This window comes from Candidatus Lokiarchaeota archaeon (genome assembly GCA_014730275.1).
Classification (GTDB): domain Archaea; phylum Asgardarchaeota; class Thorarchaeia; order Thorarchaeales; family Thorarchaeaceae; genus WJIL01.
Genome location: WJIL01000126.1, coordinates 1 through 43,508, shown reverse-complemented (window position 1 = coordinate 43,508; position 43,508 = coordinate 1). Strand labels below are relative to the sequence as shown.

The 43,508-nt window shown below is 46.0% G+C and carries 42 protein-coding genes; 22 read left to right on the top strand and 20 right to left on the bottom strand.

The genetic code is table 11. From position 1 onward, the window contains the following. Window positions 1–3: 3 nt before the first annotated feature. Complete coding sequence (locus GF309_13710) at window positions 4–831, bottom strand: 4Fe-4S dicluster domain-containing protein (GenBank protein MBD3159834.1); 828 nt, start codon at window positions 829–831, stop codon at window positions 4–6. 175 nt (window positions 832–1,006) lie between these two features. Between GF309_13710 and GF309_13705 the strand changes: the two genes are divergently transcribed. Continuing rightward, complete coding sequence (locus GF309_13705; GenBank protein MBD3159833.1) at window positions 1,007–4,018, top strand: hypothetical protein; 3,012 nt, start codon at window positions 1,007–1,009, stop codon at window positions 4,016–4,018. 21 nt (window positions 4,019–4,039) lie between these two features. On the opposite strand, the gene GF309_13700 is transcribed toward GF309_13705, so the two are convergent. Beyond that, entirely contained in the window at window positions 4,040–5,101 is a 1,062-nt protein-coding gene (locus GF309_13700; GenBank protein ID MBD3159832.1) for an NAD-dependent epimerase/dehydratase family protein, read from the bottom strand. Between GF309_13700 and GF309_13695 the strand changes: the two genes are divergently transcribed. Continuing rightward, window positions 5,100–6,470 carry an alkaline phosphatase gene (locus tag GF309_13695; GenBank protein MBD3159831.1) on the top strand — a complete coding sequence of 457 codons (1,371 nt, stop codon included), beginning with the start codon at window positions 5,100–5,102 and terminating at the stop codon, window positions 6,468–6,470. The two genes, GF309_13700 and GF309_13695, sit on opposite strands and share 2 nt — an antisense overlap. A 53-nt stretch (window positions 6,471–6,523) precedes the next feature. On the opposite strand, the gene GF309_13690 is transcribed toward GF309_13695, so the two are convergent. From GF309_13690 to GF309_13680, 3 genes are read right to left on the bottom strand one after another with little or no spacing between them, the layout of a single operon-like run. Next, window positions 6,524–7,573: a hypothetical protein gene (locus GF309_13690; GenBank protein ID MBD3159830.1), complete on the bottom strand. Its 1,050-nt coding sequence runs from the start codon at window positions 7,571–7,573 to the stop codon at window positions 6,524–6,526. Window positions 7,574–7,611: 38 nt separating this feature from the next. Further along, a complete protein-coding gene (locus GF309_13685; protein ID MBD3159829.1) occupies window positions 7,612–8,238 on the bottom strand; it encodes a hypothetical protein in 627 nt (208 codons plus the stop codon). After that, on the bottom strand, window positions 8,228–8,416 hold the full coding sequence (locus GF309_13680) for a hypothetical protein (protein ID MBD3159828.1): 189 nt from the start codon (window positions 8,414–8,416) through the stop codon (window positions 8,228–8,230). Before GF309_13680 ends, GF309_13685 begins: the two co-directional genes overlap by 11 nt. 112 nt (window positions 8,417–8,528) lie before the next feature. Between GF309_13680 and GF309_13675 the strand changes: the two genes are divergently transcribed. Together GF309_13675 and xylB are read left to right on the top strand one after the other, a co-directional pair. After that, on the top strand, window positions 8,529–8,819 hold the full coding sequence (locus GF309_13675; protein ID MBD3159827.1) for a GIY-YIG nuclease family protein: 291 nt from the start codon (window positions 8,529–8,531) through the stop codon (window positions 8,817–8,819). 53 nt (window positions 8,820–8,872) lie between these two features. Beyond that, window positions 8,873–10,402, top strand: coding sequence for a xylulokinase (xylB, locus tag GF309_13670; protein ID MBD3159826.1), 1,530 nt, complete (start codon window positions 8,873–8,875; stop codon window positions 10,400–10,402). Here the strand turns inward: xylB and larA are convergent. Further along, on the bottom strand, window positions 10,390–11,673 hold the full coding sequence (gene larA, locus GF309_13665) for a nickel-dependent lactate racemase (GenBank protein ID MBD3159825.1): 1,284 nt from the start codon (window positions 11,671–11,673) through the stop codon (window positions 10,390–10,392). The genes xylB and larA overlap by 13 nt on opposite strands. A 113-nt stretch (window positions 11,674–11,786) precedes the next feature. Here larA and GF309_13660 point away from each other — a divergent pair, with 113 nt between their 5' ends. Next, window positions 11,787–12,119: a hypothetical protein gene (locus GF309_13660; GenBank protein MBD3159824.1), complete on the top strand. Its 333-nt coding sequence runs from the start codon at window positions 11,787–11,789 to the stop codon at window positions 12,117–12,119. Here the strand turns inward: GF309_13660 and GF309_13655 are convergent. Then, on the bottom strand, window positions 12,116–12,700 hold the full coding sequence (locus GF309_13655) for a hypothetical protein (GenBank protein ID MBD3159823.1): 585 nt from the start codon (window positions 12,698–12,700) through the stop codon (window positions 12,116–12,118). The genes GF309_13660 and GF309_13655 overlap by 4 nt on opposite strands. A 145-nt stretch (window positions 12,701–12,845) precedes the next feature. Here GF309_13655 and GF309_13650 point away from each other — a divergent pair, with 145 nt between their 5' ends. Further along, window positions 12,846–13,910, top strand: coding sequence for a hypothetical protein (locus GF309_13650; GenBank protein ID MBD3159822.1), 1,065 nt, complete (start codon window positions 12,846–12,848; stop codon window positions 13,908–13,910). Between the two features lies 1 nt (window position 13,911). Continuing rightward, window positions 13,912–14,334, top strand: coding sequence for a hypothetical protein (locus GF309_13645; GenBank protein ID MBD3159821.1), 423 nt, complete (start codon window positions 13,912–13,914; stop codon window positions 14,332–14,334). Window positions 14,335–14,381: 47 nt separating this feature from the next. Here the strand turns inward: GF309_13645 and GF309_13640 are convergent, their stop codons facing one another. Then, window positions 14,382–15,014, bottom strand: a complete 633-nt coding sequence (locus GF309_13640; protein ID MBD3159820.1) for a hypothetical protein — start codon at window positions 15,012–15,014, stop codon at window positions 14,382–14,384. Then, entirely contained in the window at window positions 15,007–15,384 is a 378-nt protein-coding gene (locus GF309_13635; protein ID MBD3159819.1) for a hypothetical protein, read from the bottom strand. Before GF309_13635 ends, GF309_13640 begins: the two co-directional genes overlap by 8 nt. A gap of 139 nt (window positions 15,385–15,523) precedes the next feature. On the opposite strand from GF309_13635, the gene GF309_13630 reads away from it, so the two are divergent. Next, the gene (locus GF309_13630; GenBank protein ID MBD3159818.1) at window positions 15,524–17,671 is read left to right on the top strand and encodes a hypothetical protein; all 2,148 of its coding nucleotides are present in this window, start codon (window positions 15,524–15,526) and stop codon (window positions 17,669–17,671) included. A gap of 23 nt (window positions 17,672–17,694) precedes the next feature. On the opposite strand, the gene GF309_13625 is transcribed toward GF309_13630, so the two are convergent. The 4 genes from GF309_13625 to GF309_13610 all read right to left on the bottom strand — a co-directional run bounded on the left by GF309_13625 (window position 17,695) and on the right by GF309_13610 (window position 21,727). Further along, complete coding sequence (locus GF309_13625; protein MBD3159817.1) at window positions 17,695–20,010, bottom strand: hypothetical protein; 2,316 nt, start codon at window positions 20,008–20,010, stop codon at window positions 17,695–17,697. 99 nt (window positions 20,011–20,109) lie between these two features. Next, the gene (locus tag GF309_13620) at window positions 20,110–20,493 is read right to left on the bottom strand and encodes a helix-turn-helix domain-containing protein (protein ID MBD3159816.1); all 384 of its coding nucleotides are present in this window, start codon (window positions 20,491–20,493) and stop codon (window positions 20,110–20,112) included. 12 nt (window positions 20,494–20,505) lie between these two features. After that, window positions 20,506–20,877, bottom strand: a complete 372-nt coding sequence (locus tag GF309_13615; protein ID MBD3159815.1) for a hypothetical protein — start codon at window positions 20,875–20,877, stop codon at window positions 20,506–20,508. 67 nt (window positions 20,878–20,944) lie between these two features. Next, the gene (locus tag GF309_13610; protein ID MBD3159814.1) at window positions 20,945–21,727 is read right to left on the bottom strand and encodes a methyltransferase domain-containing protein; all 783 of its coding nucleotides are present in this window, start codon (window positions 21,725–21,727) and stop codon (window positions 20,945–20,947) included. Window positions 21,728–21,842: 115 nt separating this feature from the next. Between GF309_13610 and GF309_13605 the strand changes: the two genes are divergently transcribed. Beyond that, window positions 21,843–22,199: a hypothetical protein gene (locus tag GF309_13605; GenBank protein MBD3159813.1), complete on the top strand. Its 357-nt coding sequence runs from the start codon at window positions 21,843–21,845 to the stop codon at window positions 22,197–22,199. 20 nt (window positions 22,200–22,219) lie between these two features. Here GF309_13605 and GF309_13600 read toward each other — a convergent pair whose 3' ends face one another. Then, the gene (locus tag GF309_13600) at window positions 22,220–22,693 is read right to left on the bottom strand and encodes an NUDIX domain-containing protein (protein ID MBD3159812.1); all 474 of its coding nucleotides are present in this window, start codon (window positions 22,691–22,693) and stop codon (window positions 22,220–22,222) included. Then, window positions 22,662–23,741 (bottom strand): hypothetical protein, encoded by a 1,080-nt coding sequence (locus GF309_13595; protein MBD3159811.1) that lies wholly within the window; start codon window positions 23,739–23,741, stop codon window positions 22,662–22,664. Before GF309_13595 ends, GF309_13600 begins: the two co-directional genes overlap by 32 nt. A 35-nt stretch (window positions 23,742–23,776) precedes the next feature. Between GF309_13595 and GF309_13590 the strand changes: the two genes are divergently transcribed. Together GF309_13590 and GF309_13585 are read left to right on the top strand one after the other, a co-directional pair. Then, on the top strand, window positions 23,777–24,604 hold the full coding sequence (locus GF309_13590) for an orotidine 5'-phosphate decarboxylase (protein MBD3159810.1): 828 nt from the start codon (window positions 23,777–23,779) through the stop codon (window positions 24,602–24,604). Window positions 24,605–24,752: 148 nt separating this feature from the next. Beyond that, window positions 24,753–26,024: an aminotransferase class I/II-fold pyridoxal phosphate-dependent enzyme gene (locus GF309_13585; GenBank protein MBD3159809.1), complete on the top strand. Its 1,272-nt coding sequence runs from the start codon at window positions 24,753–24,755 to the stop codon at window positions 26,022–26,024. A gap of 42 nt (window positions 26,025–26,066) precedes the next feature. On the opposite strand, the gene bshC is transcribed toward GF309_13585, so the two are convergent. Together bshC and bshA are read right to left on the bottom strand one after the other, a co-directional pair. Beyond that, window positions 26,067–27,782 (bottom strand): bacillithiol biosynthesis BshC, encoded by a 1,716-nt coding sequence (bshC, locus tag GF309_13580; GenBank protein MBD3159808.1) that lies wholly within the window; start codon window positions 27,780–27,782, stop codon window positions 26,067–26,069. A 1-nt stretch (window position 27,783) separates the two neighbouring features. Continuing rightward, on the bottom strand, window positions 27,784–28,947 hold the full coding sequence (bshA, locus tag GF309_13575) for an N-acetyl-alpha-D-glucosaminyl L-malate synthase BshA (protein ID MBD3159807.1): 1,164 nt from the start codon (window positions 28,945–28,947) through the stop codon (window positions 27,784–27,786). 104 nt (window positions 28,948–29,051) lie between these two features. Here bshA and GF309_13570 point away from each other — a divergent pair, with 104 nt between their 5' ends. Further along, complete coding sequence (locus GF309_13570) at window positions 29,052–29,720, top strand: hypothetical protein (protein ID MBD3159806.1); 669 nt, start codon at window positions 29,052–29,054, stop codon at window positions 29,718–29,720. Between the two features lie 23 nt (window positions 29,721–29,743). On the opposite strand, the gene GF309_13565 is transcribed toward GF309_13570, so the two are convergent. After that, window positions 29,744–30,241 (bottom strand): hypothetical protein, encoded by a 498-nt coding sequence (locus GF309_13565; protein MBD3159805.1) that lies wholly within the window; start codon window positions 30,239–30,241, stop codon window positions 29,744–29,746. A gap of 90 nt (window positions 30,242–30,331) precedes the next feature. Further along, window positions 30,332–31,708 (bottom strand): phosphoglucosamine mutase, encoded by a 1,377-nt coding sequence (gene glmM / locus GF309_13560; GenBank protein ID MBD3159804.1) that lies wholly within the window; start codon window positions 31,706–31,708, stop codon window positions 30,332–30,334. A 139-nt stretch (window positions 31,709–31,847) separates the two neighbouring features. Here glmM and GF309_13555 point away from each other — a divergent pair, with 139 nt between their 5' ends. The 5 genes from GF309_13555 to GF309_13535 all read left to right on the top strand — a co-directional run bounded on the left by GF309_13555 (window position 31,848) and on the right by GF309_13535 (window position 36,675). After that, window positions 31,848–32,666, top strand: coding sequence for an alpha/beta fold hydrolase (locus GF309_13555; GenBank protein ID MBD3159803.1), 819 nt, complete (start codon window positions 31,848–31,850; stop codon window positions 32,664–32,666). A 74-nt stretch (window positions 32,667–32,740) separates the two neighbouring features. Beyond that, window positions 32,741–33,529 (top strand): alpha/beta fold hydrolase, encoded by a 789-nt coding sequence (locus tag GF309_13550; protein ID MBD3159802.1) that lies wholly within the window; start codon window positions 32,741–32,743, stop codon window positions 33,527–33,529. Window positions 33,530–33,724: 195 nt separating this feature from the next. After that, a complete protein-coding gene (locus GF309_13545) occupies window positions 33,725–34,273 on the top strand; it encodes a GTP-binding protein (protein ID MBD3159801.1) in 549 nt (182 codons plus the stop codon). 81 nt (window positions 34,274–34,354) lie between these two features. After that, complete coding sequence (locus tag GF309_13540) at window positions 34,355–34,942, top strand: hypothetical protein (GenBank protein MBD3159800.1); 588 nt, start codon at window positions 34,355–34,357, stop codon at window positions 34,940–34,942. 122 nt (window positions 34,943–35,064) lie between these two features. Further along, window positions 35,065–36,675, top strand: coding sequence for a hypothetical protein (locus GF309_13535; GenBank protein ID MBD3159799.1), 1,611 nt, complete (start codon window positions 35,065–35,067; stop codon window positions 36,673–36,675). A 37-nt stretch (window positions 36,676–36,712) separates the two neighbouring features. Here GF309_13535 and GF309_13530 read toward each other — a convergent pair whose 3' ends face one another. Further along, window positions 36,713–37,426 carry an SDR family NAD(P)-dependent oxidoreductase gene (locus GF309_13530; protein MBD3159798.1) on the bottom strand — a complete coding sequence of 238 codons (714 nt, stop codon included), beginning with the start codon at window positions 37,424–37,426 and terminating at the stop codon, window positions 36,713–36,715. A gap of 155 nt (window positions 37,427–37,581) precedes the next feature. On the opposite strand from GF309_13530, the gene GF309_13525 reads away from it, so the two are divergent. The 5 genes from GF309_13525 to GF309_13505 all read left to right on the top strand — a co-directional run. After that, a complete protein-coding gene (locus GF309_13525) occupies window positions 37,582–39,831 on the top strand; it encodes a S8 family serine peptidase (protein ID MBD3159797.1) in 2,250 nt (749 codons plus the stop codon). 173 nt (window positions 39,832–40,004) lie between these two features. After that, complete coding sequence (locus tag GF309_13520) at window positions 40,005–40,388, top strand: hypothetical protein (GenBank protein ID MBD3159796.1); 384 nt, start codon at window positions 40,005–40,007, stop codon at window positions 40,386–40,388. Window positions 40,389–40,417: 29 nt separating this feature from the next. Then, complete coding sequence (locus GF309_13515; GenBank protein ID MBD3159795.1) at window positions 40,418–41,548, top strand: hypothetical protein; 1,131 nt, start codon at window positions 40,418–40,420, stop codon at window positions 41,546–41,548. A 71-nt stretch (window positions 41,549–41,619) separates the two neighbouring features. After that, on the top strand, window positions 41,620–42,765 hold the full coding sequence (locus tag GF309_13510) for an ATP-NAD kinase (GenBank protein MBD3159794.1): 1,146 nt from the start codon (window positions 41,620–41,622) through the stop codon (window positions 42,763–42,765). Between the two features lie 52 nt (window positions 42,766–42,817). Beyond that, the coding region (locus tag GF309_13505; protein ID MBD3159793.1) for a hypothetical protein at window positions 42,818–43,508 on the top strand (691 nt) is incomplete at its 3' end.

Sequence of the window (43,508 nt, the reverse complement as noted above, 5' to 3'; positions counted from 1 at the left end):
GGTCTATTCAGTATCAACGATTTGTTCAAGTTTTCGAACTGTATGATTAACAAAATCTGCGTCTTCAATAGAGAGGGTTATCGCATTCTGAGGACAGACTTCAACACATCTACCACATCCCCGACAATCATCACTGATTACAGCCTTCTCCTCTTCGAGTCTAATCGCGTCTACGAAACATATATCCTCAATACATGCCCCACAACCCGTACAGGCATCAGTCACAGTGACGCTTACGCCTTCTATTCTTGCCACTTTCCTGCTTATGTCCGGAGACATGTTAGGAAGGACTCGCCAAAGGCAACAGCACGGGCAACAGTTACAGATTGACATGAGTTTGTGTTCTGGTTTCACATTTAGCCACATAGCATCCAGCTTGTTTCGTCCAATCATATGAACAAGTCCCGCCTCTCTAGCTTTTCTGACATGTTCATGAGCTTCTTCTTTCGAAACGAGTCTTCCAAGCTGTGGGTTGATGCCCTTTACCGCTTCTCCCAAGAACAAGCACCCAATGTCGATTGGATAATCTTCGCATTTGTTTGCGCTCCTGCAAATACAGAAATTCATTATCCAGTGGTAATTGGCTTTCTCTATGAAATGATGAACAATCTGGGAAGGAATGGCACTCTGCTTTGGTAGTTCCAGTGACTGATCAATCGGGATGGTTTTGGTTGCAACATTGTCTGTGGGCAGGTATACTATGTCATCGCTCTCAAAGAGCATCTTATCGATTAAGCTCCCGATGATTGGAATGTGTGTGAGCAATGCTATGATATGCCTATGCGGAAATGCTTTCTTGAGTAGCTCAACAAACCAGAGAGGTCGCGCCATACATTTAGCGTGACCGCATCCTTGATATGAGTTACGAAATAACGTAATAGAATACGACAAAACGTTAAGAACATGTATGACTTAATGAGAAGAGTAATACGATTTCTTGACAAGAGATAGCCTGAATATATATGCAGAATTGTATAGCCACGCTTAGGAAGAGGATGCTTTCGAAATGAGCCGCAAAAAACATGCCATAACTGCAGTTGGACTTGCCATAATCCTCCTCTTTGTTGGAGCTACGATCTACGGCTGGGTTCTTGACCAGAGAATATTCCAAACAACATTCGGATCTAAAGCTGGTGTAGATTACTGGTCCATATGGACGCTCGAAAACAATCTCTTCACCGCCTCAATTCTTCTCACATTGCTGAGCATGATTACCTTACCTCAGCGCTCAACATTCCTGTCACTGTTATCCCGTGCAACGACACAAGGTCCCGAGCTAAAGAAATTAGGCAGGAAACAAGCTGTTATTTGGAGGCTTTTACAAGCTGGTGGGCTGTTCTTCTTCTACGTCTCATCAGGTGGATTTTCAGTCACTGGTCAGAATGTGGCATTTCTTCTCCTGCTTATGAGTCACGGATCTATATCAATCAATGCCTCACAGGTCCGGACGCTTTTCACCCTTCCATTTGCCCCTGGGACATCAGCTGAGGGAATTACCTCCCTTGTTCCGGCTCTGGAGGCTTACCAGCTCTACCTTGGACTTGTCTCAACCTTCATTGTTGCGACGGGTATCCGCATCGGTCTTACTTTGTTGAAGGACCTCATGGCCCCGCAACGAGATGAGTTTGTCATTGCCGCAAAAGGGCTCTCAATTGGTTCACTGATTCTAGTTCTTCAAATTCTGGCAGTCCCCATGTGGACTGTGAATGCTGGAACTTGGATGAGCTATCTTGCGCTCATTATCGCCTTGGGAGCAACTATCGTTGCAGCTCTTGCTTTCCTCGGTCTACGTATTCATATGGGCGACGCTCGACAGCGGATGAACAACAAGATACAGCAACTACAGAACGAGCTTAACCGACTACAGAATGAACTTGTTTCGCTACGCAACAAATACGAAGCTGGTTCTCTGTCTATGGAGGATTACAGAAAGCGAGTTAACCTTCTTATGCAAGACAGAAATCATGTGAGTAGTGAACTGAATCGCCTCAAACTCGAGAAAATTGTTCCCTTCGTCGGCTCTCCTAGATCATTTACACTGCTTACAGTTTTCCTTGTTCTCATAGTTGCTTTGTTGCCTATCGTTCAGGGGCTCTACTACGGTATACAAATGGAGGGTGACAAGTATATCGATTGGAAGTTCAACTACGAAACGAAGAAGGAGATTGCAATTACGCAATGGGCATCAGGCATCCAGAATATGCAAACCACAACATTGGATGATCTGACCTCGAATGCTACTCCAAGCGGTGATGTTGATTTTCTTACTACTGTGAGACAATGGGATCAACAGGCAAGCTATCTTCGTATGAGAAATCAAATTGGAACCAACTGGATGGAGCTCGCTGATTCAGACATCGTCTACTTACGAAACCATGAATATTGGATGGCACCACTCACTTTCGATTACAGCACTATAACCTCGAGTTTCATCAACAAGCATCTGATTTACACGCACACAGAAGGCCTTGTTGTTCTTGATGCCTACAGCGGTGATTTGATAGAAGACGAAAGCCTAGTTGCACTGCTGAATAGATCGAACACAGTTGCCACCTACTACGGTGAAGGAACTGGGTTTCAGCATGAGGTGTTTGTCAACACTGATGATTTTGATGAAGTTGGAAATACTACTTTCCAAGGTACTCCCGACTATAGGCTGAGAGGTTTTGAGTCTGTGTTCTATACTCTTAGAATGGGAACGGATGCGTGGTCTTTCATTGGTCAAGATTTGAATATGCTTGTTGAGCGTAATGTCGCTTCGCGAGTCAAGTCTGTGCTTCTGCAGGGCTTGACTGTGGATGATGATGCGTATATCGTTGTCGACCCAAGCGGCAACATCTACTACGGAATCTCTGTGTTTATCGATTATCCATTGACAACTGGCTATGCTCATGAGAATTACCTGCGTTTTCTCGGTGTAGTGTTGGTTGATGCTGATACTGGCGATATGGATTTCTACAAATCTCCAAGCGATGGAGATGACTTCTTCATCGATAGAACCTATTCAGAGTATTATCCTTGGCAGGATATCCCTTCCTGGTTACAAAGCCAAATGAAATGGCCTGAGGACCTCTACGAGCGTCAACTCGATATAGCGTATACCTATCATGTTGAGAATGGTTTCACTTGGAAGAGTGGTAATGATTTCCATGAAAGCCCAACAGGCTCAGACACTCGGTACATCATTATGCGCATCGGCGGAGAAGAACGGTTTGTCGCTATGCACAATGCTGAGTTTGAAAATGCGGCTGGAGAAAACTTGGCTGGCATTTATGTTATGGGCTGTGGAGACAAGAGCTTTGGTGAGTTGTCATTTTATGGCGTTCGGGAATCAGGCCTTTCCAAGCTACTCGGTCCGGGAGCCGCCGTTCAAGCCTTTGAGACAAATGACGCTGTACGAAGCCAGTTACAGCTGTGGGGTTCTCATAGGTATGGGAATAGACTGGTGTACCACCTAGGTGGTGACCTATTCTATGTTGTCCCGGTCTTCTTGGAAGTTGAGACCTCCACGAATGTTGTCATAGAGAAACTCGGTGGTGTAGGTCTGGTTGATGCTGAAACCGGTGAGCGAGTTGAACTTGGCGAGAATGTGATTGAAGCGTATTACGATATGTTTGGTCTACTGAATCAGACAGTGGTTGAAGAAGGAGAAGTCGGGTTTGAAGATGCGGCCTTCAACCCCATTACTGTAGATTCTGGTGACTACTCCGAGCTTGTTTTGGGCTTGCGGAATAATGACAATGTAACGCACAACCTCTCTGTTGAAATCACAGTGGTGTCTGGCAATTTCTCTGTCCTGTGGCATGGAGCAGAGGTGACTCCTACTGAGTATCCATCGAATACGACTTTCACATTGGATATTGGAACGGTCGGACCTGGCGATTTGTATGGGACCTCTCCACTTGTGGCTGCGAATCTCCCTGCTGGAGTAGTGTTTGCACAGTATCTGGTGGTTGTGACTCTCAAGACCGAGGAAGGTGTGGTTGATCAAACTACTCTATTCCTGACCGTGACGTGAGTGATTATCCGCATGTCATGGTCAGTGCTCACGGTACCACTCTATGGTATCTTCTACACCTTCCTGAAAAGATATCTCTGGAGTGAAACCAAGAAGATCTTTCGCTTTGGTGATGTCTCCTATACTGTGTCTCACATCACCCTCTCTCGGCTCAGTGTGAACGATATCTGATTTACTTGATGAAACTAATCCTCTAATGGTCTCAGCCATGTCGGCAATACTGATTGATTCCTGCCCTGAAATATTGATGGTCTCCCCAACTGTATTTTTCTCACACGCAGCTCCGATTGTCGCTCTCACGACATCCTTGACGTGTATCATGCTTCGAGTTTGTTTTCCGTCTCCATCAATTGTGAGATTCTTCCCTGTCAAAGCTTGGTTGATGAAGATGGACACAACGCCGCTGTACTCCGAATAGGCTTGTCTGGGGCCATAAACATTGAAGTATCGAAGAATCGTGGACTTGAGATTATAGCTCTGTTGATAGGACTTGATGTATTGCTCGGCTGCAGCTTTGGAGGCTGCATATGGACTCATTGGCTCAATTGGTGCGTCTTCTTTCACAGGCAAAGAAGCTGGGTCTCCGTAGATAGCTGCACTTGAAGAGAATACGAATCTCTTTGCTCCACATGCTTTTGCAGTCTCCAATACTCTAAGTGTCCCATTCAGATTGTTTGTATTGATAAGAAGGGGCTTTTCTACAGAGAGTTTAACCGAGGAAATCGCTGCTAGATGAAAAACGAAATCAAGACAATCTTCAATGCTCTCATCTAACTTCTTGCTACAGATGTCCGCCTCTAGGAATTCAAAGCTAGGATGATCAATGAAACTAGACATGTTTTCCTTTTTGCCTGTTCGAAGATTATCAATACCCGTTACCTTGTAGCCTCGTTCAAGTAGCTCTTCAGCTGTATGGCTGCCTATGAAGCCGGCACATCCTGTGACGAGGGCTGAATCTTGAACCATTGTTTCTTCCACGATTGGGAGCAACTGAATCACTATAATAGTTCTGCTGTTGGCCTGACAATGCCCGACTTGGATCGAACAATAGAAATAAACGGTCAAATAGAGAAAAACAACCATGTTTTCCGAGACTGTCTATCATGGAACAATCTCTGCCCTCCTTACCATCTTCTGCCTTGGATTGATGGTAACAACAACTTCCGTTGCGCTTGGAGTTCCAGTAGAGCCGGCTGCGGAAGAAGAACCCCTTAGCGTCATTTTGATGATTGGTGACGGAATGGGATACGAGCATGTTAAACTCGCCCGTTGGGTTGAGCTAGGCAGAACTGGCCACCTTCGGATGGAACGATATGATTTTACAGCATCGGTTCTGACCCATAGTGCCAGCGCGGATATTACTGATTCTGCGGCAGCAGGGACAGCATTAGCTACAGGCGTGAAGACCATTAATGGCAGGATTTCAAAGGACCCCTCTGGAGCGAACTTAGAGACTATTCTGGAGATTGCAGAAGGGTATGACAAGTCCACGGGTGTCGTTTCCACCTGTTTTGTCCAGCATGCAACGCCAGCGACATTTTATGCCCATGTTCAGAGTAGGTCAAGCTACGGCGAGATAACCCGACAAGCGGTAGAAGAAGTAGATGTTGAAGTGATTCTGGGTGGTGGGTCTGAGTATTTCTCCCCATCCCAGCTAACGGCCATGGAAGATTCGGGCTACTCGGTGGTAACGAATCGGTCCCATATGCTCTCAACTTCATCCTCCAAGATTTTGGGTCTATTCTCGGAGTCACATATGCCCTATGAACAGGACCGTGATTTTGAACAGACTCCTTCTCTTGGAGAGATGACTGAGAAGTCCATTGATGTACTCTCCCAAGATCCAGATGGATTCTTCTTGATGGTTGAAGGTGGGAGAATCGATCACGCTGGACATGATAACGATAAGGTGAATGACGCTCTGGATACTATCGCCTTTGACGAAGCTGTCGGGGTTGCAATTGATTATGTACAATCACATTCGAATACGATTCTCATGGTTACAGCAGACCACGAATGCGGCGGGCTTACAGTCATGAGTGAGAATCTGAGTGATACCGTTCCCGATGCATCTATGACCGCAAGCGAGAATCGGAGTCTTAGAGTTGAAAGAGCAACTAATGTAACAGTTTCTTGGATCTCAGATTATCATACGGCAGTCCCTGTTCCACTCTACTGCTTCGGCGAGGCGTTTGAAAATCTCCCTGCAAACTACACCATTGACAATACAGATGTTTTTGACCTGATGAATGATTACTATACCGGGACGCCTCTTTCGATAACAAATGTCACAACATCAACAACAAGCAGTACTACAACGACTAGTACTGAAACGACCACTACATCAACAAATCCTCCTTCGGACCTAATTCCGCCAGTTCTGTTTATCTCCATAGTTCTCATTGCGGTGACTATCGTAGTGATAATCGTGGTTTTGAGAAAACCCCGGTAGTCAGCAGCGTCCCGCGTTGTCCAAATATGAAATGAGCAGGTACACTTCACTGCTTACTTCACTGTCAAATCATTTGTTCGAGTTCGGTTTCTTATGACCATATAGGTTGATAAAAGAAGAAGAACGAAACCCGAAGGTATCATTCCCAAATAGATCAGAATCGTAACTAAGTTGCCGATGTCCGGAATAGAACACCACAGTGTAGAGAGGCCTGTGAAGAAGGCAAAGAGTGTGGCCACTCGCCTTATGCTGATGTATCTCCCCTCTTTTGGCAGCGTCTGTAGAGCAGTTTCATTCTTCGAACTCATTCCCAAGAATCCACACACCAAACCATAGAAGCCGATTGTCAGTAGAATGGTGAATAGCGAAGCCCAGCGCTCTGGTACCAATAGCACTGACAACACAATGTAGATAATCCCGAGGATGACCAAGTTAGCCGCTATGCCCCTCCTTTCGAGTTTCAAATTGGCAAGCAAAGCGTTGTTCCCACCCATTCTAAGGGACTCAATCAACACAAGTACGATGAGCGAGTTACCTACGCTTGCGAACAACGTGGCACCGAGATTCATCTCCAGACCGTTAGACAGAAACAGCGAACCGATCAGAAAGAGCAGTATTAGGATACCAAGGTTCTTCCTTGATTCTCGTAGATGAACAGTATGACCCATCAGCACCTCATGGCTTTGTGATTCATCATCTGATATCACCACTATTTCAAAAACCAAGATGGGCAGAATAAAGGCGAACACAGCGTGCCAGAATAATCCAATAATGGGAAATTCGACGACTGCGAAGCCTAGGAATGTTCCAAGCAGTGGTTCTTTTCCCATATATCCCGCCCAAAGAACCTTCGTGATCCACGACTCGTACAGCCCGAATAGAATCCCCCAGAAGTATAGCTGACTCATTGATGTCCTCTTGCACCTGATTGCCAAGTTCAACAGAAACAAGGCATGCATCCAGTATAGGGGAAGGACAACGATGATGCCCCAGGGGTCTATGAACCATAGTGGAGCAGACCCCGAGAATACTTCTGCAAAAACGGTTGAAAAAACTCCAAACGCAAGAATTGAAATGTACCTTGATTTTCCGTTGCTATTCATCGATTATCACTCCAATTGAATCAGATGATGTCATCATGTTATCCGCCAAGAAAGAGCACAATTGTCGAACGGACGCCAAATACGTATACAAGATGTATGAGAATCAGGGGGAGGGTTATGATTGTGAACATGATTGTCTTGTTGAATTCAGAATCTTTTCTTCCTTCCACATACTGAAATGATGTAACGAACAGAAACGCCGCTCCACCCCAGCCGAAGGGAACAATTGCTGGCATCTCCCATAGCACAGTGATAGCTTCAGCGGGCCAAATCCACCAAAGCGTCTCCGGGGCCCCCGCGGCCACTTCTACTGGAATAGACAAGAACGCCGTTATGATTGCAGTGGCAATGCCTTGAACCCAAATCCGTTTGACATTGCTTCGAGATAGACCTTTGAGGATATCACGGCCAACAATCCAAGACGCGTAGAAGGATGCCGACCAGCCAAAGCCCATCATCAACGGGGCATTCCCGATGTAGAGGGGGTGATTGGGATATTGGTACAAAGTAGGCATCAAAGAAACGATGTTCTCTCGGACGATACCAAACACAAAGCCGCCGGCAAAGAATGAGAGAGTTGTCCATTTTCCCCTCTCGAGGTAGCAATGAAGAATACAGGGAATGCATCCTATCATAACAGTAAGGGTCACGATTTCAGCGTACATTCTCTTTCCTCTCCAAGGCGGCCCTTGCTACACCCCACAGAACGACCACGAACATAATTGGAATTGCTGATAGTATTCTAAACGGCTCGTGTATTATGAGAACATCTACTGCGCTCATTGAGAATACAACAATCAGAATGGCGAGCACAGGTAGAAAGGCAGACCAACGATTGGCCATATCGGCATCACGCAAGCGAATATGTTTTCGTGGACTATAATCTTGCCTATCTTCTTGTATTCCAAACCCATTTATCAGGTCATTCAGTTGTAATATAGAGAGGTTGTCCCAAATGTACTACGTGTACATCATCGAAACTGCAGATGGCACATATTACACAGGACAAACAAACGATTTGATTCGCCGGCTCGGTGAGCATGCAGCAGGCAACTCCCATTCTGCCAAGTATTTGCGCATGCATCCTCCCAAGTACCTAGTCCACTATGAGCGGTTTGAATCCCGCAGCGAAGCTATGCGTCGGGAAATAGAAATCAAACAGAATCGGAGCCTTAAGGAACGCCTCATCGGGGAGAGGAGAGACATAGAGGGCATATTGGAATCATATCGGGAATCTAGCTCATAACCTGCTCGAAGCCTTCTTATCCTAGTTCTTAGTACCACTACAGGGAACTTTCAATGAGCGAAATCATTGCGGCTGTTGATGCCGGAACTTCTGCGGTGCGGTCAGTTCTTTTTGACACTGACGGCACAGAAATCCATCGGGAGTACCAAGAATTCGAAAGTATCTATCCAAAACCATCATGGGTAGAACAGAACGCGGAAGATTGGTGGAATGCGGCATCATCAACGCTGCAGGCATGCATAAGCAAGTCCGGTTCTAGTGTTGAGAGAATAGCAGCAGTCGCAGTTACAAATCAGCGAGAGACGATAGTGCCAGTAGATGAATCCGGAAATCCTTTGCGTAATGCAATTGTCTGGCAGGATCGCAGGACGGTTCCCCAATGCGAACATCTTCGCGAGATGCTATCGGAACGCGAAATCTATTCGATAACCGGGTTGTCCATAGACCCGTATTTCTCAGCCCCGAAAATTCTCTACCTCAAGGAGCATGAGCCCGAGACGTATTCGGAGACCCACAAGTTTCTCTTGGTTCATGATTTCATTGTTCATCGTTTTTGCAACTGTATGGTAACCGACTACTCCAATGCCAGCAGAACCATGCTTTTTGATATTGAGAATGCTAGGTGGTCTGACGAGATTCTCGATACACTTGATATCCTTCCCGAACGCCTTCCTCAGCCAGTAGAGTCTGGTACTGTCGTTGGCGAGGTTACACAAGAAGCGTCTCGAGAAACAGGGCTAGCTGTTGGCACCCCCGTGATTTCCGGCGGGGGAGATCAACAATGTGCCGCATTAGGCGTAGGTGTCGTGAGAGAGGGTCGCACCAAAGCGACAACGGGGACTGGTACGTTTATGCTGGCACACACCGATATCCCGAAATTCGATCCCGAGATGCGGGTGCTTTGTAGCCGTCACGTGGTGCCTGATGCCTTTGTTGTTGAGGCCAGTATGTTCACGACTGGTGCCGCTCTGCGTTGGTTCAGAGATAATCTTGGGTATGAGGAATGCATGAAGGCAGAAGCAGTAGAGGTTGATGTCTATGATGTCATCACTGAAGAAGCTGCAGTAGTGCCTGCAGGCTCAGAAGGTATTATCCATATTCCTCATTTCACTGGTGCAGGGGCGCCTCATTGGAATCCTGATGCGCGAGCAATGTTTGCAGGCCTTGCATTGGGGCATAACAAGGAACACCTGATTCGGGCGATTCTAGAGGGCGTCTCGTATGAACTGCGGAGTAATCAGGAGGTTATGCGAGGGCTTGATATTCCGATATCTGAACTACGAGTTACTGGTGGAGCAGCACGGAGTGACGTCTGGATGCAAATTCAGAGTGATGTCTTGGGTATACCAGTAATCCGAACTGCAATGGAAGAGGCTACTTCTCTTGGAGCCGCAATACTTGCTTGCAGAGGGGTGGGTATTTTTGATTCCGTGGCAAAGGCAGCTGAAGAAATGGTGCAACCTTTGGAGCCCCTTTTGCCCAGAAAGGAGAATCAGGATGTATACGAGCAAGGATTCCGTCGTTTCAAGCGTCTTTACAACGTGGCTTCCGACATCAAGTATGATGCCCACTATTCCTTATAGACCGCCAACTTGTTTCCTTTGTTCAGTGCCATGATTTTGCAGTCAGGGTCGTCCTCGAGCCATTCATCAATGATGTCCTGTGGTTCGCTTACCTTCTCCAGATGAGCGGCTTGTACCTGTTGCTTGCTCAATTCGGTGTACATGTGTACTTTTACCTGCTGAAGGAGTTTCGCGAATTTGTACGCCTTATGCTCATACAAGTGGTAATTGCTGCTTATGGACTTGACAACCTTATTCAAAGGTGCAGTCAATTTGTTGTAGAAATTATCCATTGCTTTCTCTGGTGCTACTCCATCTCGGCATTCAGCCAGGAACAGCACTTCTCCACCATCTTTCACAGCGTTTTTCGTCAGTTCAAGTCCACGTTGTGCATGATAGAGGCTTTTGTCCTGTGGATACCCGCCAGGTGACACTATGATTCTGTCAGTTGGCTTCACTGTGAAGCTTGTGGTTTCGTCTAGAACCTCTATTCCATTCCTTATTACCGGTTCTAGCTCACCAGCTTCTGCCCAGACTAATCCATCGCTGCTCGATATGATTGAGAGGGTGAAAGCTTCGGCACCATCGGTAATCATTTCGTATGCCTCTCTCATGTCATCCGCGAGTGGGTTATCACGGCGTTCTGGGTTTGGATGATACGGATGCCTACCAAACGTAGACTTTGGATTTACAGCCATCGCATGGTTTGCTTCGACGCTTTCAAAGGCGCAGATACCTGGAAGGAAGTCTTTTAGTGCATTCGAATAACCCGCGAAATAATGTGCTTTCATATCAGCTAGTGCCACGTACAAGTCGTGGTTGGCAGCCTTAGCATTGATGACCACGGGGGTTCTTCTACTTGTTTCTCCTACTGCTATCATTGGATCCTCTTGACAGTCGTGAATGCTGACTGTGTAATCCTGAATTCCAGCTTCTTTTGCTGCTGTATCCACAAGATCCACGATCTTGAGATTTTCAGGATGCTCGACTTCATGGGAGCCTGTTGCCACTATGAAGGCCACACTCTTTGCATCGCTCAAAAAGGGAGCCACTACTGTGAGCAATTCTTTGTGTGGTTCATCTCTAGTATGATCTTCAACCAAGACACACACGCTATTGTTCTCAGCGAGCTCATCAAGCTGTGGGCCATGTGGGTTGTCCAACGCACTTTGCAGCTCGCCAGTTATTTCCTCCGTTGCTTCAGTTTCAGTTGGTTCGATAAGGCCAGCGAAGTTCTCTTCTGGGATATCCAGGTCAAGTTTACGCTTTCCATAATTGAGTGATACTTTCATGAATGACTCCCTTTGGTAATAGATTCCTTTAACCTAGAAAAGCTTGATGTAGAGGAAAAGCTCTGTGTAGGGTAGACCACAATTGATATTGCTCCAATGATTGAGGCCTTCTCATGAACCAAGAGAGCGAGAGTACTGACGGTGGAATGGCAGGGACTGGAAGATGGCTAGCAGTTGCTTCGGAACTCCCATGTAGCGTTGTCGTGATGCTCTTCGCCGGTCAGATTCTTGGACGGGCATGGATGGGAGAAACAGGCGCTATGTATGGTGCTCTCTTCGGAGCGCTTCTTGGCTTCTTTTTTGGATCTTGGAGCATCTATGCAACAGTAAAGCGTTATGATAAGATGGAAAAACGCCTGCGTTCACGACAATCCTATGTGCCCCCTCAAGAGGAAATCTTTGAAGACTACGATTTCGATGCAATTGATGATGAAGAAGAATCCTAGTCTAGAAATTCGCTATCATCTGCATCAAGGACGCGGACTATGACTTTTGTTGCGCTTCTTCCCACTAGAGCCACGATTATTTGAATCAGAAGCGCAACGAAGAACGCTCCAAGTGCCAACCCGAATATTCTCAGCGATACGGAGTTCAGAGAGGCGGCCCATATCGATAGTATCCGCTTATCCACGAGATACCAAACGTAGCCTCCAGTTATGCCCATAAGAGCAATCAGCATACCATAGAGAACTAAGACTGGCTTCACACGAGGAGCATCAAGACTGACCTGTGTTATACTGTGCCCCACAACGGCATCGCTCACCCGTCTTGAGAATCGAATGAAAAGCCCTATTGCACCGAGGAATACCATAAGCGTAATCATGCTCCCTATCAGCAGAAGCAAAATCTGAATATCAACGGGTAAATCGAATACAGTGTACCCAATGAGATACGCCGCAAGAGAACCTATCATAATGATGATTGCTATGATTTGCACCACAAAGGTGACTGTGGCTGATGTTCTGAATGTTGACTGGATATTGATCTGATTCGTCTTTTCTTGTTCTGAGCTTTTCTCACCGGGCATGATTCCCACCCTTTCTTATCATGTTCAACGGTTATTTGAACGTAACGCGTCGAAATCAAATGACGCTTCGAATAACTTATATCGCCAACAAAGCGTGAAGCACCTGTGCCCACAGTCGATTTGAGAACTGGATGGATGGTTATCGATGTCTTTCATGGCTGCGAAGCGATATGGTGTGGTCAACGTACGAATCCGCGCAATGAAGTCGCGGTTTCTAGATGCCGGTGACTATGACCAGCTTTTGCGGTCAGGAAGTTACTCCGCATTCATCAATAGTCTGAAGAATACATACTATGGAGACGTAATTGACCAAGAAGCAACTACAGCTACTCCGGATCCCGAAGAGCTTTCTACTATTCTCTCGAAAGACTTTGCTGAGGTCATTGATACGATATCAGAATCGGTAACAGGTGTTGTCAGGAGGTTCACTGAGACCTATCTCGAGATGTTTCTTATTGAGGGGCTGAAATCAATCATACGCGGACTTCATGCTGGCCTAGACGAGGATCAGATTCTTCAATTCGCCGCATCAACAACTCCTGAACAAAAGAATCTCTTGACTGAACTTGTCAAGACCGGATCTATCAAAAATATGATAGAAGCTATACCTTACAAGAATCTAAAGACTGCTTTAATTGCCAGAGAGGAAGCCTTTGAGAAGTATGAATCTACTGCTCCGTTAGAGGTTGCAGTGGAGGAATGGTATCTCAGAGAGGTACAAGACGCCCTTGAAAGCTTCCCCAAAGACGATCGCGAGCGAGTAATGAGCATTCTAGAACCAGGAGTCGATTTGCAGAATCTATTGACACGACTGAGAGCTTTGTCTCTTGACTTAGAACCCGAGGTAGTCAGGCTATCGATGATTCGGTTTACTGAAGATTCGCGGGATTTTGTGGAGCTTTTTGAAGATGCAGATTCTTGGGACAAGATTATTCTTAGTCTGGAACGTACCAAGTATTCTCGGTTCGCAGAGAGACTTATGAGAATTGAGGAAGAAGGACGCGATCTTTTCCAAGTAGAAATCGCAGTCAAAGACTATGTTGCTCAGCAAGTGAAACGGCAATTGACGGCGTTTCCATTTCATCTCGGAATCGTTATTGGGTTCTTTACGCTGAAGGGATATGAAATACGGAATATCAGTTCTCTTGCAGTGGGAGTGGAAAGAGGCTTAGACACCGATATTATGCGGGACATAATCACAGTATGGTAACATGAGGTATTACTCTATGAAATTGAAGAAACGATTAACTAGTTTGGTGCTATTCGGTCTGGGCATGGTGCTTTTCACCATTGTCATGGGTTTAATCGCTGGTATCGAATTTCACTCAGCGAAACTTGCTGCTCTTGCATCGAGTACCACGGATGGTTTGCACCCTCTACAGAACGATATTAACGATAACACTTGGGCAATCATAGGCTTGGCAATTGCAGGAATGCTTGCGATCAGTGTGCCTGGAACTGCTGCGGCTATGGGGATGTCTACCACATCATCAGCTGCGTTAGGTGCAATTACAGAAAGACCTGAGATTTTCGGAAAAACTGTACTGTACGTAGTCTTCATTGAAGCTATCGCAATCTACGGGTTCGTTATAGCGTTCCTACTAACCGGATACATACCCAGTCTTCTAGGCTGAAAAAGTGAATGAATGGGAGAAGCACGGAGGTCGGTATTTGCCCGACATTACGTGCTTTCTTCTCCAAATAGGATTGTAAATGCTATCCGTCGGATATCATCTGACATTCTTTCTATGCGCTTCTCGAAAGTATTCTCAACCCATTTCGTGTTGTTCATATTTCGAATAATAGCCCCGCCTTTGGCATCTAATGGTTCATCTGACAAAGTAATGGAGATATCTTTGTCTCTCTTTCTGGATATCTCTTTCTCGATTTTTCCTACATCCAAGTATTTCTCATGACCTTCTGGAACTTGGATTTCGACTTCGTCCTCTTCCAACGCCTCGGCGGCTTCTGTTGCCAGTCTCTTGAGAATTCCCTTGTATTCTTTGGAACCTATCTTGTCTTCAGCTCGTTCTTTGGCTTGATTGATGACTTCCTGAAGCATTTCATACTTAGCATCAAGAATTGCTAGTTTGGTTTGAAGAGTCTGGCTTGCTTTTGCTTTTTGAAGATCTGTCTTGTATTCCTTCATGGCTGCTTCTTTGATTTCTTTCGCCCGCTCCTCCGCTTTTTCTCTGGCAACCTCGAGCCTTTGTTCCCTCTCTTTCTTTGCTTCTTCGACTATTTCCTTGGCTCGTTTATCAGCTCTCTCCTTTATCATATTCACCATGTTAGAATCTTGGCTCATGCTACTCATCCTTCCCAAGAATCATGTTGATTATTGCATTTTCAGCAGCTTGAGTTCTCTCTTCAGCGGACAGCCTGATTTGTTTCATATTCTGTTCCTTTTCCTCAGCTGCAGCTTCTTCTATTTGCTTTCTCTCCTGCTCAAGTTTAGAGCGCAAGTAACTGGCTTCTTCTTCAGCCTCTTCTTTCTTCTCTTGGAGAACCCTCTGAATATCTGCTTCGGTCTGTTTCTGGATTCGCTCCTTTTTCTTCTTAGCTTCCTCAATTTTCTCTTTGGCTGCCCTTTCTGCTTTCAGTATTTCGCGAATTTTTTCCTGAGCTGTACACATGACTATACTCTCCAAGGCAAATAGGGTGAGTTCTCGCCGTTCCTGATGCACATAAAGATTCACCTATGTCATAAGCTTTATCTGGGGATTCAAAATCCCTTTCGACGGAAGCACTTCTGAAGGGGGCCTGTTTGGCTCTTTGGCTTTCGGGCAGGATTCCTTCTTGTGGTGGTCTTAGGATGATTAAACGATGAGTCCCGGAGAGATGCTCGTTGGTAAAATAGTTTCTCGCAAGGAACTCGACAGAGAAGTTATCCTTGCTCTTGAAGAATTTGGAAACTTCGAATTCATAGACCTCACTCAGCAGGCCAAAGTAGGAGAAGTTGAAAAATCCCGCCAAGAGAAAACAGTATACGCAGCAATTGAGCGAGTGCAATCTCTAGTAGACAATCTCGGCCTGAATCCCGAAACAGAAAAGGGAAGTCCGATTGCTATTGAAGAAGAAGACCTCGACGAGATCATCTCATATGTTGAGAACGTTGTACACTCGGTTGAACCACAACTTGATTCAATCGAGGAAAAGAGAGACAAAATTAAGGTGGATTTGAAGCGAGAACGAAATGCGCTAAGGTCTGCTTCCTCCCTCAAAATCTTGGACATAGATGTCGAGATGATTGGTGAATCGGAGTTCACCTATACCACAGTAGGTATCATGCCGACAAGCGAGATTCCTGAGATTCGGTGGAACCTTCAAGGCCTGACAGGCGACACTTTCTCTCTGTCTACTACGGCGTCCAAAGACGGCAAATCAGTATGCAGCGTGACCGTACCTATAGAACAGAAAGAAACGACACAACGCGTACTAAGAGCTACAGGTTTCGATCCCTTAGAGGTTCCCGAAGGTTTTCGAGGTGAACCGCGCATAATTGCTGAAAACGCGGAAGATCATATTCGGGATTTAGAATTGGAGCTTGAAGAGCTCAAACAGCAGATGGAAATGATTGAACGTGAATGGAGCAAGAAGATTCTTGCTGCAAGGGAGGTTCTTCTGGCTGAGAGGAACCGTATAGAAGCAAAGCAATACTTAGTCTATACTGAGAATGCCATCAAGGTTTGGGGCTGGGTTCCGGGCAGTACTAAAGATGAACTTCGGGAAATCCTTGAGAATCGACTTGGCTCTTATTTCGAGCTCTCTTTCGAGAGACCAGATCCCGAGGCCCATGCAGCTCCAACTTCTCTCGATAACCCTGATATTATGAAGCCCGCTCAAGAAGTCGTAACTTCCTATGACACCCCTTCACAGCACGATGTTGACCCTACGAAGATCGTCTTCCTATCCTTCCCGATTATTTTCGGCTTGATATTCGCAGACTTAGGGCAAGGATTCTTGATACTCCTAATTGGGTTGGCTGCATGGTGGACAAGAAGGAAGGAGATGGACGTAGGGGATATTCTGGGCTATTTGCAGACTGGAAGCTATGGGCTTATCACAATGGGAATATCGGCGATGGTCGGTGGATTACTATTTGGCAGCGTGTTTGGTGCAGAGACTGTCATCGAACCGCTCTGGCCTGTCTTCACACACTACATCGATGGTGAGCCGAATCCTTACCGGTCAACTCACATGCTCAAGCTTTCCATCGAGATTGGTGCTATTCATATCATGTTGGGTATCCTCCTTGATATGTACAATCGGTTCAGACATGGTGAATACAGAGCTGCTGTTACATCATTCTCCTATCTTTGGGCATACTACGGCTTCGTCAATTTGCTATTCGGTGTCAGCTACAACAATGTTAGCGCTTGGTTCTCGGGAACTGGTACGATGAATCTCTGGATTCCCTTCCTTGGAATTGGATATGGCGTTGGAGACAACGGAGTGTATCCGAATTTTCCTCTCAGTCCAATGAACTTCTTACTTCTCTCCTTCATTGTTCCCTTCGTATTGATGCTCGTTACATCACTACCTGGTGGGATGGAAAGCATGGTACACTCAATGGAATCTGCAATAGGGATGATTAGCCATACAGTAAGCTATGCCCGAATATTCGCGCTTAACACAGTCCACGTTATATTGAGTGGAGTATTCATTTCGTTACTACCCGCTATCATTGAGATTCCAATTCCCCCATTGACATTTTTTGGAATTGAGATAGTACCTGAGTATTTCATTCATGAGGGTCATCATGTAGCTCCGCATATACCTCTCTTAGGTGCCTTGGTCGGTACGTTCATCGTTGGATTGCTTGAGGGACTATTGGCTTTCATGCACACACTTCGTTTGCATTACGTAGAATGGTTCAGCAAATTCTATCATGGCGGCGGTTCACCTTTCACCCCGTTCTCTTTTGAACGGAAGCATACAGTTTCGACTTTGTCATCGGTGAATCAACAGTAATCAGAAAGGCGTAGCATTGTGCTCTACCCTCTTGGAAGGCCTTGATAAAGCGCGATGAGTTCATCTTGGCCTTTGTAATTGGGTTCTTGATCTCTACCAATTCGCTGCTTGTTATCCCATACTCCACGTGCAAGAAGATCTGCAATCTTCGCTCGCCCTTCAACGTTTTGAGCTGCTTGATTGTCTCCAATCTCACGGAACACCTGAACTGCGTCCGAGTAGTCTCCAACAGCGTTTCTGAGCTTGTCGCTCGCATCGGAGTAGAGGCGCTTAGCTTCTCTCTCGTCGCCCAGCTTTGATGAAACCTCTGCCATAAAATCGTCCTTGGCCCCTTGGATTCTCGCGAGATCCCCATTCAGTTTCATAACAACTCCACGAAGTTGTTGCACTTGCATGTCAACATTGTTTTTCTCGCGGATTCGACCATTTTTCACACTATCTAATTCATTAGCGGCTGCCTCAAAGGCGGCTTTTGCACACTTGATTCTGTTGAGTGTCACATCATGCGATTTGATTCCCTTCTCCAGAATACGCTCTTCCTTTAGTTCAGCAATCTGATCATCGAGTTCTCCCGAGAGATTAATTCTATCCAATTGGGTCTTGAAAGCCAATTGTTCAGATTGTTTCGAATAAATCTGCGCTTCTGAAGCGTATGCAGTTGCAAAGGCTAGTCTCCCTCTATCCATCAGTTCGGCGGCTGTACCTTGCTCACCAATGATTTTGTAGTATGAAGCAGCTTCTTCGGCATGGAGGTTCTCGAGGATTCTTGACTGGATGAATTTGAGACCCCCCTCAAGTTGAGAGCTCAATTTGAACTGGATAAGATACTTGATATGACCCAGAAAAGCGAGTGTCTTGTTTCTTAGATGCCGCACTTCTTTGTCTTCTGCTTCCAGATTCAAGAGTATGCCCAGAATGGACAAACCTTCGCGGATTTCTTCCAATGCCTCTGCAGGCTTGTTTTTCATCTGTGCACTTGCTTCATCCAAATGTTTGTTTACGTTCTGAATCAGACCTGTTTTTCTCAAATCCTTTGCAAACTTGATATGCTCTGCAATATTCTTCAGATTCTTCTCTTGTCTTCCTAACATATCCTCAACGAAGGAGAAGGTGCGTAGATTCTCCTGTATCGCCGCTGTTAGCTCTCTTCTCTTTGATAGTTTCTCTGCCTTTTGTAGGTCCTTGAAAATACCCTCTAGGAGTTCTACTGCCTCATCACGATTATCTACGGTCAATAAATCAGATAGCGTTTTCACGCTGTTTTCTGAACGACAGAAGAGGGCTTGGGCTTTTCGATGCTTCTTATCTTTTTCCGACTGCTGGGCATTGTCATGCAGCTTGGGCACTTCTTTGAAGGACTTTTCAGCACGTCCGAAGGCTTCAGAAGAGGTCATATACAGCTTAGAAGCATCCTCTAGATTCCCGTTTCGCATCTGTGCGTCAGCGATATCGTTGTAGATCATAGCACAATAGACTTCACTCAAACCTGCGGTATTCTTTTTCCAATCCGTCAGCTTCTCAAGTTCGTATTCCTCTTGGTCATCTAGGTCCTTGAGAGGAGGTATAACCTCGTTGTATAGTTCTGTTGCTTCTTCAAAAATAAACGAACTTAACAGGTCTCTCCAGAGCAGCTCATCGAACGGATTGAAGGCCTGTCGAAAGGTGCTTTCATTCCCAATCAGTTCGTTCAGGAACTCGTCATAGAACTCCGCTTCGCTGATTTTTGCATTGACAATCATTCGAGGAGTTCCGTTTTCTTCACCTTTGGCTTTCATCTGAAGACTACGAGCTTTGTCACTAAGAGCAACTCTTCTCAGTTTCTGTGTGCCATCAACCTTTGAAGGAACAGCGGAAAACGGCTTTTCCAACATCGTATAGATGTCGGCCATAAGTGTCAGGGCCCGTTGTTTACTTTCTTGGTTCGTCTCTTCTACGAACGGACTTGAAGTCGCGGCTGATTGGTGCAACCAAGCCAAGACCTTTGCCATCCAGATTTCGGCAAGTTGAGATTTTTCCTGTTCAACCAAATCTTCTAGGGCTGCTTGCATTTGTTCCTTGACTTCAGGTTCGGCCTGTGCGATTCCTTTTCTGAGAAATTCCATATCAAAGGATTCGGCCATCACGTCTTGTCCAAAACGGGTGATTTCCTCATACAGATTGGTGAATGCGTTATGCATTTGGATTCTCTTGCTTTCAAGCCCCTCTGTGTCATCAATATCGTGAAGAATGAATTCTCTAACAGCGTCTTGGATTTCTAAATTGAGCTCGAAGAAGCTGCTCGAATACACCTTCACATCGCTATCTTGGCTATTCTTGGACCTTGGCGAAGATTTATCCATCTTGCACTGACTCCCGGAACAGGACTTTGCCTTCACAGTATATGAGGCCTACTTAAGCCTATTCTGGGTAATAGTTTCTTTTTCAAAAATCAACAGAGTCTATACTTCTTCATCTGGTGCAATGAATCTCATATGACGTCCATCGCGGAATTTCACCAATCTGCCTTCGTCTACCAATGTGTTCAGGACTTCGCTGGTGCGCGAACGGGATCTTCCCCATTTTCTAGCAAGCTGTTGAGCGGTCAATCCTCTTTCGGTATCTTCCAGTAGTCCAATGAGCCTTTCCCAGCTCATATCTCGCTCTATTACGCTCTGTTGATTAGCGAATACATCGTACTGGGCGTTTGCTTTTGTCTGCTTGCTTGTGAGATTCCGTTCAACTTTCGATTTCAGTTCTCCAATAGTCTCCTCAAGATTAGAAACAGTCATACTCAGTTGATGTATTTCCTTTCTGAGTTTCTTCATTTCTTCTTCTCTATTCATGAACTTCCCTCCTTAGTACCTGTAGTACTGATCTCTAAACTCCACGTAGTCCCTGCCTTTCTTCTTCTTCTCAAAGGCTCGTTTTGGCTCTTCCGGGTCGAAATCAAATTCATCTTCGTCGTCATATTGATCTACTTTGCCCTCTTCAGACTCCAAGGTGGCGTCGCCAGGAACTGATGAATCATCCATTTCGGTTATCAGAGCATCAGCTTCTTCTGGAAGCACATTGGCTTCTTCACCTTCTGCTTCATCTTGGTTGTTAGGTAGTTCTGTAGTGCTAGGTCTAATCTCCAGTTCGTATTCTTCTTGTCCAGCTGGCAGAATGTTTGTTAGAATCTGTTTTGCGTCCCGGGTTGTCAACTCGTCTTTGTGTTCATAACTCATCGATGCATCGCCGTCAACAACAATCAACACGAAATATGATTCATTAGTGCATATAAGAGTTTGTTAATCACTCATCAGAAGCCAGTTTTCTACCAAAGCTGAGATACCCCGTATGGCCAATCATCCATGTCTTTGGCCTTGTCTTCCCCTCTCGAACAAGTAATTCTCGCTGAAGCACTTCAAGAGTTTTGATCATTCCCCAGTTTCCGCTTTGTCCCATAGCTTTACAGGTTTTCATGGTTTGTTCTATGGTTGGGCTATAACTGGCTAGGTAATGACTTGGCTTGAGAGCCTTATGTACAACATCGACAATCTTCCAAGGTGTGGCCAAATCTAATACGACCGCGTCGACATTTTCTTCCTCAATACCTTCTTCAATGTCTTTGTTATGCATGGTGATATTGTCCAAGACATCATATTTCTCTAGATTCTTCCGTGCTCCGTTGTACATATCTTCGCGGACTTCATACGTATAGATATGACCGTTGGAACCTACAGCGTTAGCTAGTATGAACGTGAGTGCACCTGAGCCTGTACCGGCTTCTACAACTCTGGAACCCGAGCTGATTCCAGCTTCGACTAGTATTGTTCCAGCGTCTTTCGGATAGATGATCTGGGTATTGCGGCCCATAGCGACCTGGATATCTGTTTGGCTTGGCTTGTGAATCTGAAAATCTACTCCTGAATGACTTTGCACCGTTATTCCGAAGGGACGTCCAATCATATCGTCATACTCAATCATACCTCGGTTAGAATGGAATGCTTTTCCCTTCTTGACCTTCCGTATCCAGTTTCGTTTCGCATCTAAGAATATGTATACAAAGTCGCCATCCTGTATCAAGTTCAGCACACCTCTGCTAGACTTTCACGTGTTTTGAGTGTTCCTCATTCTATTTGATATAATATGCTCATAGGGCTATGCGCTTATAAGGCGAATATGTTGACAACCGAACCGGTGTACTATATTGAGCAAATCAGACATACGCCCTCCCGTAAATCTGAAACTCGCATCAATGACGGATTTGGCAAGGATGCTCGTTTCTTGGAGTCAGCGGGAACGGACGGCAAGCATGCTCTACTTCGAGCACAATGGTAAACACATCTATGGCACACTAATTTCGAATCACGGCTACTACGAATACCACGGCATGCCCCTCTGGATATACACTGAAGGTGAAGGGCCCCCTTCTGGTAGCTTCCTTGCATACAAGTCCCGGCCGGAAGAAAGTGTGAAGTTCGTTAGCAAAATTGATAGTGAGCCCATGATTGTTCACCTTCCAATCATCATGCTGGCAGAGAAACTGGAGATTCTGGATCTGTAATTCAAAAAATATTGAATCTTTCATTCACGAGACTTTGTTGACCAGAAGCTCTGTCTCTGATTCAACCAGCTTCGTAGGTCTCTTAGAATCAGGTCATGATCGAAAGCTAAGTCACCAGCCTGTAAGGAGCTAATTTCACGCCATTCTGCTTCAGCCGCATCATCACCGCCTTCAGGTACCCCCTTTACAGGTGTTGCCACAAATACAGTGGTTATATTGTGACCTCGTGGATCACGGTTTGGAGCGCTATATACTCCCAAGATATCCTCTAGCTCGATGTCGATTGCAGTCTCTTCTTTTGCTTCACGAATCGCTGTGTTTTCGACCGTCTCACCATATTCAACGAAGCCGCCCGGCAAAACCCATGAACCTTTGAATGGGTCATTCTTCCGCTTGATAACGACAACGCGTTTTCCATCAGTGATTGCAATATCAACAGTCGGTTTAGGATTCTTGTACACGTCAGTGCATCTCCCGTGGGGAAGCGCTAGCATAAGCAACAGCAGACAGCGCAGCGAATATGATGAATGCCAACCATATGACCAGCGTTACAACAAGCAAATCTGTTTTGAAGAATATCTCTACGATCAGGAACATCCCGACAACAATGATGTTCAAGGGGCCTCCAAGCGTTTGTTCATCTCCCACATCCAACCTCCATTTGATGAGCGTCATGATGCCAACCACACCCATTGAGATCCAGTTGATGTACTGTTTGAACAGCCACGACATGTTAAGAAACGGTATAGTCCCCAAAGGTGTAGGAATTGGCGGCAGATATAGGATAAGAAACACTATGTAGAGGATGGATTCCCCGAAACGAATCTTGTTTGTTGGTGTCCGGGTGTAACTGCGCCCGTACACTCCTTTATCAAACTCGTTGGCTGCGAAATACATGAAGTGGATTGGTGAGCCAAAGCTTAGGACATTGACAAGACACTGAGCTACTCCATATACCACACCGAACCAGAAGCTGCTCCATGCACTGAGAATGGCTGTCCAAACCTCTAGGTATCTCGGTGCAAACAGCAAGAATACATAGATCGGTAATATGGATAAGAGAAAGCCTAGGATTATTGCAATGAGCTTTGCAGGTTTACCTTTCCCCAGTTTCCCCTTTGCCACCCTGTAGATTACCGTCCCCGAAAGGAACAGCCCTCCAATCACTGCCAATGGAGACGCTACCATGGGAAACACGAAAAACATCACCACAAAAGCAGCATTCATGCCATAGAATATCCTCCATCTGAGGGGAACCGATGTGGTTGTCTCATGCGTCATGTGAATAGTATTGGCTAGTCGGTACCTGTTGACATACAGGAAAGATACCCATGGAGCACAGAACAGAGCCGGCACGAGAAGATGATGGAATAGCCAGTTCAGTGTTGGATCTGTGAATGGCTGCAATTGAAATGGCAGGACAAACATGAGAATGAAAAAGTAAACTGGAAGGAAAATGCCCATAGCTGCTACTGTAACCCGGGTAGCCAACCAGTCTGGAGACAAGTGTTCCACCAACGAAATGGCCTTCCCATCACTCATATAAGTATTCGATACACTCTATGACCTAGGAGGTCTTGGACATTCCAGGAGAATCCTTGAAGCGCAAATTGTCCGCTGCTGCCTACGTACGAAAAACGAGATTGGTTATTGGACTAGACCTAACTCCTAAGCTTCCCTTAACAAGTGAAGCGGCTTGGGGTACCGAAAAGGCACGTTTGGAAAGTGAAGCGCGAAAAATCATAGAGTTGACTTCTGATTACGCTGTCGCTTACAAAATAAACCGTCACTTGATGTTACCGCTTGGTCTTTTTGATCGAATTCCAAGTATTATCGATACTATCCATGATCAGGCCCTGATTGCCATCATGGACTGTAAGCTGAACGATATAGGAAACAGCAATGAGATGATTGCTAACCATTACTTCGATGCGGGCTTTGATGCTATTATAGCCAATCCGCTAGTAGGTTGGGACGGTGGTCTTAAGCGAGTTTTTGAAATCGCAGAAAAGAAGAAACGAGGTGTCATCACCCTTTCGTACATGTCTCATCCAGCTGCAGATGAGGGATATGGCCTGATGGTGGCAAAAGACGAGAAGAAGAAAAATCACGAACCCCTGTATCTGTCCTTTGCACGAAAAGCCAGACAGTGGGGTGCAGATGGCACTATAGTGGGAGCTACATATCCTGAGAAAATACGGGAAATCAGACAGGTGCTTGGTGATGAAATGCCAATACTCAGCCCGGGTGTTGGAGCTCAGGGCGGTGATGCCAAAACAGCAATCGAGTCCGGAGCATCCTACGTGATTGTTGCCAGGTCCATAGTCAATGCAGATGATCCCGCTTCAGTAGCTGAAAGCATCGCCTCTCAAACATGGACAGACTCCCCACCTTGGGTTTCATAGCCAGATTTCACCAGTGAACACATTTGTACATCTTCGAGCTCATGTCTACGTGCTACCTCGCACGAACTTAGAAACAGATAAAGGGGACATGCACTTTTCCTTATGCGTAGTATGTACGAATCTGTACATGCACAGGGGTATTTAGCTGATGGCAGAAGAAGACTCGTATGCGTTCGCGTCATGGACTAGCTTCATTCCGGAGAGCCAAATCCGCGCACTTCTCAAGTACAATGTAGAATACTACTTCGCGGGCGGGAAACCTGGTATCATTCCGACGGATACCTTTGCAAAAATCCTGTCAAACCTCAGCGAAGAGTATACTGAGAAGCCCGGGATGGCACTTGAGGATTTGAACTACGGTCCTACCGGCGGACACAAGTGGTTCCGGAAGACTCTTGCAAAACGGCTCTGTGATAAGAGGAATATCAATATCGATTGTGAGACCGACTGGGAAAGTGTATCAATAACAAATGGATCACAGCAGGCCTTGTATGCTCTGTTGGATACGATGATTGATCCTGGAGATGTTATCATCACTCCTTCACCGGCATATCTTGGTTTTCTTGGTCCGGCGGTCAAGTTGGGAGCACGAGTAATCACGGTGCCGACGGATCTGGATGGCATTATTCCCGAGTATGTCGATAAAGCCATCAATCTTTCAAAGGCGAAATTTGGTAAGCATCCAGATATGGTGTACGTCGTACCTGACTCTGATAATCCAAAGGGCACTACCTTACCCATGAAGCGGAGGCAAGAACTCTTTGACATCTGTGAGAATCATAACCTTATTCTCTTGGAGGACTCGGCTTACGCGGAAATCCAATTCAAAGAGACCGATTTGAAACCTATCAAGAGTCTCGATAAAGACAACAACCGTGTTGCCTATCTTGGTACCACCAGCAAGGAGGCAGCTGTTCTGAGGGTAGGATATTCTGTGATGCCTGACTCCGTAAGGGACCAGGTTCTCAAGGACAAGGGCTACCTTGACTTGTGCACGTCAACCTTGATTCAGCGCATACTTGATGAGTACTATCGCAACTACATCGACGATGTGCTTGAGGAAGGTATCAAGGGCTACAAAAAGCGGTACGAGGCTATGGCTGAAGCTATCGATGAGTCCTTCCCACCAGGAAAGCGTACCGATCCAACCGGCGGTTTCTTCATCTGGTGGCAAAGTGAAGAGGAATTTGATGCACGGGAGTTCTTGAAACAGGTAGCCATACCTAACGATGTGATATTCGTGCCAGGAACAGCGTTCTATCCCATTACTGGGTACAGTCTAGGAAATGGAAAGGACAAACTGGTACCGAGCAAGCCCGAACATAACACCATGCGGCTGGGCTATTCGTATGCTGAACCGGACGTAATCTCGGAAGGTATCCGTAGACTTGGCGACCTCCTGACTGAACATCTTCAGTAACAGATTCACGGCACCGGGCAATCCGGTGCCCTTCTTTCTCTTTTACACCATGAAATTAACAAATAGGGTTGAGCCATTCTTGAGTTCAGGTACATATGCTCTTTCATAAGGTCCGAAGAGATCCGTGAAGCCGGAATTCAGAGCCCATTCTATCCATGACCACGTAACTTCTTGCCCCATTTTTCCTTGAGTGTATTGTCCGAATACCCAACTAAGGTATCGTTCTATTTCAAGCCGAGTCATCTGAAGCTGTTTGTCTTTCTCATCGCTTGCTTTCTCTCGCTCTCTTTCAAGCTCATCTATAGCATGATTGAGTTTCTCATGTGATTCGTAAAGGAGTGATTTGAAGTCCTGAACAGCTTCATTCATTTCAGCATAGTTCTCTGATTGACGAGCTCTCGTAATCCGCCCGATGGTGCCGAACATTTCCCCTCCATGGAAGGCTGGCTTGCCTTTGTTGTTCAGAGTGTTTGCCAGATTTTCACCCCATGGTGTATTGAAGTAGAGACGGGGATATTTCACGAACGCTGGAAACGGGACACCCAGCTCTTTTGCCACGGGGATGACCTGGGCGTAGTATGCCGTTTCGCCACTCCCTCCAATATGAACCACGATAGGCAGAACCATATCCATTACGAATTGCCGTGAATCCACTCTGGGAGAGAGGTGTTCAGCAATCTCGCTCAAGTCCGGTTTCTCCGCATCGAATTCCAGTTTCACAGGTCTTCCACAGGTTGGACATCTACCGGTGAGAATTGCCGTGGCTCCCTCCCGGTCGTAATGTAATTCTACTCTACTTGAATGGCAGCCGTCCCCTTGACATTCATAGAAGAACGGAACATAATCCCGTGATCTTTTGCCCGTTCCTGTCTCATACTCGTTTTCCTCGATGACTGTGCTTGCTCGCACCTGTGCATCAACGAACTGTTTCCGATTTTCATCAGCAAGGAGATACTCGAAACCTCTTGCCATGAGCTTCCTTATTTCAGGATTGCTCGAAGGGATGATAGGGAGCCCGAGGTTACCTTCAATGTTCACAAGTCTTCCGATGATTCTTTGGGCCCATTCTCCGAGAGTAGCCGAATTGTGAAATGCCCATCGTGTTACTGCAAGGGCAGCTTCAAGACGCTCCTGAAACAATTTCTTCCCTGTGCCTGACAACGGTTTGAATAGCTCATTGTAATTCTTCCGGATACTTTCTTCGACTTCAGTATACCATGTAGAGCTAGGAAGTGGCAATACGCTGACCGGGGAGTGGTCATATCCTTCGGGCACTGGCATACTGATTAGATTGCCTGATTGTCCCATCAGAGGGGTTCTGGTGTTGAGAAGCTCAGCTTGAACTTCATCATAGTCGGCAACAAAGAAAAAAGCTGATAATCTGCTGTCTTTCGAGAAGCTTGAAATGGTTTTTGCAGAGGCAGCCTTGTTCAATATGTATCCTGGCCCACCCATTGCCACACTCTGATGAGCAGCTTCAACAGCCCCATTTGACAACTTATCGATGCTTTCTTCTACCGCTGGGGTCAAACAGCCCAGTTTTGAATTGGATGCCTGAAGGACAGATTTGAGTTTCTCTAAATCCTTCTGACGAATACAATCAGATTGCTCATACTGTGCAAAGACGGCTGAACCCCGTTTTGCAGCTTCGCCCAGTGTAACTGGGGGATTGGCATACAGGCTTTCTGCCAACTCCTTGCTCTTGGATTTCCATATGTACTCCTGATAGATTTTAGTCGCAATCGGTTCCAACACCATGTCACTCCTCTACTATCGATTGGAGCATCTTCTCATATACTGGGACGATTTTCTCTGCAGAGAATCCTTCCTCTACCCGCTTCCGAGCAGCTTTCCCCATCTTCTCTCGAAGAGTGTCATCAGAGACCACCTTGATTACGGCTTCTGCATATTCATCTGACTCAAAACCTTCTGTTACGATTCCATCTTTGCCTTTTCTGACCAGTTCAGGGATTCCTCCCGCAGGAGTTGTAACAACAGGCACCCCACTCGACATCGCCTCAAGCAGGACTAGCGGCATGCCCTCCATGGTTGAATTCTGTAGGAAAACATCTGCAGACGCCATTATCTGGCTCATATTACTCTTGATTCCCAGCAAGTGGACATTATGACAGAGCTCTAGTTTCTCGATTTTCCTTTCAACTTCTATCCGTGCCGGACCATCGCCAACAAGCACAAGCCTTGTATTCGGATACTTGTCCACTACTTTGTGCATTATATCGATTAACTGGGGAACTCGCTTGACTTTTCTGAAATTGGATGCATGCAGCAATACCAATTCATCGGGTTGTATCTCCTCTGCGTCCTCTTCACGCCGTACCGAAACACAACCGCTCTCAACAACCAACTTGAGACCCTTCGTGGGAACAAATCGATTTGTGTCTATGAAGTTGGGAATTACCTCAATTTGTCGATCTATGAACAGTCCTTCGTGTGCCTCTTTGCGCAAGAAATTAGAAACTGAACTGACTACATCAGCCGTTTCAACCGTGTGTCGAACGACTGGTCGATATGCTGGATCTTGTCCAAGGGTATGCACATCTGAACCATGGAGTGTCACAGCGTACGGAATACCGACAATCTCACGAGCCATGTATGCCGCCATTGCATGAGGTATTGCGTAGTGGCAGTGCACAAGATCAAGATTGGAATCTCTTGCCACTTTCACTATTTTGGATGTCAAGGCCATTGCATAGGGTGGACCAATAGATTCGAAGAGGGGATAATCAAATCTATCGACAAGGTCCACATGAACCTTCTGGGCTTCTTCCCACATCAAAGCAAAGGGTTCCTCATACGTGATGAAATGCACTTCATGTCCTCGGTCAGCCAGATGCTGTCCTAGTCGAGTGCCTAGGTACCCGGATCCACCAACTGTAGGATAAAGACAGACTCCAATTCTCATCAACCATGACCCAAGAAATACACATCTGAATGGCCTTTAAGCCAACTGGTTCAGCATTGATTTTCTGGCAAAACTTGATTAACCAGCTACCCAAGATATAGTCTATGCCCAGAAACTCTGAATCTTCACTTCTTGTTGTGGTTGCCCATCCTGATGACGAATGTCTCGGTGCAGGGGGAACGATTTCTGTTCATACTCAACAAGGGTTTCCAGTTGACATTTTATGTATGACTGGAAGCGAAGAACGGAATGCTGAACTAGAAGCTGCCAGCTCAATTTTGGGAGCTAGACACGTATTTTCCAACATGCGTGATGATTTCGATATTGGTGCCTCGATGAAAGATGATGTTGTTGAAGCAATACTGAAAACTGCTCCTACAATAGTCATCACCCACTCGGAACAGGACTACAATCAGAATCATGTATCGTGTTCGAAACTCGTAGATCAGGCTGTTGAGTGGGCATCTCATAGGACGATATTTGACAATGCGCATAGAGTGGAACGGGTTCTCAATATGGAAATAAACTCCATGATTTCCTTTCCTAATCTGATAGTGGACATAACAGAGGGGTATGCATCCGCAAGAAAAGCGTTACAGCAACATGAGTCACAGATTGACAAGGCAGACGGGTACTACGAGAAACTCTATGATTACAGAACTAGACTCCGCGGTTTGCAGGGCGGCTGCAAGAGGGGTGAAGCATTCACAGTGAAGTTGCCTCTACAAATAGGGCCGTTTTATCCAGATAACAACGTTGAGACAATACTATGACAGACAGCGCTTTGGGCCCGGGATTACTCACCTTGGTCAATTTTCTTTCTTCTAGCAGCAAGTAATGATTTGAGTTCGCCCATGAGTCCTCCTTTTCCTCCACCGCCACCGGGTCCGCCTGCAGGTGCTTTAGCAGGTTCTGGCCCTCCTGGCCCGTCAGAAGCTGAGGCTGTTGCGGGTTCTGGTGCGCCAGCTGGTCCTCCTGGAGGTGCTGAAGACGCGGAAGCTTCTGCTGGTGAAGGCGCTGAAGAAGCAGCGGATTCTGCAGATGAAGGTCCAGCGGAGCCCGTTGCTTTAATATTGGAAATTCTTCCATCCATGTTTTCGACTTTCGATTCAAGATTGCCGATTCTGTTCTCCATGCCATTGATCGTTTCTTGAAGCTCACCTATGGCATCAACTAGCTTCTTAGTGATAGCGTTCACTACTTCTCCTAAACCTCTTAGCTTCTCCTCGGTAGGATCTTTGAGTGCCCATTCAAATTCCTCGGCTATGAAATCGTCATCGTTCTCTTCTGCCATATGCAGTGGCCCCTTCATCCAGTTCGATGTAAGGTGATTGTGCTATAAACCTTCTTTGCATGGTGGGTTTTAGCACATACCACCTTTAACTTATGCATCATCTACAGTTTGACTTACAATATCTTTGGCTTTCGCAAGCAATCTTTTCGCTTGCTCTTCAGAGGAAGCTTCGCAAGTGACCCTGATAACTGGTTCTGTTCCCGATGGTCTCACCAAGACCCAACCATCCTCAAGGAACAGCCCAATCCCATCGACTGTTACTATCTCTCGGGGCTTTCCAAGTGTTTTGGGTAGCTTGGTTTGTAGTTGGTCCATGACCTTTGGTTTCATACTGTTGTCACAACGAACCTTTCCCTTCGTCAGCGGATAGGCGGGTATCTCCGAAATAAGCTCACCAAAGCTCTGGTTCTGCTCAGCAATCAGCTCCAGAATCATACAAGCTGCCAAGAAGGGCTCTGGGGCAAGATGAAACTCTGGTAGGATATAGACGCCACATGCTTCCCCTCCCATGGCCGCTTCTAGCTCTTTGATTTTTATCGCAACCTCAATATCGCCAACCGGTGTCCTGACTGCATTTCCACCTGCCTCCTCCACGGTCTCATCGAGGACCAAGGAGCTATCAACGGTTGTAACAATCGTCTTTTTGTCTGATTGTCTGATTGCTTCTCTTGCAAGTAGAGCGATTACCCTATCGCCGCGGATGAACTTCCCATTCTCGGTGACAAAGGTTACCCTGTCAGCATCGCCATCATGAGCGATTCCAATGTCAGCTTGTGCATCCTTTGTTAGTTCCATCAGATCACTGAGATTCTCTTCTCCAGGTTCAGATGGCCTTCCAGGAAAATGACCGTCCAACTGAGCGTTGATAGTAATCACTTTGCATCCAAGTCTTCTGAGAAGATATGGTGTCATTACACATGCAGCACCATTTCCTGGGTCTATTGCTACTTTGAAGCTCTGTTCAGCTATGGCCTTTGTATTCAGACTCTCAGAGATAGCCTCGATGTGTTTCTTGACTTCAATATCCGATACCGTTTGGGTGCCTAGCTCATCCCAAGAAGCAACTTGGAATTTCCCAGATTCATAAATCTCCTCGAGCTCATGTTCTTCCTCGCTAGTATAACCCATGCTGTCTGAACGCCAGAATTTGATTCCTGTATACTCCGGGGGATTGTGTGAAGCAGTTATCATAACACCTGTATCAAAACCTCTCGCCTTCGTATTGTATGCTAACGTAGGTGTCGGAATCACTCCCGCTCTTACAACATCAATGCCTGTGGACATTACACCTGAAGCGAATGCGTCAGCAATCATTTTTCCTGTGGTTCGTGCGTCTCTTGCAAGGAGTATTCTTCCTTGACCTAGATATGTACCAAGTGCTTTTCCGAGATTGAGCGCCATATTCGGATTGAATTCGGAACCGTACACCTTGCGGACACCTGTTGTTCCAAAGAGATTACCTGTCATCCTCGGTCACAGTATTCGCATTGAAATACTAAGACAAAAAGGTATGGCAAAGATTGAAACAGAAAGTGTGCAATACCACTATTCTACTACATTGGATAGTTTTTTCACTGTACCGATTCAATTCATCATCGATTAACCCATGAACAGCCTCGTGACGAAACACATAGATTCGGATTTGGGAGACGTTGTCTATGATGTGTATCGCAACCCCGAAGCCACCGAAGTGAACCTATTCATTCACGGACTAGGATACAATCGTTTCTGGTTTTCCGAACATTTGGAAACCTATGACCTGAAACGATACTCGTGGATTATTCCAGATTTGATTGGTCATGGTGATTCTGTTAAACCAGATGATACTTCCGCTTATTCAATGGAAAACCAAGCGGAGTGCCTCTATGATATCTTACTGCAAGAAGAGGTGGATCGGGTACGGATTATTGCACATTCAATGGGTGGTCCCATAGCCATTTCTCTTCTGGAACTGCTAGAAACGAACCAAGAGGTTGTGGCTACGTTGCTGCTTTATCTTGAAGGCAATCTGGACGAGGGAGATGCATTCTTTTCGTCGAAGGTTGCCTCGATGCCTTTTCAGGAATATGCGCAGAAGTTTGAATCATGGTGCCAGTCCACTCTAGAACAAACTGAAGATGAATCAATGCGATCTTGGATACAAGGTATTAAACAAGCCGGCCCTCTAACTATCTGGGCCTCAAGCAAGGACTTGGTGGCCGTTTCAAAAACAGACAATCTCCTACCACGACTGTTTCAGGCTTTTGACGGGCCTATGTATTTCATATATGGTGCGGATAACAAAGGGGACTATTCGTCGGAGAATCTTGTCAGGGAATCTGGTGAATCTATTATGTACGTGCCTGATGCGGGTCATGCAATGCACGAAGATAATCCGACCGGCTTTTGGGGTTTGGTAACCCAGCTTATTGAGAAACATTCCTGAGCAAGCTATCACGAATATGGCTAAATGCAAATCCCTCTCAATGACTTTTACCGGAAATGTATAGGTGAACTGAGATGCCATCGTTCCATCATAACGGAATACGTCTAGAGTATCTTGACACAAATCCAAATGCAGGAGCGGATGAGTGCGCACTCCTCTTCGTTCATGGAGCAGGTTCGTCGTCGGAAATCTGGGAGTTTCAAGTGGAAGAGTTTTCACCAACACATCGGGTACTTGCTACGGACCTCTCCGGCCACGGAAAATCACAAACAGGGAAAGATCCCGTTTCAATAAAGGGATACAGTGAGGAGATTCTGGCTCTTGTGGATCATCTGGGCCTTGAACGATATCTTATGGTTGGCCATTCGATGGGTGGGGCTGCTACCCTGTCGTATACTTTGCTTCCACCACGAGTGATGCCGCTTGGATTGGTTCTGGTAGGGACGTCGCCCGACCTCAAATTCGGGAAGATTGCACCTGGACTGGCTATTGAAGCTCTCGAATATCAATTTGGACTGTTCCGTTCTTCAAATGCGAAGAAGGAAAGCAGAGTCTATCAAATAAAGAAAAGAGAGGAGGAAGCCCGAAGGAAGAATCCCGCTGTATTCCAAGGTGATTTACAGGCGTGTAATGCTTTTGACATATGTAATCGTGTGAACGAAATTCGCCCTCCCACTTTCTGTGTTGTTGGCGAAGATGATGATATTATCAAACCCGCTGTTATGGCGAGATTCGAAAGACAGCTGCCTCGTGCCGATTTCGCAGTTGTACCAAACTCGGATCACTGTCCGATGCTAGAGAACGCCCCTCATTTCAACAGAATCTTGCGAGATTTCATTGAGTGTATCGACGGTTCTGAGTAGTTGTACTCCCCCTTTTCGGATTGGATTTCTACTTCGATATGCCGATTCATCGAGAAGGCATTTTGTGACTAAAAACTACTAAACCTTATTAGGTCGATAGGGTTTTCTCGCTTAACACTATCAGCTACTAGAATACACGTACTGGCTAACTGGTGTTGTTGAAACAGACTGAAAACCACAGAAGGCGATACACTGATGAGCTCATCATATGATTACTTGTTCAAAGTGGTTATCCTGGGGGAAGGGGCTGTTGGGAAAACAGCCATTGTAACACGTTTCAGTCATGGGTTCTTTAGAACTGACTACAAGACAACCATTGGATCCCAGTTTGCTGTGAAGAATGTGGCCATCCCATCTCAAGGGGAAGACGATTTGACTGTTAAACTGCAGATATGGGATGTAGCAGGTCAATCACGGTTTCAGATTCTACGTCCAATGTACTACCGTGGAGCAAGTGGCGGTGTCCTCGTCTTTGATGTCACCCGTCGTCGCACATTCATTGTGTTGAATGAGTGGTTGAACGAATTGGAAAAAGCAATCAACAAGAAAATCCCCTTGGTGCTTGTAGGTAATAAAATCGACTTGCCTGACCGGGTGGTTGAACCTCGCGAAGGCCATGAATTCGCTGAAGCTCATGATATGCCCTACATCGAGTCATCCGCAAAGACGGGTGAGAGCATCGTTGATATTTTTGGAGAGCTTGCAAAGGTTCTCGTGAATGAGCGACGAGAAACCAACTTCTAGACGGTTGAAGCACTAGTACTCGCTAAGTATTTCGTTCTGTGCAAAACCGAACTCATATCAAGGTGTGCGTTATCCCCACTATTGACCATGACCGATTCAGACTCCCTATATGCTGTCAATACCCTTCCTGCCTTAGCGTATGCCTTCGATGTGTATTCTAAGATTGATGCCCCCTTCAAGGATCCCGGCGCTGTAGAGATGATACTTCATGCTGATGATCACAAGAAGCTTCTGCAGAAAAAGGGAGAGCATCAAGTTATCGTGTGGTTTGCAGATGGCAAAGTATTTGCAAGAGCGAGATGCACATTCGATAAGGAATGTGACTTCAACAAGCCGCGGGTTGGTGGGAAAGATCGCGAGGGACTGAAAACACTTCCTTGGGAAAAAACAAAGGAAAAACGGTTTTTCATCCTTCTTTCCAAGTGGGTCATGAAACTCGGATACGATTACTCTACGCTGATTAAGGCCCTTGTTGCAGTGTGTGATAAGAAGGTAGAGACCCCCCTCACTACCAAATACGACAAGACCTTCAACAAATTCAATGAATATCGAAAAGTGAATTGGCCAGATGATGTTAGTCTGGAGGACCGACAACGGTTCCTTGAGGAGGTTCTTGTGAGGGTCTCTTTCTGGTTCAAGGCCGCAGCCGAAGTTGACGCGCTGAAATAGTCTCGTTACGCATTATTCATGGGATGCATCTGATTCTGTTTGTTCAAGTATCTTCCGAGGATTGATTTATTACAGCTATGACAAGATGATAGGTGAATGCATGGTAGGATGCTGTTCTTCGGATGTTCAGAACGTACTCTGTAAGAATCTGGGTTTTGGTGTGTTTCATTCTACTAGCTAGGATTCTGAATCCCAGTCCCGTACTGTTCACGGCTTTGAATCAGTCATCAGTAGATTCAGCACATACTATTCCAGCTGGAAATCATGAACCTATACGAATAGATTCCGATGATGATTTTGCTGAGCAGGGGTGGCCAGGTAATGGGACCGAAGCGAATCCATACGTTATCGCATCTCTCAATATAACTTCAGAAATAGTTCCAATCAGCATAAGTGATACACGTAGTCATTTTGTCATAGATAGCTGCACCCTTGTGGCAATTCGTGGAGGAAACTGCAGCCTCCATCTACGTAACGTTAGTCATGGTAAATTGATTGATTGCACAATTAGGAATGCCAAATGGGGTATATGGCTTCGAAATGGCTTGAACTTTAGAATAACTGGTAACCACATCAGAAACTGCTCCTATGGCATTCATATGAGGGCCATTAATTCTTCGCTGATATCACTAAATGAAATAGTCAGTTGCAATCAACGGATCGACGTTATCGAGTGCATGTCGTGCACCTTTCGAAGCAACGCGGTATACGGAAACATGTTTTGTTTCTGGTTGAGTAGCGGACTCACTATCAAGAACAATGCAATTTGGAATGCAGGGATTGCAATAACTGATTGCGATAGGACTCACATAATTGGAAATTCAATATTCTCTGAGAATCATGGTATTTCTATCGACTCCTCACCTGCTTGTGTTGTTAGTGATAACGCCATGGCAGCTTTTGGTATATCCCTTACAAGGCCATCTTCTTCTGCATATTCTTACCAAATTACAAATAACACCGTTGGCGGCAAACCGATTGGCTATTTCCACAACATCTCTAACACTTTCGTGGATTGCAGGGAATACGGACAGATCGTTGCAGTAGGGTGCAATAACACCTCTTTCAAATACGGTTTTTTCCAGAATGTTCATACTGGCATTTTGCTGTTCCTTTGCTGGAATAGTGTCGTGAGAAACATCACCGCTGTATCCTGTGTTCGATATGGTATACATTTGCTTGCTAGCTGGCGATGCACTATTGAGAAGAATGTGGTTCGAAACATAACAAAAAACCCTCCATTTCCAGGAGCCGGGATAAAGATACAAAGCGGACATGAGTGTAGACTCTCCTGTAATAGACTGTACTGGAACACTCACGGAATCCACGCAGCATCAGTGCAAGAATCCCTTTTCACATACAATGCGATTTACAATAACACCAGATATGGAATATACATGTATTTCTCATATAACAACCACATCTTTGGAAACAAAATCGGCTGGAACGGGGATGAAAATGCCTTCCAAGTAGCTTCAAATTGCACTTGGGACAACGGAGATGGTCTGGGAAACCACTGGAGTGACTACAATGGAACCAATTCCTATCCCATAGAAGGATATGGAGCTGGCGTAGATCGATTTCCTCGGAAGCTATCGGACGGGACTCCACATATGTCTGAATGCGTCCCTAGAATAGGCTTTTCAGTCATAATCATTGGTGTTGCAGCTGTAGTAGTAATTGCGATTGTTGGCATTGAATTATTCATACGGAACGGCTATCGAGTCAAATAGCCACCGAGTTCAGCTCGTCATATACACAATGATCATGTCATCTTTTTGTAGGTAAAAGATGGATATGGTCGATGTCGCTCGTTTTTCCTTGGTCGATAATCATCTTGAAGGCCCTGGCGACATCCTCCGCCGAGAGCATTTTCGAACGGTCTACATCCTTACCATCAAACCATGGCGTGGATACCGAGCCAGGATTGACTGTTGCCGCCTTAACATTGGTGTCTTTGAGTTCTTTTCGAAGGGATCCGACCATTGCCTGTACAGCATGCTTCGTAGCAGCATAGATATTTGCCCGAGCTGAAGTCTCTAGCCCGAGATTAGAGGACGTGACGGCTATTTGACCAGCATCTCTTTCTTTCATATTCGGAAGGACCTGTTTAATCCATAGAAAGACGCCCCTGACGTTAGTGTCGAACTGTTCATCGTATTCTTGGATAGTGAGTTCTTCTAAATTGCCAAAATAGCCAACACCTGCGTTTGCAATGAGAACGTCAACTCGCCCAAATTCGTCTATTGCTTTCCTGTATTGTTTCTCAACGTCTTCTGCTGAAGCTACATCTCCGGTAGCTGCTATCGCCTTACCTCCAAGCTCTTCTACTTCTCTGCATGTATCTTCGAGACGTTCCTCGTTTCTCCCTATTAGTAGAAATGAGTGGCCTTCAGGTGCGAGTTGGAGCGCTGTAGTTCGACCTATTCCACTTGATCCACCAGTTATCACTATGACTTTTGATTTTGGGCTTTGACCTGCCATTGTTTGTTCCCTTTTCTACGATAAAGCCCTGTCTAGAAAGAGATTGTCATAGCTGTTGCGGAAATTTCAGGTAATTTTATAAGTAAGTTTTCATTTTTCCGACACTGTCTTGATGGTTGTCGTTGATTCGAACAACCACAAGGGAGAGAGATTAGGTGAGAGATAGGAAATACAAACTCGCCGCTTACTGCTTCGTATTCTTGTTTACGGCAATGGTAGTCAGCAGTTTTTCTGTTACTACTGTGTCCGAGAACACAACTATGCCCACCAGTTGGGATCAGAATGCCAATAACATAGTTGACGACTTTGAATCGAAGCTGGCCGGCGTCGAGGGAAGCAAACGTGTCTCTGTCCTAGTAACTACGAGCGGAAGCATTGAAGACCTGCTTCCCGCACTAGATGCTAAGGTCAGGTACAGATATGATGCAATCGGGGCACTCTCTGTTGAGTTGCCCGCGAAGAATGTTAAGATTCTGGGTAGCGCTGCTGATGTTATCCGGATATCTGACGCTAAGACTAAGGTGCAGGCCACCCTAGATAGTGGCTTACCTGTTGTACAAGTCCCTGAGGCTTACAACTCCTACTCCTATCGAGGAGAAGGAATGGTTATCTGTGTACTTGATACTGGCATCGATAATAGCCACGTTGACTTGGATGACAACGACGCGTACAATACCTACAAGGTCGTTGCCTTCAAGGACATTGTCAATGGCCAAGATGATTTGAGTGCGCCAGTAAGTGCGTACGATGATAATGGTCACGGTACACACTGCGCAAGTATTACCGCCGGTACCGGTGAAGGCGATTCCCGTTATCGTGGAGTTGCTTATGCCGCTCAGTTAGTTGGTGTGAAGGTGCTTGACGCAGATGGTGGCGGAACGATGGAAGGCCTACTTGCAGGAATGCAATGGGTCATCGACAACAACGATGTGTACGGAATCAACATCGCATCGATGAGCCTCTCGACTAACCCCTCCAGCTCCACTGATGGAACCTGCGAGATTTGTCAGATGGCTGATGCGATGATGTCTGACGATATAGCCCTCTTTGTAGCGGCTGGTAATCATGGCCATCCTGAGGCGCTATACGGATACAATACAATCGGATGTCCATCAGCTTCAGAGTATGCCATTACCGTCGGTTCAGTAGATGATGATGGCAGTCACTCAAGTTTCAGCAATGAAGGACCAACTGCTGATGGGAGAATCAAGCCAGAGATATGTGCAGCTGGTAACGGTATCACAGCAGCCGAAGCCAACAGCGGAAGCGGCTACGTGACCTACAGCGGTACTTCAATGGCTACACCTATGGCGGCTGGTATTGGCGCTCTTATTCGCCAAGCAGACACGTCTCTGACATCCTTTGATGTGAAGAACGTACTGAAGACCACCGCTTTGGACAAGGGTGAAACTGGTGCTGACAATACCTACGGATGGGGCATTGCTCAAGCAAAGGATGCACTCGATTACGTTACGGGTGGTAGCACTGACAATCCACCAAGTGCTTCAATTGCAGCTCCAACCGAAGGCGAGACTGTCAGTGGAACTTACAGAATCAAGGTCTCTGCTAGCGATGACAACGGCGTCTCGAAAGTTGAGGTCAACATCGATTCGGGTTCCTGGATTGACATCACAAACAATGTGGACAGTGACGGCTACTACTATTATGACTGGGACACCACAGCGTATGCTGATGGCAGTCACACAGTCAATGCAAGAGTCACTGATACAGCCAGTCAGACCGCATCCGACAGTGTGGGCCTAACAGTCGACAATAGTGGGTCGACAGATGATCCACCAACATGTTCGATTGCAGCACCAACTGACGGTGAGACCGTGAGTGGTACCTACAGAATCCTTGTATCGGCAAGTGATGACAACAGTGTCAGCACAGTCGAGATTAGTATCGACTCTGGTACATGGATTGATATCAGCAATAATGTTGATAGCAACGGCTACTATTACTATGATTGGGATACAACAGGCTATGCCGATGGTTCCCATACCATAGATGCTCGTGCTACAGACTCAGCAGGTCAGACAGCTTCTGATAGTGTTGGTGTGACTGTTGATAATAGCGGTAGTGGAGATGCAACCATGCACGTTGCGGACATCACATACTCCACTCAGTCACGCGGTCCCCATACTTGGTTAACAATAGAAGTTGCCATTGTTGATAGCAATGGTAACCCAGTAAGCAGCGCTGATGTTACGATTGACGTCGAATATCCCGACGGAAGCATCAGCACCTATACGGCTACTACAGGTAGTGATGGGATAGCGGTCTTCGAGCTGAAGAAGGTACCGAGTGGTGAGTACACAGTCACCGTGACTGATGTTACTCATACAAACTACACATACGATGCTACTGCAAACGTAGTGACAAGCAAGACATTCAGTATATGAAGGAGGAATCCCCTCCTTCCATCTTTTTTTTTACGAAACGCGGAAATTGTTGACAAGTTATATAAGGAAGGTTTCTTTTCTCCATCATTATGATTCATGGACGTAAAAGTGTCTTTGCTGTCCTGTTTATAGGTGCGGTCCTATTCATTTCAATGGCCCAGAACTGTTATGCCATGAGTGATAGGCTCGATGTATCTGTGGATCACGCATACTACTACGATCTTGACGATGATGGTCTTGAAGATGATGTTCTGATAGAGCTGAGTTGTGAAATTTCCGAGGGGAGTGCTCCACCGAGAAAGTCCGAGTTCTACCTTACACTTGGGCTTCCGTCTGGTATCGAACATCGTGCAGCGATAATGCTGGTGGGCAAGTATTCAGAACTTCACATGTACATATTGTGGTATGATTCTGCTTGGGAATCCGGTTGGTACAGCCTCAAGGTTGATGCAATCGCGTTTGGTGGGTCTGTTTTTGACTGTTGCAGCACGAGCTATGAGTTTGATCCACCCACAGGTTCTGGAACTGGAGATCCACACATAGAAGTGCTATTCTAATAGCCTAATCATCTGAAGACTACACCTGAATGGGAAGAGAGGATTACTTGGGAGAATGGTCAAGAATGGGCCGTAGACTTAGTGGTAACTATCTCAGTTTACTTATCGCTCTTCAAGAGGGCCCAATGGATACATTGGAAGAGCTTGCTGAGCGAGTGGGATACTCTCGTACAACTGTTTCCAAGTACTTGCGAGAATTACAGGGGCGTGCAAAGGATAACGGCCGACGATATTTCAGGGTTATTCCTGATTTGAATGAAAAAGCTCTCGGGCTTCAGACTGTAGATGCTTTTGTTGAAACGTCTGAACTAGCAGTCATAGAGGACGTAGAAGCGCTTTGTGAGAAACACCCGTACACAAAGTATCGGTCACGCTGTTATGGCAACTACTCTGGTATATTCACGCAGTTCAGGGTACCGATTAGTAAGACTGGCAAAGTTCGCAAAATGCTAGAACAGAAGCAGACCGAACTGTGCTTTGATAACTATACTGTTCTTCCAACGGTGAACACTCAACCCGTGTTTACGGTTTCAAGCCTGGAACACTGGAATGTGGACTCTTTCACTTGGAACTTTGATTGGGAGGAATGGGCTTCGCAGGACCTGTCGAGAAGAGAACCATCTGGACGTAGGACAACAGAATCTCGTCTTGACATATTGAACAAAAAGGACTTCTACATCCTCACTAAACTTGGAATGGGTGCCCGGAGAAAGCAGAAGGAAATTATTATCGAGCTGAAAAAGGAGGGCGTCGAATTCACCTCACAAGAATTCTCTCGGAGATACGCTCTACTGGAAGAGAACTTCATCGAAGGCTACCATGTCTTCTTGGATCGCGAAACATTCGATTTGTACAGTAATGTTATCCTGACCGCTCGATGTCCCAAGGAATTCGGAAAAGAGCTGCAGACACGCATTGAATTGCATCCTATACCTTTCCGTTCCACTTTGAAGGTCAAGGACGATTTCATCTTCTGGTACTTGAGACTTCCACAGAGCCACTTATCGAGTCTTTTGAACTATCTTCAGCAGAATGTTGACAAGTTAACCGTCTCCCTCGTGGATTATATTCAGTCTCAGGTGTATGCTCTGTGGGCAGAAACCTTCGACGAAGAAAAGCATCAATGGAAGACTAACGACGAGTTCATGATGATTGGATAGCGTATGCTACTCCTTACCTCGATATATCGCAACGACTATAGCATAGTCTGCCCCTCTCACTATACGGCAGGGTGATTCTTACGGTGATTGTCGGATTACTCGTAAATCCCATAGCGGGTATGGGTGGACGCGTTGGACTGAAAGGGACCGACGGTGTTGTTGAAGAGGCCTTGGAGCGTGGAGCCGAACCTGTATCGCCGGGTCGCGCACTCGAATTTCTCGAAGCTTTTCAAGAAGACCTTTTGAGTTACTCTGCCTATGACATTGAAGTTTGGTCGTGTCCTGACAAGATGGGAGGGAACATGATATCACAAGCTGGCATTACCCACAAGACCATTGACATTGACATTTCAGATGATACATCTGCAGGGGACACAAAGCGGTGTGTGCCCAAGCTCTATGAAGCCGGTGTGCGACTTTTGGTCTTTGTTGGAGGCGATGGCACCGCACGGGATATTCTGGACTCTGTGAAAGAACATGATTTGGATAATCTCCAAGTCCTTGGCATTCCCTCCGGTGTGAAGATGTACAGCGGTGTGTTTGTTGTCAATCCACGAGAAGCCGTTGAAGTGATTCGTCTCGTTGTTGAGGGAACTGCAGGTACAACTGACTTCGAGATTATGGACGCTGATGAAAGCGCTTTCAGAGAGGACGAATTCAACCTCAACCTATATGGCTATTTAGAGGGGCCTTCAGTACCCGCCAAATTCCAGGGTTCAAAACAGGCAAGTCCTGAGACCGTTGATGAAGAAGAAGCAAAACAAGCCATTGCTCGGCACGTTGTAGATAATATGAAAGAAGATGCCACGTATATTCTGGGACCGGGGACTACTGTAAAGACAGTGGCGGATTTGCTCGACATCAAGAAAACCGTTCTTGGCGTTGATATCTACAAGGATGGCAAGGTCTACAATGACGTAAATGAATCAAAAATACTTGATATCGTAGACGATTTCGACAAGACCTGGATTGTTGTGTCTCCTATTGGAAATCAGGGCATGTTGTTTGGTCGGGGTAACCAGCAGATTAGTCCAAAAATCATTGAACGGGTGGGAAAAGACCATATCATTGCAATCAGTACTGCATCTAAACTGAAAGGAATAGAGGATGAAACCCTTCGAGTCGATACTGGAGACCGAGAGGTTGACGATATGCTCCATGGATATATCCGTGTCATCAGCGATTATAGAGAGATTAGACTGGTGAAAGTGGAATAGGAAAACAAAAGGCTTGAGATGATACTATCAAGAAGAGAACGAGGTACCAATAGTGATTGTATTGCTATCTGATTTCGGCGGCTCACAGTATACTGGGATGATGAAAGGGGTTATTCACACCATCTGCACACAGGCGGAGATTGTTGATCTTACGCATGACATAACACCACACTCGGTTCGAGAAGGTGCGTGGGTACTACTCAACGCTTATCGCTACTTCCCTCCACGATCGATATTCGTTTGCGTGGTTGATCCTGGTGTTGGTACTGACCGTGATGCTGTACTCGTCAAGACAACCAACTACGTTTTCATCGGACCTGATAACGGACTGATGTACCCTGCCGCCCATAGTGACGTCATCACCCAGGTGTTCCCTATCATTGTTGAAGATGTGCCATCAAATACATTTCACGGTCGAGATGTCTTTGCCCGGATGGCTGCCTATCTTGAGAAGGGCCTGGCCGGTCGTCACCTGGGACCGCTTAAGGACGACTTCAGTGTTCCGCTTGAATTCCACCTGGAAGGTCGGACCGGTGAGGTAACTCAAATTGACCGCTTTGGCAATATCGTTACCAACTTGCCCCCAACTGGAAAGGATAATATGCGGTTCTCTGCTGATGGCATTGATCGGGAGTTGGAATGGGTGCATACCTTTGAAAAGGGACCAGATGACAATATCTTCCTCATAACGGGGAGCTGCAATACCCTCGAAATCTGTGCAAAACGTGACCGGGCATCCGACT

Bases quoted from the DNA above. Each gene is read 5' to 3' on its own strand.
- GF309_13655 (MBD3159823.1), bottom strand. From the start codon at position 12,700: ATGCCCGGTGAGAAAAGCTCAGAACAAGAAAAGACGAATCAGATCAAT.
- GF309_13710 (MBD3159834.1), bottom strand. From the start codon at position 831: ATGGCGCGACCTCTCTGGTTTGTTGAGCTACTCAAGAAAGCATTTCCG.
- GF309_13600 (MBD3159812.1), bottom strand. From the start codon at position 22,693: ATGCTAGCGCTTCCCCACGGGAGATGCACTGACGTGTACAAGAATCCT.
- GF309_13700 (MBD3159832.1), bottom strand. From the start codon at position 5,101: ATGGTTGTTTTTCTCTATTTGACCGTTTATTTCTATTGTTCGATCCAA.
- bshA (MBD3159807.1), bottom strand. From the start codon at position 28,947: ATGAGAATTGGAGTCTGTCTTTATCCTACAGTTGGTGGATCCGGGTAC.
- bshC (MBD3159808.1), bottom strand. From the start codon at position 27,782: ATGGTGTTGGAACCGATTGCGACTAAAATCTATCAGGAGTACATATGG.
- GF309_13620 (MBD3159816.1), bottom strand. From the start codon at position 20,493: ATGAATAGAGAAGAAGAAATGAAGAAACTCAGAAAGGAAATACATCAA.
- GF309_13625 (MBD3159817.1), bottom strand. From the start codon at position 20,010: ATGGATAAATCTTCGCCAAGGTCCAAGAATAGCCAAGATAGCGATGTG.
- GF309_13645 (MBD3159821.1), top strand. From the start codon at position 13,912: ATGAGGTATTACTCTATGAAATTGAAGAAACGATTAACTAGTTTGGTG.
- GF309_13615 (MBD3159815.1), bottom strand. From the start codon at position 20,877: ATGAGTTATGAACACAAAGACGAGTTGACAACCCGGGACGCAAAACAG.
- larA (MBD3159825.1), bottom strand. From the start codon at position 11,673: ATGAAAGTATCACTCAATTATGGAAAGCGTAAACTTGACCTGGATATC.
- GF309_13545 (MBD3159801.1), top strand. From the start codon at position 33,725: ATGAGCTCATCATATGATTACTTGTTCAAAGTGGTTATCCTGGGGGAA.
- GF309_13530 (MBD3159798.1), bottom strand. From the start codon at position 37,426: ATGGCAGGTCAAAGCCCAAAATCAAAAGTCATAGTGATAACTGGTGGA.
- GF309_13535 (MBD3159799.1), top strand. From the start codon at position 35,065: ATGTTCAGAACGTACTCTGTAAGAATCTGGGTTTTGGTGTGTTTCATT.
- GF309_13675 (MBD3159827.1), top strand. From the start codon at position 8,529: ATGTACTACGTGTACATCATCGAAACTGCAGATGGCACATATTACACA.
- GF309_13570 (MBD3159806.1), top strand. From the start codon at position 29,052: ATGCCCAGAAACTCTGAATCTTCACTTCTTGTTGTGGTTGCCCATCCT.
- GF309_13650 (MBD3159822.1), top strand. From the start codon at position 12,846: ATGTCTTTCATGGCTGCGAAGCGATATGGTGTGGTCAACGTACGAATC.
- xylB (MBD3159826.1), top strand. From the start codon at position 8,873: ATGAGCGAAATCATTGCGGCTGTTGATGCCGGAACTTCTGCGGTGCGG.
- GF309_13680 (MBD3159828.1), bottom strand. From the start codon at position 8,416: ATGGCCAATCGTTGGTCTGCCTTTCTACCTGTGCTCGCCATTCTGATT.
- GF309_13695 (MBD3159831.1), top strand. From the start codon at position 5,100: ATGTTTTCCGAGACTGTCTATCATGGAACAATCTCTGCCCTCCTTACC.
- GF309_13640 (MBD3159820.1), bottom strand. From the start codon at position 15,014: ATGAGTAGCATGAGCCAAGATTCTAACATGGTGAATATGATAAAGGAG.
- GF309_13565 (MBD3159805.1), bottom strand. From the start codon at position 30,241: ATGGCAGAAGAGAACGATGACGATTTCATAGCCGAGGAATTTGAATGG.
- GF309_13690 (MBD3159830.1), bottom strand. From the start codon at position 7,573: ATGAATAGCAACGGAAAATCAAGGTACATTTCAATTCTTGCGTTTGGA.
- GF309_13550 (MBD3159802.1), top strand. From the start codon at position 32,741: ATGCCATCGTTCCATCATAACGGAATACGTCTAGAGTATCTTGACACA.
- GF309_13685 (MBD3159829.1), bottom strand. From the start codon at position 8,238: ATGTACGCTGAAATCGTGACCCTTACTGTTATGATAGGATGCATTCCC.
- GF309_13705 (MBD3159833.1), top strand. From the start codon at position 1,007: ATGAGCCGCAAAAAACATGCCATAACTGCAGTTGGACTTGCCATAATC.
- GF309_13630 (MBD3159818.1), top strand. From the start codon at position 15,524: ATGAGTCCCGGAGAGATGCTCGTTGGTAAAATAGTTTCTCGCAAGGAA.
- glmM (MBD3159804.1), bottom strand. From the start codon at position 31,708: ATGACAGGTAATCTCTTTGGAACAACAGGTGTCCGCAAGGTGTACGGT.
- GF309_13595 (MBD3159811.1), bottom strand. From the start codon at position 23,741: ATGAGTGATGGGAAGGCCATTTCGTTGGTGGAACACTTGTCTCCAGAC.
- GF309_13515 (MBD3159795.1), top strand. From the start codon at position 40,418: ATGGGAAGAGAGGATTACTTGGGAGAATGGTCAAGAATGGGCCGTAGA.
- GF309_13585 (MBD3159809.1), top strand. From the start codon at position 24,753: ATGGCAGAAGAAGACTCGTATGCGTTCGCGTCATGGACTAGCTTCATT.
- GF309_13660 (MBD3159824.1), top strand. From the start codon at position 11,787: ATGAACCAAGAGAGCGAGAGTACTGACGGTGGAATGGCAGGGACTGGA.
- GF309_13555 (MBD3159803.1), top strand. From the start codon at position 31,848: ATGAACAGCCTCGTGACGAAACACATAGATTCGGATTTGGGAGACGTT.
- GF309_13520 (MBD3159796.1), top strand. From the start codon at position 40,005: ATGAGTGATAGGCTCGATGTATCTGTGGATCACGCATACTACTACGAT.